52 protein-coding genes (1 of these 52 cut by a window edge) are annotated in these 57,457 nt (G+C 71.1%); 28 read left to right on the top strand and 24 right to left on the bottom strand.

Annotated elements, in window-relative coordinates; all coding sequences use genetic code 11:
* Positions 1–783, top strand: the 3' portion of a protein-coding gene (locus RT2_RS19820; protein WP_072846523.1) for a ParB/RepB/Spo0J family partition protein. Its footprint begins 330 nt before the window's first position; only the last 783 of its 1,113 coding nucleotides appear in the window; its start codon lies beyond the left edge, outside the window; the stop codon is at positions 781–783.
* 234 nt (positions 784–1,017) lie between these two features.
* The gene (locus RT2_RS19815; protein WP_072846522.1) at positions 1,018–1,698 is read left to right on the top strand and encodes a hypothetical protein; all 681 of its coding nucleotides are present in this window, start codon (positions 1,018–1,020) and stop codon (positions 1,696–1,698) included.
* 30 nt (positions 1,699–1,728) lie between these two features.
* Here the strand turns inward: RT2_RS19815 and RT2_RS19810 are convergent, their stop codons facing one another.
* The 5 genes from RT2_RS19810 to RT2_RS19790 form a co-directional block, all read right to left on the bottom strand.
* Entirely contained in the window at positions 1,729–2,928 is a 1,200-nt protein-coding gene (locus tag RT2_RS19810) for an N-acetylmuramoyl-L-alanine amidase (protein ID WP_072846521.1), read from the bottom strand.
* 109 nt (positions 2,929–3,037) lie between these two features.
* On the bottom strand, positions 3,038–3,361 hold the full coding sequence (gene trxA, locus RT2_RS19805; protein WP_072846520.1) for a thioredoxin: 324 nt from the start codon (positions 3,359–3,361) through the stop codon (positions 3,038–3,040).
* Positions 3,362–3,408: 47 nt separating this feature from the next.
* Positions 3,409–4,398: a thioredoxin-disulfide reductase gene (trxB, locus tag RT2_RS19800; RefSeq protein ID WP_072846519.1), complete on the bottom strand. Its 990-nt coding sequence runs from the start codon at positions 4,396–4,398 to the stop codon at positions 3,409–3,411.
* Between the two features lie 42 nt (positions 4,399–4,440).
* Positions 4,441–5,052, bottom strand: a complete 612-nt coding sequence (locus RT2_RS19795; protein ID WP_072846518.1) for a TetR/AcrR family transcriptional regulator — start codon at positions 5,050–5,052, stop codon at positions 4,441–4,443.
* 252 nt (positions 5,053–5,304) lie between these two features.
* A complete protein-coding gene (locus RT2_RS19790; RefSeq protein ID WP_072846517.1) occupies positions 5,305–6,528 on the bottom strand; it encodes an oxidoreductase in 1,224 nt (407 codons plus the stop codon).
* 103 nt (positions 6,529–6,631) lie between these two features.
* Between RT2_RS19790 and RT2_RS19785 the strand changes: the two genes are divergently transcribed.
* Positions 6,632–7,198, top strand: coding sequence for a helix-turn-helix domain-containing protein (locus tag RT2_RS19785; RefSeq protein ID WP_072846516.1), 567 nt, complete (start codon positions 6,632–6,634; stop codon positions 7,196–7,198).
* Positions 7,199–7,274: 76 nt separating this feature from the next.
* Here RT2_RS19785 and RT2_RS19780 read toward each other — a convergent pair whose 3' ends face one another.
* From RT2_RS19780 to RT2_RS19760, 5 genes are all read right to left on the bottom strand, one after another.
* Complete coding sequence (locus tag RT2_RS19780; protein WP_072846515.1) at positions 7,275–8,024, bottom strand: RsmA family anti-sigma factor; 750 nt, start codon at positions 8,022–8,024, stop codon at positions 7,275–7,277.
* A 112-nt stretch (positions 8,025–8,136) separates the two neighbouring features.
* Positions 8,137–8,733 (bottom strand): RNA polymerase sigma factor SigM, encoded by a 597-nt coding sequence (gene sigM, locus RT2_RS19775; RefSeq protein WP_255312556.1) that lies wholly within the window; start codon positions 8,731–8,733, stop codon positions 8,137–8,139.
* An 84-nt stretch (positions 8,734–8,817) separates the two neighbouring features.
* Entirely contained in the window at positions 8,818–12,984 is a 4,167-nt protein-coding gene (gene murJ, locus RT2_RS19770; RefSeq protein WP_083577505.1) for a murein biosynthesis integral membrane protein MurJ, read from the bottom strand.
* An 8-nt stretch (positions 12,985–12,992) separates the two neighbouring features.
* Positions 12,993–15,410, bottom strand: a complete 2,418-nt coding sequence (locus RT2_RS19765) for a glycoprotein (RefSeq protein WP_072846514.1) — start codon at positions 15,408–15,410, stop codon at positions 12,993–12,995.
* Complete coding sequence (locus RT2_RS19760) at positions 15,407–16,117, bottom strand: NUDIX hydrolase (protein WP_245709546.1); 711 nt, start codon at positions 16,115–16,117, stop codon at positions 15,407–15,409. Before RT2_RS19760 ends, RT2_RS19765 begins: the two co-directional genes overlap by 4 nt.
* Positions 16,118–16,197: 80 nt before the next feature.
* On the opposite strand from RT2_RS19760, the gene RT2_RS19755 reads away from it, so the two are divergent.
* On the top strand, positions 16,198–17,646 hold the full coding sequence (locus RT2_RS19755) for a CCA tRNA nucleotidyltransferase (RefSeq protein WP_072846513.1): 1,449 nt from the start codon (positions 16,198–16,200) through the stop codon (positions 17,644–17,646).
* Between the two features lie 44 nt (positions 17,647–17,690).
* The gene (locus RT2_RS19750) at positions 17,691–18,557 is read left to right on the top strand and encodes an alpha/beta fold hydrolase (RefSeq protein WP_072846512.1); all 867 of its coding nucleotides are present in this window, start codon (positions 17,691–17,693) and stop codon (positions 18,555–18,557) included.
* 16 nt (positions 18,558–18,573) lie between these two features.
* Here RT2_RS19750 and RT2_RS19745 read toward each other — a convergent pair whose 3' ends face one another.
* Both RT2_RS19745 and RT2_RS19740 read right to left on the bottom strand, forming a co-directional pair.
* Entirely contained in the window at positions 18,574–20,148 is a 1,575-nt protein-coding gene (locus RT2_RS19745) for a glycoside hydrolase family 183 protein (protein ID WP_371851188.1), read from the bottom strand.
* Positions 20,149–20,881: 733 nt separating this feature from the next.
* Positions 20,882–21,250 (bottom strand): WhiB family transcriptional regulator, encoded by a 369-nt coding sequence (locus RT2_RS19740; RefSeq protein WP_072846511.1) that lies wholly within the window; start codon positions 21,248–21,250, stop codon positions 20,882–20,884.
* Positions 21,251–21,562: 312 nt separating this feature from the next.
* On the opposite strand from RT2_RS19740, the gene RT2_RS19735 reads away from it, so the two are divergent.
* The 3 genes from RT2_RS19735 (at position 21,563) to RT2_RS19725 (ending at position 23,843) form a co-directional block, all read left to right on the top strand.
* Positions 21,563–22,165, top strand: coding sequence for a TetR/AcrR family transcriptional regulator (locus RT2_RS19735; RefSeq protein ID WP_072846510.1), 603 nt, complete (start codon positions 21,563–21,565; stop codon positions 22,163–22,165).
* Positions 22,166–22,227: 62 nt separating this feature from the next.
* Complete coding sequence (locus RT2_RS19730) at positions 22,228–23,370, top strand: DUF418 domain-containing protein (RefSeq protein WP_245709547.1); 1,143 nt, start codon at positions 22,228–22,230, stop codon at positions 23,368–23,370.
* Positions 23,371–23,405: 35 nt separating this feature from the next.
* On the top strand, positions 23,406–23,843 hold the full coding sequence (locus RT2_RS19725; protein WP_072846509.1) for a hypothetical protein: 438 nt from the start codon (positions 23,406–23,408) through the stop codon (positions 23,841–23,843).
* Positions 23,844–23,855: 12 nt separating this feature from the next.
* Here RT2_RS19725 and RT2_RS19720 read toward each other — a convergent pair whose 3' ends face one another.
* Together RT2_RS19720 and RT2_RS19715 are read right to left on the bottom strand one after the other, a co-directional pair.
* Entirely contained in the window at positions 23,856–25,145 is a 1,290-nt protein-coding gene (locus tag RT2_RS19720; RefSeq protein ID WP_072846508.1) for an MFS transporter, read from the bottom strand.
* A gap of 9 nt (positions 25,146–25,154) precedes the next feature.
* Positions 25,155–26,102: an NAD-dependent epimerase/dehydratase family protein gene (locus RT2_RS19715; RefSeq protein WP_072846539.1), complete on the bottom strand. Its 948-nt coding sequence runs from the start codon at positions 26,100–26,102 to the stop codon at positions 25,155–25,157.
* 136 nt (positions 26,103–26,238) lie between these two features.
* Here RT2_RS19715 and RT2_RS19710 point away from each other — a divergent pair, with 136 nt between their 5' ends.
* From RT2_RS19710 to RT2_RS19680, 7 genes are all read left to right on the top strand, one after another.
* Complete coding sequence (locus RT2_RS19710) at positions 26,239–26,937, top strand: TetR/AcrR family transcriptional regulator (RefSeq protein WP_072846507.1); 699 nt, start codon at positions 26,239–26,241, stop codon at positions 26,935–26,937.
* 54 nt (positions 26,938–26,991) lie between these two features.
* A complete protein-coding gene (locus RT2_RS19705; RefSeq protein WP_072846506.1) occupies positions 26,992–27,597 on the top strand; it encodes a YqgE/AlgH family protein in 606 nt (201 codons plus the stop codon).
* Positions 27,598–27,693: 96 nt separating this feature from the next.
* Positions 27,694–28,200: a sigma-70 family RNA polymerase sigma factor gene (locus tag RT2_RS19700; RefSeq protein WP_072846505.1), complete on the top strand. Its 507-nt coding sequence runs from the start codon at positions 27,694–27,696 to the stop codon at positions 28,198–28,200.
* On the top strand, positions 28,197–28,934 hold the full coding sequence (locus tag RT2_RS19695) for an anti-sigma factor family protein (RefSeq protein ID WP_072846504.1): 738 nt from the start codon (positions 28,197–28,199) through the stop codon (positions 28,932–28,934). The genes RT2_RS19700 and RT2_RS19695 overlap by 4 nt, the downstream gene beginning before the upstream one ends.
* 42 nt (positions 28,935–28,976) lie before the next feature.
* On the top strand, positions 28,977–30,677 hold the full coding sequence (locus tag RT2_RS19690; RefSeq protein WP_072846503.1) for a thiamine pyrophosphate-binding protein: 1,701 nt from the start codon (positions 28,977–28,979) through the stop codon (positions 30,675–30,677).
* Positions 30,674–31,327 carry an SRPBCC family protein gene (locus RT2_RS25555; protein ID WP_072846502.1) on the top strand — a complete coding sequence of 218 codons (654 nt, stop codon included), beginning with the start codon at positions 30,674–30,676 and terminating at the stop codon, positions 31,325–31,327. Before RT2_RS19690 ends, RT2_RS25555 begins: the two co-directional genes overlap by 4 nt.
* Positions 31,324–32,385, top strand: coding sequence for a 3-oxoacyl-ACP synthase III family protein (locus RT2_RS19680; protein ID WP_245709548.1), 1,062 nt, complete (start codon positions 31,324–31,326; stop codon positions 32,383–32,385). Before RT2_RS25555 ends, RT2_RS19680 begins: the two co-directional genes overlap by 4 nt.
* Positions 32,386–32,406: 21 nt before the next feature.
* On the opposite strand, the gene RT2_RS19675 is transcribed toward RT2_RS19680, so the two are convergent.
* Positions 32,407–33,144 (bottom strand): HNH endonuclease family protein, encoded by a 738-nt coding sequence (locus RT2_RS19675; RefSeq protein WP_072846500.1) that lies wholly within the window; start codon positions 33,142–33,144, stop codon positions 32,407–32,409.
* A gap of 174 nt (positions 33,145–33,318) precedes the next feature.
* Positions 33,319–34,317 carry a bile acid:sodium symporter family protein gene (locus tag RT2_RS19670; protein WP_072846538.1) on the bottom strand — a complete coding sequence of 333 codons (999 nt, stop codon included), beginning with the start codon at positions 34,315–34,317 and terminating at the stop codon, positions 33,319–33,321.
* 85 nt (positions 34,318–34,402) lie between these two features.
* On the opposite strand from RT2_RS19670, the gene RT2_RS19665 reads away from it, so the two are divergent.
* Positions 34,403–35,263 carry a LysR family transcriptional regulator gene (locus tag RT2_RS19665; RefSeq protein ID WP_072846499.1) on the top strand — a complete coding sequence of 287 codons (861 nt, stop codon included), beginning with the start codon at positions 34,403–34,405 and terminating at the stop codon, positions 35,261–35,263.
* Positions 35,264–35,938: 675 nt separating this feature from the next.
* Here RT2_RS19665 and RT2_RS19660 read toward each other — a convergent pair.
* Genes RT2_RS19660 through RT2_RS19645 form a run of 4 tightly spaced genes read right to left on the bottom strand, consistent with a single transcriptional unit; the run spans position 35,939 to position 40,140 of the window.
* On the bottom strand, positions 35,939–37,057 hold the full coding sequence (locus RT2_RS19660) for an NDMA-dependent alcohol dehydrogenase (protein WP_072846498.1): 1,119 nt from the start codon (positions 37,055–37,057) through the stop codon (positions 35,939–35,941).
* 39 nt (positions 37,058–37,096) lie between these two features.
* Positions 37,097–38,527 (bottom strand): aldehyde dehydrogenase family protein, encoded by a 1,431-nt coding sequence (locus tag RT2_RS19655; protein ID WP_072846497.1) that lies wholly within the window; start codon positions 38,525–38,527, stop codon positions 37,097–37,099.
* 57 nt (positions 38,528–38,584) lie between these two features.
* Complete coding sequence (locus RT2_RS19650) at positions 38,585–39,601, bottom strand: DUF1648 domain-containing protein (protein WP_072846496.1); 1,017 nt, start codon at positions 39,599–39,601, stop codon at positions 38,585–38,587.
* Between the two features lie 59 nt (positions 39,602–39,660).
* Complete coding sequence (locus RT2_RS19645) at positions 39,661–40,140, bottom strand: SdpI family protein (RefSeq protein WP_072846495.1); 480 nt, start codon at positions 40,138–40,140, stop codon at positions 39,661–39,663.
* Between the two features lie 157 nt (positions 40,141–40,297).
* Here RT2_RS19645 and leuS point away from each other — a divergent pair, with 157 nt between their 5' ends.
* The gene (gene leuS / locus RT2_RS19640) at positions 40,298–43,156 is read left to right on the top strand and encodes a leucine--tRNA ligase (protein ID WP_072846494.1); all 2,859 of its coding nucleotides are present in this window, start codon (positions 40,298–40,300) and stop codon (positions 43,154–43,156) included.
* A gap of 54 nt (positions 43,157–43,210) precedes the next feature.
* Here the strand turns inward: leuS and RT2_RS19635 are convergent, their stop codons facing one another.
* Positions 43,211–44,683 (bottom strand): lipase family protein, encoded by a 1,473-nt coding sequence (locus RT2_RS19635; protein ID WP_245709549.1) that lies wholly within the window; start codon positions 44,681–44,683, stop codon positions 43,211–43,213.
* A 213-nt stretch (positions 44,684–44,896) separates the two neighbouring features.
* On the opposite strand from RT2_RS19635, the gene RT2_RS19630 reads away from it, so the two are divergent.
* Entirely contained in the window at positions 44,897–45,271 is a 375-nt protein-coding gene (locus tag RT2_RS19630; RefSeq protein WP_072846492.1) for a nuclear transport factor 2 family protein, read from the top strand.
* A 51-nt stretch (positions 45,272–45,322) separates the two neighbouring features.
* Here the strand turns inward: RT2_RS19630 and RT2_RS26570 are convergent, their stop codons facing one another.
* Positions 45,323–45,940: a hotdog family protein gene (locus RT2_RS26570; RefSeq protein WP_072846491.1), complete on the bottom strand. Its 618-nt coding sequence runs from the start codon at positions 45,938–45,940 to the stop codon at positions 45,323–45,325.
* 219 nt (positions 45,941–46,159) lie between these two features.
* Here RT2_RS26570 and RT2_RS19620 point away from each other — a divergent pair, with 219 nt between their 5' ends.
* From RT2_RS19620 to lipP1, 5 genes are all read left to right on the top strand, one after another.
* A complete protein-coding gene (locus tag RT2_RS19620) occupies positions 46,160–47,320 on the top strand; it encodes a 3-ketosteroid-9-alpha-monooxygenase, oxygenase component (RefSeq protein WP_174556732.1) in 1,161 nt (386 codons plus the stop codon).
* 52 nt (positions 47,321–47,372) lie between these two features.
* On the top strand, positions 47,373–48,554 hold the full coding sequence (locus RT2_RS19615; RefSeq protein WP_072846489.1) for an acyl-CoA dehydrogenase family protein: 1,182 nt from the start codon (positions 47,373–47,375) through the stop codon (positions 48,552–48,554).
* A gap of 47 nt (positions 48,555–48,601) precedes the next feature.
* Positions 48,602–49,507 carry a biphenyl-2,3-diol 1,2-dioxygenase gene (gene bphC / locus RT2_RS19610; protein WP_072846488.1) on the top strand — a complete coding sequence of 302 codons (906 nt, stop codon included), beginning with the start codon at positions 48,602–48,604 and terminating at the stop codon, positions 49,505–49,507.
* Between the two features lie 199 nt (positions 49,508–49,706).
* On the top strand, positions 49,707–50,576 hold the full coding sequence (locus tag RT2_RS19605; RefSeq protein ID WP_072846487.1) for an IclR family transcriptional regulator: 870 nt from the start codon (positions 49,707–49,709) through the stop codon (positions 50,574–50,576).
* Positions 50,573–51,508, top strand: coding sequence for a LipP1 family hormone-sensitive lipase (lipP1, locus tag RT2_RS19600; protein WP_072846486.1), 936 nt, complete (start codon positions 50,573–50,575; stop codon positions 51,506–51,508). The genes RT2_RS19605 and lipP1 overlap by 4 nt, the downstream gene beginning before the upstream one ends.
* 25 nt (positions 51,509–51,533) lie before the next feature.
* Here the strand turns inward: lipP1 and RT2_RS19595 are convergent, their stop codons facing one another.
* Positions 51,534–52,151: a PadR family transcriptional regulator gene (locus RT2_RS19595; RefSeq protein ID WP_083577507.1), complete on the bottom strand. Its 618-nt coding sequence runs from the start codon at positions 52,149–52,151 to the stop codon at positions 51,534–51,536.
* Between the two features lie 199 nt (positions 52,152–52,350).
* On the opposite strand from RT2_RS19595, the gene RT2_RS19590 reads away from it, so the two are divergent.
* Positions 52,351–52,866: a flavin reductase family protein gene (locus RT2_RS19590; protein WP_072846484.1), complete on the top strand. Its 516-nt coding sequence runs from the start codon at positions 52,351–52,353 to the stop codon at positions 52,864–52,866.
* Positions 52,867–52,961: 95 nt separating this feature from the next.
* Positions 52,962–53,342, top strand: coding sequence for a helix-turn-helix domain-containing protein (locus tag RT2_RS19585; protein ID WP_072846483.1), 381 nt, complete (start codon positions 52,962–52,964; stop codon positions 53,340–53,342).
* A 3-nt stretch (positions 53,343–53,345) separates the two neighbouring features.
* Here the strand turns inward: RT2_RS19585 and RT2_RS19580 are convergent, their stop codons facing one another.
* Positions 53,346–54,968, bottom strand: a complete 1,623-nt coding sequence (locus tag RT2_RS19580) for an AMP-binding protein (RefSeq protein WP_072846482.1) — start codon at positions 54,966–54,968, stop codon at positions 53,346–53,348.
* A gap of 139 nt (positions 54,969–55,107) precedes the next feature.
* On the opposite strand from RT2_RS19580, the gene RT2_RS19575 reads away from it, so the two are divergent.
* Genes RT2_RS19575 through RT2_RS19565 form a run of 3 tightly spaced genes read left to right on the top strand, consistent with a single transcriptional unit; the run spans position 55,108 to position 57,451 of the window.
* Complete coding sequence (locus RT2_RS19575; RefSeq protein WP_072846481.1) at positions 55,108–55,479, top strand: nuclear transport factor 2 family protein; 372 nt, start codon at positions 55,108–55,110, stop codon at positions 55,477–55,479.
* A 17-nt stretch (positions 55,480–55,496) separates the two neighbouring features.
* On the top strand, positions 55,497–57,176 hold the full coding sequence (locus tag RT2_RS19570; RefSeq protein WP_072846480.1) for an FAD-binding protein: 1,680 nt from the start codon (positions 55,497–55,499) through the stop codon (positions 57,174–57,176).
* A gap of 17 nt (positions 57,177–57,193) precedes the next feature.
* Positions 57,194–57,451 carry a hypothetical protein gene (locus RT2_RS19565; protein WP_072846479.1) on the top strand — a complete coding sequence of 86 codons (258 nt, stop codon included), beginning with the start codon at positions 57,194–57,196 and terminating at the stop codon, positions 57,449–57,451.
* Positions 57,452–57,457: the final 6 nt, after the last annotated feature.

The following is a 57,457-nucleotide window of genomic DNA, read 5'->3' as shown; positions in this document are numbered from 1 at the left end:
GCGCAGATCGAGCCGAACCCGAAGCAGCCGCGCCAGGTGTTCGACGAGGAGGCGCTCGCCGAACTGGTCTTCTCGATCCGCGAGTTCGGCCTGATGCAGCCGATCGTCGTGCGCCGCGTCGCAGACGACCGCTACCAGCTGGTGATGGGTGAGCGACGGTGGCGGGCCAGCCAGCAGGCCGGGCTCGAGACCATCCCGGCGATCGTCCGCGAGACGAACGACGGCTCGATGTTGCGCGACGCACTGCTCGAGAACATCCACCGGGTGCAGCTGAACCCGCTCGAGGAGGCGGCGGCGTACCAGCAGCTGCTCGAGGAGTTCAACGTCACCCACGAGGAGCTGGCCGCCCGGATCGGGCGTTCGCGGCCCGTGGTGACCAACATGATCCGGCTCCTCCGGCTGCCGATCCCGGTGCAGCGGCGGGTCGCGGCGGGCGTGCTCTCCGCCGGCCACGCCCGGGCCCTGCTCTCGCTCGAGGCGGGCGCCGAGGCACAGGAACTGCTGGCCGCGCGGATCGTCGCCGAGGGCATGTCGGTGCGTGCCACCGAGGAGGCGGTGACGCTGGCCAACCGTGAGGATGCCGCCACGCTCACTCCCCCGGTGAAGCGCAAGCCGATTCAGATGCCGGGCCTCCAGGACGTCGCGGACCGGCTGTCCGGGGCGTTCGACACCCGCGTCACGGTGAGCCTCGGCAAGCGCAAGGGCAAGATCGTCGTCGAGTTCGGCTCGGTGGACGACCTGCAGCGGATCGTCGAGATGATGGAACACCAGGGCGGCTCGTAGCGCCGGGTTCCCGGCACCCGACCACCCTCGGCCGATCCGTCACTGTGACACCACGACGGGTCGGCCGAGTCGTCCGCGGGGTTGGGTGATCGAATCATCTTTCCCACCAAGATGATTCGAGGGCTGTCCGATCTGGTCCGGCCGTCGGCCCGCCGATCGCCTATTCTGGAGGAAGAATAATGTGTCCCGCGGGCGTCCGATGCCCGCTGTCGGGTGTTGGAGGCTGGTTCACCGGTGTCGATGCGCATCAGCCCGCTCACGCTCGACGGACTCGACCAGCTTCCCCGGCACTCCCGCCGTTGTGTCTTCTGGGAAATGGACCCGGCTGCGGTGCAGAGCTCCCGGAGCTTCTCGGACCCCGAGTTCGAGAAGGAAGCCTGGCTCTCGATGGTGATGCTGGAGTGGGGGTCCTGCGGTCAGGTCGCCACCCTCGACGGACGGCCCGCCGGCTGCGCGCTCTACTCCCCGCCCGGCGACGTGCCACGGGCGAAGCTCTTCCCCACCTCCCCCGTCAGTGCGGACGCGGTCCTGCTGACCACGCTGCGGCTCGAACCGGCCGCGGAGCTGGACGGGGTGGGCCCGAGCCTGATGCAGGCCGTCGTGGGCGATCTGGTGCACCGCGGGGTGCGGGCGCTCGAGGCATTCGGGATCGTCCGGGACGAGGACGAGGCCCGCGTCGGCCGACGTCCGGGGCCTGACTGTGCGCCCGCCGACTGCATGATCGACGCCAGTTTCCTGATCGACATGGGCTTCGAAGTGGTTGCGGCGCACCATCGTTACCCGCGGTTGCGGCTCGAGCTCAATCGCGACCACGGCTGGAAGGCGGACGTGGAGTCGGCGCTCGAGCGGCTGCTGATGACGGCCTCGCTGGCGGTCGTCGACATCGAACAGAAGTCGACGGTCGGCGCGCACTGAGACCCGCCGCCCGTCGCCGACGGGCTCGGACTAGGCCGGGTCGGACTTCGCCAGTTCCTCGGCGAGCAGCTCCGCGAACGTGAACGTCCCGGTCGGCTGGTCGTCCTGTCCGAGCAGGTACAGCCGCTTGACCGCGATCAGGATCGCCTCGGCGATGATGTCCCGGTTTCGGGGGTTCACGAGCACATTGACGTCGGATTCGTTTGTGAGATAACCGATGTCGACCTGAACGGTCGGCATGTTGGTCAGCCGCAACAGATCCCACGACCGCCCGTGCGTGCGGCAGTCCTGAAGTGGTGCGCGAGCGACGATTTCGCGCTGGATGAAGCTGGACAGCACCTGCCCGATCCGCGAGGTGGCACCGTGCGAGTTCCCGAAGTGGAAGCTGGCGACGCCGTTCGCGTGGGGGCTCGCGCTGCTGGCGCAGCGCAGCGAGATCATCAGGTCCGCGTCGAACGTGTTGGAGATCTCGGCCCGGGACGTGACCGACGGGTTCGCGTTGTGCGGCCGGGACAGGAACGTCTCCATGCCCGTCGCGGCCATCCGGCCCTCGAGCCGACTGGCGAGGTCCCACAGGATCTCCGCCTCGGTGATCGGGCCGTTGGGCGTCTGGAGCACCGCTCCGGTCGCCTCGCCGCCGAGGTCCGGGTCGATCACGATCCGCTTGCCGCTGAGCTGCGGGCCGGACCGACGGACCGACTCCTCCTCGGTGATCGCGTGCGGCGAGCCGCCGGTGACGCGGGTGCCGAGCAGTTCGAGCGAGCGCAGCGTCTGGGGTCCGCAGATGCCGTCGGAGGCGATGCCGATCTCACGCTGGAACGAGGACAGGCCCTCGTGGGTCTTCGGCCCGAAGTGGCCGTCCGCCCGCGCCGAGTAGAAGCCGAGGTCCTGCAGCCGGTTCTGCAGCGTCGCGACGTCGTCGCCGTACAGCGGTGCGGACAGCTGGTAGATCAGGGTGCGGGCGCCGAGGCGGTACGACGCCTCCTTGAGCCCGCGGTACGTTGCCGCACCGACCACGCCGTCGACCAGGAGGCCGCGTTGCTGCTGGAACGCGCGCACGGCGCTGTCGAGGTGGTGGTCGAACACGGCGTCCGGGGCCACCCACTGGGAGCCGTTGACCGCGTCCCGGGGCGCCGTCGACATGCCGTTGTGCAGGAACCCCAGGCTGGAAAGGGTGCTGCGGACCTCGGCTACGGCGGGACCGTGATCGCCGTGACAGAGACGCTGCATACTTTCCGGTCCTCTCGTGGTCCTGGCACGTCGCGGCGGGGCGTCGCACACGCGTCGATTGTCGCAGAAACCCCCGAGGATTCGGCAATCTCGGGGGCTGCGGCGTCGGTTACAGGATGTCGGAAAGGTCCTTGAGCAGGGCAGCCTTGCCCTTGGCGCCGACAATCTGCTTCACCGGCTTGCCGCCCTGGAACAGGATCATCGTCGGGATCGACATGACCTGGAAGTCGCGGGCGGCGGCCGGGTTGGCATCGATGTCGAGCTTGGCGACGGTGAGCTTGTCGCCGTGCTCGCCGGCGATCTCCTCGAGCACCGGCGCGACCATCTTGCACGGGCCGCACCAGGTCGCCCAGAAGTCGACGAGTACGGGCTTGTCGGAGTCGAGGACGTCCTGCTTGAAGGAGTCGTCGGTGATGGTGATCGTGTTCGACATGGTTGTCTCCTCAGGTGGCGGGGTGGGGTCCGCGAGGCGGGTGGTGGTCAGACCTCGGCGCCGACGGGGCGGTCGGCCGCCGCGAGCGTGTTGGCGGTGATGTCGCCCTTCTCGGCCAGCCAGCGCTCCGCGTCGATCGCGGCGGAGCAGCCGGTGCCGGCGGCGGTGATGGCCTGACGGTAGGTGTGGTCGACCAGGTCGCCGGCCGCGAAGACACCCTCGATGGAGGTCTGCGTGGTCGGGGACTGCACCCGCACGTAGCCCTCGTCGTCGATGTCGACCTGGCCCTTGACCAGCTCGCTGCGCGGGTCGTGGCCGATCGCGACGAACATGCCGGTGATCGGCAGGGTGGACTGCTCGCCGGTGACGGTGTCGCGGAGCACCAGGCCGGTGACGCTGGTCTCGCCGAGGACCTCGACCGGCTCGGCGTTGGTCAGGAAGCGGATCTTCTCGTTCGCCTTGGCGCGCTCGAGCATGATCCGCGAGGCGCGGAACTCCTCGCGGCGGTGCACCAGCGTGACCGAGCGGGCGAAGCGGGTGAGGAAGGTGGCCTCCTCCATCGCGGAGTCGCCGCCGCCGATCACGGCGATGTCCTGGTCCTTGAAGAAGAAGCCGTCGCAGGTGGCGCAGGCGCTGACGCCGCGGCCGAGCAGGGTCTCCTCGCCGGGGATGCCGAGGTAGCGGGCCGCCGCGCCCATCGCCAGGATGACGGCGTGCGCGTAGTAGGTCTCGCCGTTCGCGACGATGCGCTTGACGCCGCTGGACAGGTCGATCTCCTCGACGTCCTCGGTGCGGATCTCGGCGCCGAAGCGCTTGGCCTGCTCGCGCATCTCGTCCATGAGGTCCGGGCCCATGATGCCCTCGCGGAAGCCGGGGAAGTTCTCCACCTCGGTGGTGGTCATCAGGGCGCCGCCGAACTGGGTGCCCTCGAAGAGCAGGGGTGCCAGCTCCGCACGGGCGGCGTAGACGCCGGCGGTGTATCCGGAGGGTCCGGATCCGACGATGATGAGGTCTCGTACCGAGGTCGGGTTAGTCATGGGGCCTTCCGGGTTGTGAACGTTGCCTGGCTCAACAACAGACTAAGGGTTGATGTTCCCGGTGGCCCTGGATGTGGCGGCGAAGGTGAGGTACGGCTCGATCAGTTCCGCGGCCCGGGCCTGAACCGCGACGGGGTCACCACCGGCCTCGACCTGCCGGGTCGCGGCGTGCACGACGGCGTTGATGAGCTCGGCGGTGGCGGCCGGGTCGGTGGCGCCGAGCTCGGTGAGCGCCGTCACCAGCGGGGTCACCAGCTTGCGGTGCAGCAGCGCGCTGGTCTCGGTCATCTTCTCGGTCGGCGCGATGGCGGCGATCGACGAGGCGATGGCGTGTTCCCCCTCGGCGACCAGGTCCAGGTTCGCGCGGACGTAGGCGAGGACCCGGCGGTCCGGTGCCCCGGCCGCGTCCATCTCCCGTTCGACCCGATCGGACCAGCGCGGGAAGGAGTCCTCGACCAGTGCGTCGAGGAGGTCCCGCCGGGACTTGAAGTACTGGTACATGCTCGACCGCGCCAGGCCCGCGCGGGCCGCGACCTCGGCGAACCCCGGGATGTCGGTGGCGCCCTCGGTGAGCACCTCGCGGGCGGCGTCGAGGAGGGCGCGCCGCTGTGCGGCGCGGTGCTGCGCCACCGTGGGCGCGCTGATCCGCGGCACCGCACCTCCCCTCGCCGGTGCGTCGGGTGGGCGACGCCTCATGTGTCGGTCCTGCGCCCGTCGGTCGTCGTGACGACGCGGGCGCAGCGGTCGAGGACATCGTAGTCGGGGGACACCGTCACGGTGGTAACCGCCGAGCGACGGCACCGCGCCATCACACATGTCGACTCCTTGGGGAGCGGCACCGTCAGCTCCGACGGGGATGGCAAGGGTGCCAACAGGTTGTTGGGAAAATTGGCCGGGAGGCTCGACTCAGCCGGCGTGGCCCAGCGTTGGGTCGGGGAGGGCGGCGAGGGCCTCGCGGACCACGCACCGGGTGCCGGTGTAGATGGTCGGCATGCACTTGTTGCAGTGCACGCAGTTGCCCTCGGTAGCCTCGTCGTCTCGAAACTTGTTGACCAGGTTGGGATCCCGAAGCAGCGCGCGGGCCATGCCGACGAACTCGAAGCCCTCCCCCAGTGCGGTCTCGATGGTCTCGACCCGGTTGATCCCGCCGAGCATGATCAGCGGCATCGACAGCGCCTCGCGGAACTGGCGCGCGAACGGCCGGAAGAAGGCCTCCTCGAAGGGGTAGGTGGGAAAAAGGTGCGGGCCGTAGAAACGCAGCCCCACTCCCACCAGTTTTGGTTGCGACGCAATGAATTCCGCCATCGGGACCTCGCCGCGGAAGAAGTACATGCCGTTGAGCAGGGAGCTGCCGCCGGTGAGCTGCATGGCGTCGACGTGCCCGTCGGACTCGATCAGCCTGGCGATCTGCAGGCTCTGGTCCAGCCAGAGTCCCTTGGGGACGCCGTCGGCCATGTTGAACTTGACGGTGACCGCGACGGAGTCCCCCGCCGCGGCGCGAACCCGCTTGAGCACCTCGCGCGGGAAGCGGGAGCGGGCCGCCACGCTGCCGCCGTACCGGTCGTGGCGCCTGTTCAGGTTCGGGCTCATGAAGCTGCTCAGCAGGTAGTTGTGGCCCAGGTGCACCTCGAGCGCATCGAACCCGGAGTCGACCGCGACCCGCGCCGCGTGTTCGAAGTCCGTGGCCACCTCGGCGAGCTGGTCGAGCGATGCACCGCGGACCAAACCCATTGCGGGAGGACTGATCCGGGTGGACGGCGCCAGGGTCTTGGTGCCGTTGGAGAGGGTGTTGGCGACCAGTCCGGCGTGCCCGATCTGGGCCGCGGCCAGGGCGCCCTCCGCGTGCACGGCGTCGGTGAGTCGGATGAGTCCCGGTCTGGTGGCCTCGTTCAGGACGAGGGTGTCGCGGTGCACCCGGCCCGACTCGGACACCGCGCAGTACGCGACGGTGGTCAACGCCGCGCCGCCGGCCGCCACCGCGCGGTGGAACTCGACGAGTTCGTCGGAGACGACGCCGCGCCGCATCACGCCCTCGAAGGTCGCGGCCTTGACGATGCGGTTGCGCAGGGTCAGGGGGCCGAGCCGGGCGGGCTCGAAGATCCGTCGGGCGGGGGTGGGTGCGGCGTTCATCGTGGAGGCGTCCTCGTTGCTGTCGGGCGATCATTGCGATGCCACTGGACTCGTAAAGGACACGGTATAGCCCGACGGCCCCCGATGGAAGAGAATTCGATCGATGACCGCCACCGGATCGGGCCGCCCCCGTGACCCCCGCATCGACGCCGCCGTGCTCGACGCCGCCCGCGACATGCTCGTCGAGGTGGGATACGACCAGCTCAGCCTGCGGGCGCTCGCGGCCCGGGCGGGTGTCAGCCGCGCCGCCATGGCGCGGCGGTGGGAGTCCAAGGCGCACCTGGTCCTCGACGCCGTCCTCGGCCTGGAGCCGGACCTGCGGCCGTTCGAGGGTGCGGACCGGGCCGGCTGGATCCGCTGGGTGGCGACGGGTAGTTCCGAGGTGTTCCGCAGCCCCGCGGTCCGGGCGGCGGTGCCGGCGCTCCTGGCCACGCTGCGCGACCACCAAGAACTGCGCGGGGCGGTGTGGCGGAACTTCAGCGGGCCCAGCGCCGCCATGCTGCCGCCCGCCGACGGGTCCGGGGCCGAGGATCAGCTCGAGGCCGGCGCGCTGCTGGCGCTGGGCGCGGGCGCCGCGATGTTCCTGTCGCTGATCGCGCCCGAGGTGGATACCCCGCAGATGCGGGCCAAGGTGCTCGAGATCCTGCTGTTGGCGGCCGGACCGGAGTGAACTTCCGCCGAACGGGCGGTTGTCGGGGCATCGGCCGAGAGCCGGCCCCGGTAACCGCCCGTTCGGCGTTTGACGTCTAGCCGATGTCGGCGCGGGCCAGCGTCGCCGGGTCGGAGTCGGTGCATCCCGAGCCGACCACCAGCGCGGTGATCTGGGGTACCTGTGCCCCCGGGAAGAGCATCAGCAGCCCGGGGACACCCCGCAGGCGGACCGGACCGGAACCCAGCAGCGGGGTGGTCGGGTCCACGCCGTTGGCTCGCAGGCATCCGTCCCGGGCCCCCGGCGCCGACAGTGGGCCGAGGTCGGTACGGCCGAGCAGCCCGAGCGCGACCGTGGGCTGCAGGTCGGACCCGAGGTCCACGCTCGTGGCGGACGGGGTCGGCGAGTCGAGGGCGACGGCGGGCGTCGCGGGTCCGGTCTCGTCGTCGGGTCGGGTCAGCGCGAACAGGGCGCCGGCGGCGACGACCGCCACGGCGGCGGCCGCGGCGAGCAGTCGGACGGGCCGGCGTCGACGTTCGGTCCGCCCGGCCAGGGCGGAGACGGCGGCCGGTGCTGCGGCGCCGGCGACCTCGGCGGCCAGCGCGGCCTCGATCCGGGCGACCACCTCCGGCGGCGCGGGTGGCGGCGTCGCGTCGGCGCTGCGCAGCGCGCCGAGCTGCCCGCGCACGGAGTCGAGCGCGGCGAGGACGCGCTGGGCTTCCGGGTCCTGTGCGGACGCCACGCCAAGCCGATCCGCGAACTCCGGCGGCAGCGCCCCGGCGTGCAGATCGGCGAGCAGGTCTGGGTCGAAAGGGGGGTGCAGTGCATCCTCACCCTGGGCGACCATGACACCTCCTTTTAGTTGGAACGAACCGAAACTCGAACTCGAAACTACGTGAGCGAAACCGCCGACGCCCGTGCCCGTGACCCGCCGCGCCGATCGACCGCCGCTACTGGGATTAGACCTCGTTGGCGTCGATCTGGTTCCGTCCGGCCTGCAAATAACTCAACTCCTGGGCGAGCCGGTGCCGGGCCCGCGCGCACCGACTCTTCACGGTGCCCTCCGGGATCCCGAGCAACGCCGCAGCCTCGGCCACCGAGTACCCCTCGAGGTCGACCGCGACCACCGCGGCCCGCTGCTCCGGCGACAGTGTGAACAGCGCATCCTCGATGGCCATGGACGTCTCGCGGTCCGTCATGGCGTCGCGTGGGTGGCTGGGTTCGTGCTGGTCGTCCTCCGGCAGCGGCACCGTCGGCCGGGCCTTGTTCCGCCGGATCCGGTCCAGACAGGCGTTCACCACGATTCGGTGCAGCCAGCTGCGCACCGCGGCATCGGCCCGGAAGGTCGCGGCCGTCCGATGCGCGTTGAGCAGCGCCTCCTGCAACGCGTCCGCGGCGTCCTCCGGCGTGTAACTCGTCCGCCGGGCCGTCTGCCACAGATGGTCGTAGTGTCTGCCGAGCAGTTCCGAAAATGCGCGTGCGTCCCCCGACGCGTGCGCTGCCAGTAGCTGGGCGTCAGACATGCCCGCTGCGGCGATCCCCCTGTTGATTCGCACGCGGAATGTTAACCGACCATCGCGTCTCGAGTCCTCAAACTCGACCACATCGACGCCGGAGGGCGCGCTGGGTGGGTCCCCGCGCTACGGCGTCTTGTTGAAGCCGACCTCGGAGATCGACGACTGGACCTTCCCGCCGTCCTCGGACAGCTTGGTCACCCACACCAGGATCCGGCCGACATTGCCGTCCGTGGTGACCGGGATGGTGGTGACGCCCTTGCCGAGCACCGCCGTGCCGATCAGCTGGGTCTGGTCCAGGGCCGAGTTGGCGCCGGGGGCCGTCCGGATCTCGACGGTGGTGCCGGCGCTCGGCGAGTCGATCCACACGTCCCGCACCGCGGTGGGCTCGGCGAGGTCGACCATGAGGCCCACACCGGTCTTGAAGGACGGGAACTGCTGGAAGTAGGTGTCGGTGCTCCACTTGGTCGCCGTGTTGCCGTCGACCGCCAGCCCGGCGGTGCTCGGGTTGTCCGGCGAGCCCTGCGGCGAGTAGACGGTGGCACCGGCCGGTTTCACCGGGACCGCGGCCGCCGGCGGGGCCGCCGAGGCGGCGGTGGTGGTGTTCCCGTCGGGCTCGGCGGCGCTGGTGGTCAGGCCGATGTTCTGCTCGTTGAGAGGTTCGCTGGAACCGCCGCCCGCCAGCGCATTCGCCAGCCACCAGCCGAGGAATGCCAGCACGATCACGGTCAGGACGCCGAGGGCGGCCAGCGCCATCACCATCCGGTTGCTCTTGAGCCGTTCCGCCGCCGCCTGCTCGGGATCGCTCAGTGCGTGCCCGGACGCGCCCGCGGGGCGCTGGCCGAGCCGCAGTGCCGGCATCAGGTCCGTCTTCTGGTCGACGACCGACGCCTGGTCCAGCACGTGCTGCACGGTGGCGGCGGTGCGGATGCCGCTGCCCTGTTCGAGAGCGCGGATCGCCACCGCGGAGATCTCGAACGGCACCTCCGGGCGGATCACGCGAGGCTCGACGGGCACACCGTCGGAGCCGCGGTCCGCAGGGGGCATCCCGCCGACCGGCCCGGCGGGTGCATCCGCGGGCGCACCCGGCTCGCCGAGCGGCCAGCGCGCGGTGATCAGCGCGTACAACATGGCGCCGAGGCCGCGGACGTCGGTCGGGGCGTCCGCATCGGCGAGGGTGGCCGGGAACGCGAGGACCGCGTCGCCCGCCGCCGAGATCCGGACCCGGTCCGGGTGGTCGATCGACAACGCGCCGCCGCTGCGGTGTGCGGCCTCCGCCGCGGACGCCAGCGCGCGAATGGCGCGGGCGGCGCCGATCGGGGACGGTGTCGTCTCGGACATCTCCTTGAGGGAGCGGCCCGGGGTCCACTCGGCCACCACGATGCCGCCGGAGCTGCCGCGGACCACGTCGAGGACTCGGGCGAGGCCGGGCGAGTTGATCCGGCCCAGCCGGAGGGTGCGCGAGAGCACGGCCTGCGGGTCCTCGGCCACCTCTGCGCCGGTGCCGGCGCGCTGCTCGGCGTCGACGAAGGTCAGCGCCACCTCGCGGTCGAGCTTGATGTCGTGGGCCTGCCAGAACTTGAGGCCACGGGACCCGCCGTGCGGTGCCAGCAGCCGGTAGCGGCCACCGGCGACGGACGCGCCGGCGATCAGCTTCGGGCCGCGCGGCTGCCGGGGAGCGGTGTCCGCCGCGCCGACGCGCATCGGGGGCAGCGGCGGCGAGCCGATCGGGATGACGCCGGTGTCCACCATGAGGTCGCGCTCGGGGGCCTTGCGGACCGGGGCCGCCGGCCGGGACACCGACCGGGCCTCGCCCTTGCCCGCGTCGCCCTTGTCGGGGTCGGCACCGGTCTTGCCGGGTGCCGCGACAGCGGTCGAGGCCTCGGTGGGTTCGGTTGTGCGAGTTGCCGATCCGGGATCGGACGCGTGCGTCGTCGAACTACCGGTCTTGCCGCCGGCAACGTCTTCGTCGCTCACCCGCACTCCTTCACGCATCTGGCCGGAACCCTCCCTCGCAGTGATTGGCACCCCCGCAGGCCCTGGTCCAGGGTACGGGAGCTGCTGATCTTTCCTAAGTAGTACCTGAGTACGGCCGATCGCGGGAAGCAACACGGTGACGGCGTCGTAGTCGGGGATCGGTGTGAAGTCCTCGACGGCCACCGGTTGCGGCGACCGGCCACGCGCCCGGTTCACCAGACGGGTGACCGCCACCGTGGCGGCGACCACCTCCGGGATGCCCGCGAACCGCAGCAGGGTGAACGTCACGCCGAGCATGAGCACCGCGCAGATCCCGACCTGGACGAAGGCGCCCGGGCCGCCGAAGCGGTCGCCGAGCTCGTCCAGGCCCAGCAGCTCCTCCGCGGTGAGCATCGCGATCGACCCGGCCAGCGAGGCGACCACGACCAGGAACGCGGTCTTGCCGACGTTCGCCATCCGCAACGACCCGAGGCTCCGCCGCAGCAGGATGGCGCCGATGATCGCGCCCGCCGTGAAACCGAGACCGTTCGCGACGCCGAGCAGGCTCACCACCTGGGTGTCGTCGGAGGCCACCACCGGCGCCAGCAACGAGAGCCCCACCTTCACGCCGGTGATGCCGAGAATGATCCAGGTGGGGGTCCAGGCCTGCTCGCGGGCGTAGAAGACCCGCAGGTGGATCAGGACCAGCGCGTACGGGATCAGCGTGAAGGCGGACCAGCTGACCGCGTGCCCGAGGCGCTCGGCGTCGGCCGCGCCGAAGTTGCCGTAGCCGAACAGCGCCTGGCCGACCTGCGGGCCGGCGAAGGTCAGGAACACCACCACCGGCACCAGCGAGACCATGGTCAGCCGGGTGGCGACGGACAGGTCGTCGACGACGGCCGGGGTGTCCTCCGCGGCGGCGTTGCGGCTCAGTCGCGGCATGATCGCGGTCAGGACGGTGACGCCGATGATGCCGTACGGCAGCTGCAGCAGGATCCAGGCCTGGTTGTAGATGACCGGCCCGGCCCCGTCGACGCTCGCGGCGATGCGGGTGCCGATGCTGAACCCGACCTGGCTGATCAGCACGTACAGCACGATGGCGACGCCCATGCCGGCGAACAGCCTGAGCCGGTCGTCGAGCCCCCACAGCGGCTTCAGGCTGATGCCCTGGCGTCGGATCGCGGGCAGCAGGGTGGCGGCCTGGGTGACCACGCCGAGGGTGACGCCGATCCCGAGGACCAGCAGCTGCGCGGTGGTGATCTCGTCGGACCCCCGCGACATCATCCAGAACACGCCGAGCACCACCAGCACGACGCAGTTGTTGAGCACCGGCGCCCAGGCGCCCGGCTTGAACACGCCCCGGGTGTTGAGGATCGCCGTGAGCAGCGCGGACAGGCCGTAGAACAGGATGGCCGGCAGCAGCAGGTAGGCGAATTGGGTGGTCAGGACCGGGTCGACCTTGCCGTCCGACGGCAGGAACAGCCGCACCAGCAGGGGTGCGCTGAGCACCGCGACCACCGCGGCCACGCCGAGCACCAGGCCGGCGATGGTGAACAGCCGGCGCACGAACGCGGCGCCCCCGTCGTCGTCCTCCTTCTCGGCGCGGACCAGCACCGGGACCACGATCGCGGACAGGACCGCGCCGAGCACCAGCTCGGAGATCATGTTCGGCAGCTGGCTGGCGACGGTGAACGCGCTGGCGGTGACGGCGCCCAGCGTGGTCAGCAGCAGCACCTGCTTGAGGAAGCCGGTGATCCGGCTGACCATCGTGGCCACCGCGATCGAGCCGGTCGCGGCCATCAGTGACGAGTTCGAGTTCCCGGACTCGTCGTCCTCGGCCGTCTCGGGCTCGGGCGGTTCGACGGGCGGCGGGGCGGTGGTGTCCGCGGGGCGCGGGTCCGTCGGCCGCGGTCCCGGCGGGACCGGACGGGCCGGCCGGGTGGCCGCGGTCAGATTGGGGTCGCCGGGCTGGTAGCGCTGCGGCGCGGCGCGCTGTGGCGCGGGCTGCGGGCGGTACGGCTGGTCGGACTGGTGGAGCGGCCGGTACGGCTCGTGTGACTGCTGTGACTGCTGTGACTGCTGGGGCGGGGCGGGGCGGGGCGCGTGCTGCTGGGGGGCCTGCCGCCGCGGCTCGTCCTCGTGCCGGGGCAGTCCGGGCTGGGTCCGTTCCCAGGGGGCCGGCGGTGTGGGCGCGACCTTCCCGGGTCGCTGCGCCGCAGGACCTCCGGGTCGCGCCGGCTCCGCTGCAGTGCCACGGGGTCGCTCCGCCGGCTCGGCTGCAGTGCCACGGGGTCGCTCCGCCGGCTCCGCTCCCGGCGAACCCGGTGGTCGTTGCATGCTCCCCGTCATCGCGGTTCGTACCCTTCGTCTGCTCGGTCCGGCTGGCCCCGGAACCGGTGCCACAGCCGTCGTCCCGCAAGAAGCAACAGTAGTGCGCCCGCGCAGCCGGTGATCACGGCCAACGCGCGGCCGTACGCATTCGTGCGGATCGAAACGGCGGTCGGCTCGCCGAGCTCGCGGCCGTTGACGGTGGTCATGGCCACGTCCACGATCATCTTCCCGGACCCCTCGACCTTCGCGGGCACCTGCAGAGCCCGGCTCCCGCGGGCCGGCAGCTGCTGGTCCCCGATGTCGGTGACGGTCATCTCGGGTGGCGCCGAGACGTGCAGCTGGACCGTGATCCCCACCGGCAGGTCGTTGCGTGCCACCAGCAGCAGCGGGCTCTGCTCCGACGCCAGCGTGTACGCGCCGCCCGGGGCCAGCACGGTCACCGCGCCGTAGATCCGGTCCAGGGCCTGCCGGACCTGGGCGATCCGCAGGTCGGCCGCCACCGTCGCCGAGGCGCGGTCCCGGTCTCGGCGTCCGGAGGTGCTCATCGCCCGCAGCAGGTCCTCGTTCAGCGGCGCGGTGAACCGGACCGGGGTGAGGGCCGACTGCGGGTCGTTGACCAGCGTTTCGGTGACCGCCTCGATCTCGGGGGCCGACGCGGACGCGCCGTCCTGCACCGACGTCGGTGCGCCGTCGCGGACCGCCTGTTCCGGGTAGGCGAGGTCGAGCGGAGGCGTCGGCATGTTGCGGTCCAGCACGTCGGCCAGCGGCCGGGAAGTGGCCAGGCCCGAGCGCAACATCGTCGAGACCGTGGACAGCATCGCGCGGGCCTCGTCGCCGTCGACGGACCATTCCTGCGGGGGCACCAGCAGCAGCGACCGCGGGTCCGGGTTGGCCATCCGGTCCTCGACGGGACGGGCCGTCAGCGACTGCCAGGTGACTGCGCCCAGCGCGTCCTGCAGCCGGGCCGTCCGGGAGTCGCCGGTCAGGTCGTACCGCGCACTCGCCGGCGTGTAGGTGGGCGTCTGGGGGGTGGCGCCGACGGCCGCGAGCGCGGTGCCCGCGGGCACGTCGAACAGCGCGGCGTACAGCGGGCCGCCGTTGTTCCCGCCGCTCAGCGGCACCTTCGCCTGGGCACTCTTGCCCGCGACCGCGTTGGCGGCCAGCAGCACGGTCGGACCCAGGCCGTTGAGGGACGCCGCGGCCTCGGCGTCGAGCACCCCGGAGTCCGGCCAGGTCAGCCCGCGCAGCGACGTCACCCCGAGGGTGCCGTCGACGATGTCCGCCGGGGTGGCCAGCGCCCGCGCCACCAGCGTCGGGTCGCCGACGCGGTGCAGCGCCGTGAGGTCGACCTGGGCGAACGGGACGGCGGTGGTGCACATCCGCGAGGCCAGCGCCTTGAGCCGGTCCAGCCACGCGGCGGCCGCCGCCTGCCCGGTACCGCTGTGCGCGGCGCCGGTCGGGTCCGCCGGGTCGTCCACCACCAGGTAGCCGCGGGTCATGTTGCTCACCGTGATCAACAGGTCGGGGTCGACGGCCAGGCACATGCTCTGCGCCAGCTTGTGCTCCCGGTCGATGCCGTCGCCGGTGGCGAACTCGGCCGCCGCGAGCAGCTGCTCGAGTCGGCCGCCGTCCGCGAGGGAGCCGGCCAGGCCGTCGTCGACCAGCCGCACCTGCTCGTCGGTGGAGCCTGGGATTCCCGCCGCCAGCCGCGGACGGTCGGCCAACGGCCACATCAGCGTCACGGCCACCGGGTCCGCGGTCGACGGCGGCACCGGTGCGGCGTCGGGGTCCTCGGTGCTGGGGTCGCGGGGCAGGCCGAGCACCGGCAGCAGGAAGCGGGCGTCGTCGAGCCGTGCCGTGCCGCCGTACTCGGGGGTGCCGTTGACGTTCACCAGCAGCGGGTAGACGCCCGGGTCGGTGATGTCGAGGGACGCCCCGGTGGCCGAGCGCAGCGGCAGGGTGAGGGTGAACGGGACCGACCTGCCGACGTCGAGCTTCTCGGCGACCGAGTCGAACGCGCCGACGGTGTCGAAGTTCTCCTGGTCGGAGGTGAGCACGGTCCGCAACTGCGCGGGCGCCGCGACCTTCGGGGCCCGTTGCAGGCGCACCTGCACGTCCTCGACCGGCCGGTCGCCGACATTGGTGACGGTGCCCCCGACCGTCACGAACGGGTCGCTGGAGGTGGTGACGGCGTTCGGCGCGACCGAGTCGACGGACAGCGAGACGAACTGCTGCTGGGTCCCGCGGGCCGCGGCGGGCGCGGTACTCGTCGCCTGCGCGCCGGTGGTCCGGGCGCCGGACGTCGGTGTGGTCGGGGTGGGGCTCCCGCTGCTGGGCGCGGCGATGCTCGGTGCGGTGAATCCGAGCGGTGCGGCGGCCAGCGCCAGTGTGGTCAGGGTCGTCGCGGTGAAACGACGCAGGGCTGTCCTCATCCGTGCTTTCCGGTCGTCTCGCGGGACCCGCCGCCGCGCACCGGACCCCGGCGTGTGGTGGTCACCTCGCGGGACCCGCGGTTGTCGTGCGGGATCGGGCCGGGCAGGGGGCGCGGTGTCGGGGAGTCAGCCATCCGGTCGATCAGCGCCCCCGCGACCTCGGCAAGCCGGCGTTCGTCGGCGTACGCCAACCGCGACCCGAGTTCGAGCAGCGGCACCCACGCCACCTCCGTGACCTCGACGTCCTCGTCGCTGAGCTCGCCGCCCTGGAACCTGAGCAGGTAGTGGTGCACCGTCTTGTGCACGCGCCGGCCGTCGGTGACGAACCAGTAGTCGATGCTGCCCAGTTCGGCCAGCACCGTGCCCTGGATGCCGGTCTCCTCGGCCACCTCACGCATGGCCGTCTGCTCGGCGGTCTCCCCCGCCTCGATGTGTCCTTTCGGCAGCGACCACAGCAGCCGGCCCCGCCGGTCGGTGCGCCCGATCAGTGCCGCGCACTGCTCGTCGCGGGGGCCGTCGAGGCCGTCGACCACCAGGCCGCCGGCCGAGGTCTCACGGACGGTACGCATGCGCTGGTTCGTGCGTTCGCCGTGCGCGCTTCGTCGCCGCGGGTTGCGGCGACTGCGATTCGCACGTTCGGCAGCAGACACCCAATCAATACTAGTTGGCCCGCGGGACCTGCCCCGAATCCCACACCGCGGCGCCACCCTGCTCGCTCCGCAGGCTCCGCTGCTCCCCCACCCTGCTCGCTCCGCAGGCTCCGCTCGCGCCGGTAAGCTGCACAGTCGTGGTTTCCCCAACTCCAGACGCCGACCGACGCGCCCGACTGCTCTCGGCCGCCACCGCGACCCTGCGCGACCTCTCCGAGGTGCTGACGCCCCTCGGTGCGAGGTTCGCCGCCGCGGGCCACGAGCTGTACCTGGTCGGTGGCAGCGTCCGGGACGCGGTTCTCGGCCGGCTCGGCACCGACCTGGACTTCACCACCGACGCGCGACCGGAGCAGGTGCAGGCCCTGCTCAAGGGCTGGGCCGACAACCAGTGGGACACCGGCATCGCCTTCGGCACGATCAGCGCCGCGAAGGCCGACCAGCAGATCGAGATCACCACCTTCCGCACCGACGCGTACGACGGCGTCACCCGGAACCCCGAGGTCCGCTACGGCACCAGCCTCGAGGAGGACCTGGTGCGCCGCGACTTCACCGTCAACGCGATGGCCGTGCGGCTCGGCGCGGACGGCACCCAGGAGTTCGTCGACCCGCTCGGCGGGATGGACGCCCTGCTCGCCGGCGTGCTCGACACCCCCGCCGCCCCGGAGATCTCGTTCAACGACGACCCGCTCCGGATGCTGCGCGCGGCACGGTTCGTCTCGCAGCTCGGTTTCGCGCTGGCCCCGCGGGTCCGCGAGGCGATCGTCGCGATGGCCGACCAGATCGACCGGATCACCGCCGAACGCGTGCACGCCGAGCTCGACAAGCTGATCCTCGGCGAGTACCCGGTCGACGGCATCAACGTCATGTGCGAGACCGGCCTGGCGGCCCGCGTGCTCCCCGAGATCCCGGAGATGGAACTCGAGATCGACGAGCACCACCAGCACAAGGACGTCTACCAGCACTCCCTCACCGTGCTGCAGCAGGCGATCGACCTGGAGGACGGTGACCCGGACCTGGTGCTGCGCTGGGCGGCGATCCTGCACGACATCGGCAAGCCCGACACCAAGCGCAACGAGCCCGGCGGCGGCGTCAGCTTCCACCACCACGAGGTGGTCGGCGCCAAGATGGTCCGTCGCCGGATGCGGGCGCTGAAGTACTCCAAGCAGATGATCGACGACGTCGGCCAGCTGGTGTTCCTGCACCTGAGGTTCCACGGCTACGGCGAGGGCCAGTGGACCGACTCGGCGGTGCGCCGGTACGTCAACGATGCCGGCGACCTGCTGCCGCGGCTGCACAAGCTGGTCCGGGCCGACTGCACCACCCGCAACAAGCGGCGCGCCGCCAAGCTGCAGGCCACCTACGACGACCTCGAGCAGCGGATCGCCCGGCTCGCCGAGCAGGAGGACCTGGCGCGGGTGCGCCCGGACCTCGACGGCAACGCGATCATGGAGCTGCTCGGCATCCCCGCCGGCCCGGAGGTCGGGAAGGCCTGGAACTTCCTCAAGGAGCTGCGCCTGGACCGCGGCCCGCTCAGCCGCGACGAGGCCGAGGCCGAGCTGCTGAAGTGGTGGCAGCAGCAGACGTAGGCTGGTTCCCGGGCGCCCGGTTCGCCCACCGGAGGAGTCCGCTCATGACGACGGATCTGCAGGCCTGGCAGGCGCGCGGGCGGTACCTCACCGTCGGCGCGGACCGCATTTTCGTCGTCGAGGTGGGCGGGGGGGCCGGCTCGCCGGTGGTGATCGTGCACGGGTTCCCCGGTTCGTCGCACGACTTCGCGCGGGTCGCGGAACTGCTCGGCGCCGGTCGCCGGGTGGTCCTGCTGGACCTGCTGGGCTTCGGGCTCTCCGACAAGCCTGCGGTCGCGCGCTACTCGCTCTTCGAGCAGGCGGACCTGGTCGAGACGGTGTTGGCGCGGTTGGACATCGGTCGGTGCATCCTCCTCGGCCACGACATGGGCGACACCGTCGTCGCGGAGCTGATGCACCGCCACAACCACGGCGGACTCGGGTTCGTGGTGGAGCAGGTGGTGTTGACCAACGGCTCGATCTTCATCGACCTCGCGCAGCTGACGCCCGCCCAGCGGGGGATGCTCCGGTTGCCGGGGCGGGCGCTGCCCATCTCGCCCCCGCGACGCCTGCTCGCGCGTTCCCTCGAGCGCAGCTTCTCCCCCGCTGCGCCGGCGCCGCCGGGCGCGATCGACGCGCTGGTGCAGGCGATCGAGCGCAACTCCGGCGGCCGACTGCTGCCGCGCCAGAACCGCTACCTCCTCGAGCGGCGTCAGCACCAACCGCGGTGGACCGCGGCGCTGGTGGAGTACGCCGGCCCGCTGGGCCTGGTCTGGGGCGCGCTGGACCCCATCGCGACGAAGGACATGCCGGCGCACCTGCTCGACCTGCGCCCGCAGACGCGGGTGACGATGCTCCCCGACGTCGGGCACTGGCCCTCGCTGGAGGTCCCCGAGCGCCTCGCGGAACTCGTCGAGCAGCTGCTCGGTTGAGCCGAAAGCTGCTGCGTCAGTTCAGCTTCGCGTGCATCAGGTAGACGTTGTAGCTGTCCCACTCCGACATCGTGAAGTACAGGTCGTCCTCGGTGGACCACGGGTGGATGAAGCCGCCGTACATCTTGGGGTAGTCCGCGGCGCGCACCATCGGCACCCCGGCGGTCCATTCGCCCTGCGGACTGTCGGCCTGCCGCAACACGATTGCGCCGGCCACGGTGTCCAGGTAGCTCATCTGCCAGAGGTCGCGTTCGGCGTCGTAGCGCACCGACAGTTCGGCCGCGGTACCGGACATCACCGGGGTGGGTGACGCCTCCCCGACGGGGCTCCAGGTGCCGTCCACCCAGTACTGGTACGCGGACTTGTTCAGCACCTGGTCCTTGGGCGCCCGGGCCAGCGCGACGGTGCCGAGCCGACCGTTCGGGGTGCCGAACATGTACACGTGGTCGCCGGCCGGAACCATGCTGGCCACCTGGAAGTGGTTGCGCCCGAACAGGTTCTCCCAGTTGGCGTACGGGTCCTTCGTCCAGGTCTGGCCCCGGTCGTCGGAGTAGGCGATGCCGCCGCGGTTGGTGTACCACATGCCGGGGACCATGCTCCAGCGTCGCACCGACATGTAGCTCATGTACTGCCGGTCGCCGATCGCGAACCCGGACGTGGGGATGGTGGTGGTCTCCCAGTTCTTGACCTTGCGGCTGCCGAGCACCTCCACGGCGTGGCAGCGGCTGTCCTGCACCATCGAGTCGATCGTCATGCCGTCGGACAGGTCGCGATCAGTGCTGTGGCCCAACACATTCGACCGCCAGTCGGAGCCGTTGGCGCCGGGCGGAGTCCAGCCCTTGCCGAAGGTGTCGCCGAACACCACGGACACCTCGCCGGGGCCGGACTCCCAGGTGATGCCGAGGTCGGTGCTGTTGACCTGCCAGCGCTTGTCGGTGCGGTTGATCGACCCCTGCCCGGTGAGCTGGGCGACCAGGGAGACCTCGCCGACCTCGGCCGCGGGCGCGACCGGAGCGGCCGGGCCGGGTTCGGTGGGCGGCGACTGCGGCGTCGGTGCCGGCGGCAGGGGCTGGGCGGGGCCGGGGATCGGGATGGGGATCGGCTCGGGGTCGGGGCCGATGGAGATCCGCGGCACCTGCAGGCCCAACGAGCCGGAACCCGACCCGGACGAGCCCGCCGAGGACCCGGACGAGCCCGAGGAACTCGACCCCGACGAACTCGCGGAGCCCGACCCGGACGACTCGGACGACTCGGACGAGCCGGCGTCCGGCTGCTCCGGTGCTGGGTCGGTGAGGTCCGGACACGGGTCCGCGCACGGGTCGACGGGCAGCGGTGCCTGCGGCACCCGGGTGAGGTCCTGGGGCGGATCGGGGACGGGCACCGGGACGATCTCCGGCCACGGGTACTTGAGGTCCAGGCTCGGCGGCCCCGTGGTCTGCCCGCTGTCCGCGGCCGACGGGTCGAAGCCGGTCTCGCCGCAGGCGTTCGTCGGCGCCGCGGTCGGCGCGGCCGTGGCCGGTGAGCCGGTCAGCAGTGATCCCGTGACCGCAAGTGTCAGCGCGCACAGCGGTGCCCCGATACGACGAATCACAACGCCCCCTGTCCATTCCACGATCACTCGGCGCTGCGGTACGCCGACCCCGAGGTGTGTGGAGAAAGTAGCAGAGGTTCGCGGCATGGAGCGGGGTCATGGGCTCGTCGGCGGGCGGCATCGCCGCGCGGCCGATTACACCGAAACCGTTGTCGTGCCAGGTGAGTACGGGTTCCGACGTACGGAAGCCGAGCGTGTTTCCCGTCGTGCGAAATCCGTCCGCCACCGCGTGGCGGTGGCGGACGGACCCGTCTGAGTCCCAACGTGAGGGAGAGTTGGTGGCATGCCCGTTCCATCAGGGCGGAGGTCGCGCCCACGAAGCCGGGAGCGGGCTTGCCGATCGGCAGATTCGTCACCGAATCCCGGCGATCACCCAGGTGGAGCTATGTCGCGAGCCGGTCGAAGGACAAACCAGTCGGGCGGCGATCTCCGTGCCGACGGGCAGCGTCGGGCTCAGCTGCCAAGTCCTGTCGACAACTTGTCGACCACGTCGAGGATGGTCTTGAACGCTCCGAGCAGATCAGAGAGGTCTGACGATGACATGTACTCCTCCTTCGTACTGAGTGGTGAGTGGCAGTGCCGTCCGTTCCGGCCGCGGTGAGTTCGGCGGAATCTTCCGGCAAGCACGCCGGGATCTGACGAACCCGTGCAATTGCAAAGCGAAATTCCGAATGTCCAACTGCGGCACGGTGGCGTCCGGATCGGAACCGGACCGCCGGGGGGCAGATCTCTTCTAGTGGTGCGGATGATCTCTCGTGTTCTGGCATGGCGTCGACGCAAGTCGTGTCGTCGTCGACTCCGGTCGGTGCGAGGCAAAGAAGTTGGCCCACGATTCGATGTCGGGATGGTCCTTCAGCAGTGCCCTGCGCCGGCGTTCGGTCATTCCGCCCCAGACCCCGAACTCGGTGCGACTGTCGAGGGCGTCCGCGCCGCACGGCGCGACCACGGGGCAGTGGCGACAGATCGTGACCGCGTCGTGCTGGGCGGCCCCCCGCACGAACATCCGGTCCGGGTTGTCGATGCATCGTGCGAACGCTCGCCAGGTGGCGGGGATCTCGGGCGATTGTGTTGCCGTGGGTCCGCCGTTCTTGGTGATGCTCATTGCGCCTGTCCTTGTTCGTGCGGAGTATCCGGTGCGGTGCTGAGGGTGTCGAATTCGCGTGACCACGACAGGGAGAACGGTAGGGGGAAGAGTTAAACGTAAGACTGCCGTCAGATGACGCATCCTGGACGATCGTCCAGGATTTGAATGAACGCATGACACCCCGTGCGCGGCCTGCTTGACGACGCCGTGTGGCAGCGCGACGGGACGGCCGCCGGCCGGGCGGCGCTCCACCTGGACGGACGGCACGGCGCTATTGATTAAGTGACTGCTCAATGTATTATTCCTCCCGGAGGCGAGAGGAGTGCCGAAATGCGCACGGTTGACGTTGACGCCCGAGCGGCGAAGGCAACGGCGATCCTCGACGCCGCGGCACGGTGCTTCGCGGAACGTGGGTTTGCCGCCACCCGGACGGCGGACATCTGTGCGCTCGCGGGAATGAGTTCGGGCAACCTGTTCCACTACTTCCCCACCAAGCATGCTGTGCTGTTGGCTCTCGTCGAGCGTGACGGTGCCGAGACGAACGCGTCGATGGCGGAGCTGGCCCAGGCGGACGACCCCTTCGGGGCCCTGCTCGTCCTGCTCGACGAGATCTGCCGACTCGCCGGGGATCCGTTGTATTCCGGTCTGGCGTTGGAGATCTCGGCGGTGGCGCATCGCGACGAGGAGGTCGCGGCGCGTTTCAAGGCCAATGACATCGCGTTCCGGGGTGGCCTCGCTGCGCTGGTGCGCAGAGCGGATGCCGCAGGTCAGCTGAGCACCACGTTGTCGGCGGAGCACGCCGCCACCTGGCTGGCCGCACTCGTCGACGGCATGTTCGCGCGGGTCGCGGCCGATCCCGAGTTCGACGCACCCGCACAGGCCGCCGTGCTCCGGCGCGTCGTCGCGCAGCTCCTCGGAGGCGTCGTCGCGTGAGCGACCGCACCGAAAACGTTGCAGTGTCGGGTGAGTCCGCACCGCCGCCTCGGCTCCTCAACGTGGATGCGCTTCGTGGGTTCGCCCTGTTCGGCATCCTCGCGGTCAACATCTGGGCGTTCGCGGACCCCTACTACGCATCGCCGTCGTCGAACCCGACATTCGACTCCGGGTTGGACCACGCGCTGCGCTTCGTGGTTGCGCTGCTGTTCGAGACGAAGTTCTACCTGCTGTTCTCGTTCCTGTTCGGGTACAGCTTCACCCTGCAGATGGCGGCCGCGGAGCGCGCCGGGACCGCCTTCGTACCCCGGATGCTGCGTCGCCAGGGCGCGCTGCTCGTCATCGGACTGGTGCACGGCGCGGTGCTCTACTACGGGGAGATCCTCTCCACCTACGCGGTTCTGGGGCTGGCCCTGCTCGCCTGCCGGGGGATGCCCCCCGCCCGGGCGATCAAGGTCGGCATCGGTCTGGTGCTTGCGGTCGGCGTCGTCTGGATGCTGCTGGGGCTGGCGCAACTCGCCGAGGGTGACGCCGGCGGCACCCCCTCGTCGGACGTGACGGCCAAGCTGGTCGGATTCGGTGGCGATGCGGCAGCGACGCTCGGGTTCCACTCCGGGCACCTTCCCTCGACGCTCGCGGCGGTAGCGGCACTGCAGGCGCCGAGTGCGATGGCGATGTTCCTGTTCGGGTTCGCCGCGGGGCGGCTGCGGGTGTTCGCGGACCCGGACGGGTACCGGCCGCTGATGCGCCGAATCCTGTTGCTGGGGTTGCCGGTCGGGTTGACGGGAGCGGTCGCGTACGCGCTGGCCGCGGCCTACGCGCCGGGTGGAGGCCTCGAGACGTTCGCGTTCGGCCTCGGCCAGCTGACGGCCCCGGGGCTCACCGCGTCGTACGTCGTGGCCGCCCTCATGCTGTTCCAGACCGTCCGGGGCGGACGGATCGAGCGGGCGCTGGCCCCGATGGGCCGGATCGCGCTGACCAACTACCTGCTCCAGTCGGTGGTGCTTGGCGTGCTGTTCACCGGCTACGGCCTCGGGCTGGTGGACCGGCTGTCGCCACCGGTGGTCCTGGCCGTCGTGCCGGCGGTCTTCCTGTGCCAGGCGGAGATGAGTCGACGGTGGCTGCGCCGGCACCGTTACGGCCCCGCGGAGTGGGTGCTGCGCGCCGCCACCCTCGCCGCGATCCCGCCCTGGCGTGCGCGGTAGCGGAACCGCAGGGCACCCTCCCGCGTCCAACACGTATGGGCTTCGTGGTGGAGTACGCGTTCGGGACCGGCGACGGCGACCAGTCCGTCTGGGAGTCGGTGGCGGACTTGGGCATCGGTGCCGACGACGCGACCGACGCGGTCCGCCTGGACTTCGACGGCGACGGCCTGCTCGACGACGCCATGTGGGACAGCGACGGGGACGGCCGCGCCGACCGGTCGGTGCTCGACGTGGACGGCCCCGGCACTCGATACTTCACCGATCCGAGCGGCCTGGGGACCTGGGACCACGAGGTGCCCGGACCGGCACACGAGCAGGAAACGGAACCGGCGGGGTGGTCCTGGGGCCCGGACCCGCACTCGGTGCTGGTGGACGAGGACGGCGACGGGACACCGGAGGTGGCCGTGTCGGACACCGACGGCGACGGCCGCCTCGACGCCGTCCGGCGACATCCGTCGCGGCCCGGCGACTGACCAGCCGAGGCGTTAACGCCGCAGGGAGTTCGCGGCGACGGCGACCAGTCCCAGCGCGTACACCCCGGCACCGGCGAGCACCAGCCCCGGCGACCGGCCGTCGGGCGCGATCACCGTCGCCGCCGCGGCGATCGCGGCGATGAACGCGACGTTGAACACGGTGTCCTGCAACGCGAACACCTGTCCCCGGCGGGCGTCGTCGATGTCGATCTGCATGGCGGCGTCGCCGGTGAGCTTGATGGTCTGGCCGGCCAGGCCGAGCAGGAATGCGCCCGCCAACAGCATCGGCTGGGTGAGCGCGGAGATGAGGGTCAGCTGCACGACGATGGCGGCCACCAGCGCCAGCGCGACCGTGCGGGGCCGGCCGAGCCGGGGTATCAGGAACGGGGCGAGGGCCGCGGCCAGCAGCATCCCGGTCGCGGTGGCGCCGACCGCGACGCCAAAGCCGGCCAGGCCACCCGGCAGCGAGCCCTGGGCGGCGGGGTCCCGCAACACCAGCACCATCACCAGGGTGTCGATGCCGAACACGATCCGGTGCGCCCCGATGCCGCACATCGCGGTGGTGACCCCGGGCGCCAGCCACACCGCCGTCGCGCCGGTGCGCAGGCCGGCCGCGACGGCGCGCACGGCGGCCCTCCGGGTGGGTGCGGCCGTGGGTCGGTCGGCATCGCCGGGGCCGAGACCGCGCGGGGCGAACCGGGCCGCGGCGACGGCGCCCACCGCGGAGCCGACGGCTGCCACCGCGACGGCGACCCCGGAGCCGCGGTCGCCCGCCCCCACCAGGCCGATCACCGCGACAGCCGCCGCCGCGCCGGCTGCGGCGACGCCGGACCCCGCGGTGGCGAGCACGGAATTTGTTGGTACCAGCCATGACTGGCGCACCACGTGGGGCAGCGCTGCGGACACCCCGGCGCCGACGAACCGGCTGACGCCGACCGCGGCGAGGGCGAACAGCAGCAGCGGGGTCTCGGGTGCCCCGGTGAGCAGCAGGCCGGCGGTGCACAGGATCAGCACGCCGCGCAGCACGTTCGCCCACATCAGCACGGCGCGGCGGTCCCAGCGGTCCAGCAGGGCGCCGGCGAAGGGGCCGAGCAGGGAGTAGGGCAGTAGCAGCACCGCGAACCCGGCGGCGATGGCGAGGGGTTCGGTCTCGCGTTCCGGGTTGAACAGGATCGCGCCGCCGAGCGCGGCCTGGAACAGTCCGTCGCCGAACTGTCCGGCGAACCGGACGGTGGCGAGGCGGCCGAGGCCGGGCGAGCCGCGCAGTGCCGCGCGCAGGAGTCCGGCCGTCGAGTCCACCACCGCGCGACCTTATCGCGCGGCGGTCACCCGGTCCCGCGCCCGCCACCAGGCGACGGTGGCGGCGGCCGCCTCGGGCAGCGGCGTCGGCGCCAGGCCGAGCAGGCGTTCGCTGCGCGCGGAGTCCAGGACGAACGGCCGCTCGAACTGGTACAGCGTCTCGGCGAGCTCGCGGGTCTCGCCGTGCACCCGGCCGGCGGCGCGGATCAACCAGGCCGGCAGCACCCCCACGCGGGGGTCGTCGACACCGGCCGCGGCGGCGAAGGCATGCACCATCTCCCGCTGGGTGAGCGCAGGCCCGGTCGGCGCGTGCAGCACGGTGTTCCACCGCGCCGGATCCGCGGCGGCGGCGATCATCGCGGCCGCGAGGTCCGGCACGTAGGTGAAGGAGTGCGGGACGTCCAGCGCGGCCAGTACTCGAACCGTCTTGCCCGCCAAGATCTTCGGGACCATTCGCTCCCCCGCGTGCGCCATCAGTGCGCGTGGCCCGAAGAAGTCCGAGGCGGCGACGCTCACCGTCGGGGTTGCGGAGTCCGCGCGCTGGCGCAGCAGCTCGGTGCGGACCCCGAGCTTGCCGGTGGCGGCGTCGCGGGGGGTGTCCTCGGTGATCGGCCCGTCGACCCGGCCGTAGGAGTAGAGGCTCTCGGGGAACACCGCCACCGCTCCGGCCCGGCCGGCGGCCGCCAGTACCTCGCGTTCGGTGCTCGGCAACTCGCGCCGCCAGGCAGCCGCCGAGTATGCGGAGCCGTGGGTGCAGTGGAACACAGCCGCGGCGCCGTCGAGCGCGTCGTCGAGTGCCCCGGGTCGGGAGACGTCCACCCGCATCCGCCGCACGCCGGGGTGCTCCGGCCCGGACCCGGAGCGGGTGAGCACCCGCACGGTGTGGCCCCGGTCGGCGAGTTGCTGCGCGACCGTCCACCCGACCGGGCCTGCCCCGGTCACCACCTGTACTGCCGACATCGTGATCACATCCTGTCCGTCTGGGTTCATTGAGAGCACTGCTCTCGAATCAACAGTGCGCCACGGACGCCCCCTTGTCAAGAGCAGTGCTCTCTAAAGTTGACAGTGCTCACGAACGGGGTTCACCCTGGACGGCGTGACCGGTACCCCCCGCGCCCGTGCCCGCGAACAGACCCTGGCCGACATCACCCGGATCGGCCGCGAGCACCTGGCCCGCGACGGGGCGGCGGCGCTGTCGCTGCGCGCCGTGGCCCGCGACCTCGGCGTCGTCTCGTCCGCCGTGTACCGGTACGTCAAGAGTCGCGACGAGCTGCTCACCCTGCTGGTGGTCGAGGGCTACACCGAGCTCGGCGACGCCGCGGCGGCAGCGCTCGGCGCCGCACCCGCCGACAGTCCGCGTGCCCGCTTCCATGCCCTGGGTCATGCCGTCCGGGACTGGGCGTTGCGGGAGAAGGCTTGCTACGGACTGCTTTTCGGCAGCCCGGTGCCCGGCTACCGGGCGCCCGCCGAGCGCACCACGGGGCCGGGCACCCGGGTGGTCAACGCCCTGGTGAGCCTCATCGACGACGCGCACCGCGCCGGCCTGCTGCGGCCGGTGTCCGCCCCCGCCGCGGCGCCGCCGCTGCGCGAGAACCTCGTCGCGATCCGCGCCGAGCTGGGCCTCGACCTGCCCGACGAGGTGCTCCTGCGCGGGGTGCTGGTGTGGTCGTCGCTCTTCGGTGCCGTCAACTTCGAGGTCTTCGGGCAGTACGGCCCCGACACCTTCACCGACCCGCGGTCGCTCTTCGATCACCACCTGTCGGTGCTCGCCGAGACGGTCGGCCTGCTTGGGTGACCGTCGCGCCGCGCCGGGCTGTGTCCGGCCGGTCCGCGGTGCGATGATTGTCCGGTGGAGTACGCAGACGAGCCCGACGACCGAATGGCCTCGACTGAACCGGTCGTGCGTCCCGGCAGCCTGCTGGTCTCCGCCACCGACCTCACCGAACCGGCGTTCCGGCGCACCGTGGTCTACGTCATCGAGCACAACGACGCGGGCAGTCTCGGCGTGGTCCTCAACCGTGCCAGCGCCACCGCGGTGCACACCGTGCTGCCGCAGTGGGCCGACCTGTGCGCCCGCCCGCGGGCGCTGTTCGTCGGCGGACCCGTCAAACGTGACGCCGCCCTGTGCCTGGCCACCCTGCGCACCGGGGCCGTCATCGAAGGTGTGGAGGGGCTGCGGCGGGTGCACGGCCGGGTGGTGATGGTGGACCTCGACTGCGACCCGGACCAGGTCGGTCCGTTGGTCGAGGGCGCGCGGGTGTTCGCCGGCTACTCGGGCTGGACGATGGGCCAGCTGGACGGCGAGCTCGAGCGCGCCGACTGGACCGTCCTGTCGGCGCTGCCGTCCGACGTGATCGGGCCGCCGCGCACGGACCTGTGGGCGCAGGTGCTCCGGCGTCAGCCGCTGCCGCTGGCGCTGCGCGCCACCCACCCGATAGACGTCGAGCGGAACTGAGCCGCCCCCGCTCGACCGACCTCGTGAAGGGCGGAACCGTCCGGTCGGCGTGAACCACCCGAGCGCCGGCGGCGTGTGTACCACTGGAGGTGCCCGATGCCGCAGGACCAGGCCGAACTCATGCGCGTTCTGTACGGCGAGCACGCGGCCGCGTTGTGGCGGTACGCGATGCGGCTGACCGGCGACCGGGCCCGGGCCGAGGACGTGGTGCAGGAGACGTTGCTGCGCGCCTGGCAGCACCCACGGGTGCTGGACCAGAGCGAGAACTCGGCGCGGGCGTGGCTGTTCACCGTGGCCCGGAACCTCGTGTTCGACCAGTACCGCAGCGCCCGCTCGAAACGCGAGTTCGGCACCGACTCGCCGCCGGAGCAGGCGAGCCCGGACGGCACCGACGCCGCGCTGGACGCCTGGCTGGTCGCGGACGCCCTCGCCGGGCTGACCCCCGAGCACCGCGGGGTGCTGGTCCGGGCCTACTACCGCGGGATGTCCACCCACCAGATCGCCGAGGAGCTGGAGATCCCCGACGGGACGGTGAAGTCGCGGATGCACTACGCGCTGAGGGCATTACGACTGATTCTTCAGGAAATGGGGGTGACGCAATGAGCATCGAACTGGACCCGTACGCCCGCTGGGACGCCGCCTACGTGCTCGGTGCGCTCACATCCGACGAGCGCCTCGAGTTCGAGCGGCACCTGACCGCCTGCGACACCTGCGCCGTGGCGGTCGCGGAGGTCGCCGGCATGCCGGGCCTGCTCGGCAAGGTGCCGGCGTCGACCGCCCTCGAGTTCGGTGACGACCCGGTCGGCGGCGGCGCCGTCGAACCCGCCGAGCCGCCCGCCGACCTGCTGCCGAGGCTGATGACCCGCGCCCGCCCGCACCGTCGTCGCCGCAGGCTGGTCCTGGTCGGCGGGGTCGCAACGGCCGCGGCGGCCGCCGCAGTCGGTGTCGCGGTGGTGCTGCCCGCCGCCTCGGAGGGGCCTGCCCCGGATGTCCCGCCCGGCCCGTCCGCCCCGGTCACGGCGCGCCCGATGGACGCGGTGACGCCGAGCCCGTTGACCGCGGAGGTCTCGCTCGTGGCCCAGGAGTGGGGCACCCGCGTCGACGTGACGTGCCGGTACCCGGCCGCCCCCGACGGCGGCTACGGCTACGGCAGCCGGGAGTACGCGCTGGTGGTCACCGACAAGACCGGTGCCGTCACCCAGCTCGCCACCTGGACCGCCGGGGCCGGTCAGACGGTGACACCGTCGGCCACCACCAGCGTCCCGATGCCGTGGATCGCCAGCATCGACATCCGTTCCGTCGCAACGGATCAGGTGCTCCTCTCGAGTACCTTCTGACGCCGCGGCCCGGAGTTGTACCGAGGAGACGGAGGTGTACCGATGAGACAGACCGACCCTCGCGACGTGCGCCCGCAGGGACGCGTCGCCGACTACCTGGTCGACGCGGTCGCGGACCTCGGGGTCCGGCACGTCTTCGGGGTGGACGGCGCGAACATCGAGGACGTCTACGACGCGCTGGGCCGCACGCGGCGTCACGTCGTCGGCATCGTCGCCAAGCACGAGTTCTCGGCGGCGACGATGGCCGACGGCTACGCGCGCGGCGGCGGCGGTCTCGGCGTGGTGGTCGCCACCTCCGGCGGCGGTGCGCTGAACCTGGTGCCGGGCCTCGGTGAGGCCTTCGCGTCCCGGGTCCCGGTGCTGGCCCTCGTCGGTCAGCCGCCGACCGCGCTGGAGGGGCACGGCGGCTTCCAGGACTCGAGCGGCCGGGCGGGCTCGATCGACGCCGCCCGGTTGTTCGCGGAGGTCTCCCGGTACTGCGCCCGCGTCGAGCGGTCCGAGGGCGTGGGCCTGCACCTGACGCGGGCGGTCTCCGCCGCACTGCGCGGCGGCCCGGCGGTGCTGCTGATCCCGAAGGACGTGCAGCAGGCGCACATCGCCCCCGGTGCCTGCGCCCCGATCCACCCGCGGCCCGCGGTGGCGCAGGACAAGCTCGGGATGGGCCGGCTGGTCAGGCTGCTCTCCCTTGCCCGGGACCGCGGCAAGATCCTGGTGATCGCCGGCGACGAGGTGGCCCGGGCCGACGCCCGCGGCGAACTCGCCGAACTGGTGAGCGCCCTGGACGCCTCGGTGGGGGTGACCCCCGACGCCAAGGACGTGGTGGACGCACGCAGCCACGGCTACTGCGGCGTGGCGGGCAGCATGGGCCACCCGGAGCTGGTGGACGCGCTGCGGTACGCGGACCTGTGCCTGCTGGTCGGGACCCGGATGCCGGTGTTCGCCCGGACCGGGCTCGAGGACGGGTTGCACGCCGCGCGGGTGGCCTCGCTCGGCCACGCGCCGCCCTTCCTGGCGTCGTCGCACACGATCAGCCTGGACCTGCGTCACTCCCTCCGGCACCTGGTCGACGCGCTCGGCCCGGGGCGCGGCGGGGCCGACACCCAACCGCCCGCGCTCTCCAGCCTCGCGGTTCCGCCGGCGACCGGCCCCGGGTTGCGGTACCGCGACGCGGTCGCGATCGTCGCCCGGCACCTGCCGGCGGGGGCGGACGTGGTCGCCGACGCCGGGAATACCGGGGCGGCCGTGGTGCACCACCTCCCGGCGACCGTGGGCGGCCGGTTCGTGGTCGCGCTCGGCATGGGGGGGATGGGGTACGCCTTCGGCGCCGGGATCGGGTCCGCTTTCGCGCGCCGCAGGCGCACCTTCGTCATCGCCGGGGACGGCGCGTTCTACATGCACGGCATGGAGGTGCACACGGCGGTCGAGCACCAGTTGCCCGTCACCTTCGTGGTGTTCAACAACAACGCGCACGCCATGTGCGTCACCCGGGAACAGTTGCTCTACCGGGGCGACTACAGCTTCAACAGGTTTCAGCCCGCGTTCCCCGGTGCGGGCCTGGCCGCGATGTTCCCGACGCTGTTCGCCCGCGAGGCCGCCACCGCGCCGGAACTCGGTCGCGCCCTCGCCGACGCCGCGCACGTCCCGGGTCCGGCGTTCGTCTCCGTCACCTGTGACCCCGACGAGGTGCCCCCGTTCCTGCCCTTCCTGTCCGCCGCCACCGCCAGCAGGGGAGAACGCTCGTGACCGCAGCGCTCGACGACATTGCCCCGGAGGCGATCCCGCAGGTCCATCGCATCGAGTCCACCGACATCGAGACGGCCGAGCCGATGGTCGCGGAGATGCTGCACTCGGTGTACCCGCACGAGCAGGTCTACGGCGAGTACTGCACGCTCCACGGCTACGTGGACTGTCCGCCGCGGCAGCTGTACGACTACCTCGCGCACATCCGTTCCCTGGAGGAGTGGACCTACAGCCTGCGCGGCCTCACCGTGACCGACACACCCGGACTGTGGCAGGGGTACGACCGGCTCGGCGCGGACACCGAGGTATACGCCAGGGTCGAGGCGAACCCCGACGCGATGACCGTGGACTACCACTGCGCATGGGACCAGGGCGCGCACCTGTGGATGATCTACCTGATGCGGGTGGTCGACGCGCAGGCGGTGCTCGACAGGCCGGGATCGGTTGTGCTGTGGACCAATTGCCGCCACCCGTTCTACGACCGCAACCCGTTTCCCGCCGCCGCCCCGGCGGCCCGCGACGGATGGGTGGGTGACTACTGGGACATCTTCTACCCGGGGCACCTGCTCGAGATGCACAACCTCAAGGCCATTGCCGAGTACCGGCACTCCCACGGGCTCCCGGTGACGCCGGAATGGGTGCGGGGAGCGTGACCGCCGTGACCGCCACCCCGCCTCCCCCGGTGAGCCTCGTCGACGTCGCCAGCTACCTGCCCGTCACGCGCGTCCCCGCCGAGTACTTCCTGGAGTTCGCCAAGAACCGGCGGGCGCCGAAGGGGCCGATGTTCCGGGCGCCGCGGTACCGGCACCACGTCGCCGACGGCGAGCGCGCGGCGGACATGGTGCTGCGGGCCGCCGAGCCGCTGATCGACCGGCACGGGGCCGCCGCGATCGCCGACGTCGACGTGCTGATCACGCACACCCAACTCCCCGACCTGCCGGTGCTCGGCTGCGCGGGCGAGGTGGCACATCGCCTCGGCGCGCACCCGGAATGGGTGATCGACCTGCACAACAGCGGCTGCGCGTCGTTCGTCTACATGATGAAGATCGCCCGCCAGATCCTGCAGTCCGGCGGCGGCCGGACCGCGCTGATCGCCGCCACCCAGAACAGCGCCGGGCAGGTGTTCACCCAGACCGAGGTGCGCGGGCTGGCGCAGGCGCCGGTACCCGGGGACGGCTGCGGTGTGGGGCTGCTGGCGGTGGCGGACGAGGCGCCGGTACTCGGGGTCGAATGCCGGTCCTACGGAGAGTTCCACGGCGACATGACCGGCGAGGTGGACCCGCCGCGCAAGTACTGGGAGCCGGGCCCGGGGCAGTTCCGGATCGCCTTCAGCGACAGCAAGATCGCGAAGGTGTTCGCCCGCGGCAACCGGCTGGTCCCCGAGGTCTCGCGCGCCCTGTGCGACCGCCTCGGCATCGACCCGCGGACCGTCGACACCTTCGTCACCAACCAGCCGAATCGCCTGTTCCTGCGCAATTGGCGTGAGGCACTGGAACTTTCGTCTGACCGTCATCCCGACACCTTCGACGAGTGCGGCAACCTGTTCGGGGCCGGCATCCCGGTCACCCTGGACACCGAGAACCGGGCCGGCCGCATCCCCAACGGCTCGCTGGTGCTGATGTCCGCGTTCGCGCACGCCGGCGACTTCGCCGGGTCGGCGGCCGTCCGGTGGGGCGCGGCACCGGACGGCCGCGCCCCGTCGGACGGCTGAGGAGGGTTGCCGGGACGAGGGCTAGTTGGCGGAACCGGACCCGGCGCCGGACGGCGCGTCCGCGCAGGTGTCCAGCACGCGGGAGATGGCGTCCTTCTCGGCCTGGGTGACCCAGAGCCGGTAGGCCGCCTTCACCTCCACCTGCTTGGCCACGTAGGTGCAGCGGTAGGCCTTGTTGGGCGGCAGCCAGGACGCGGCGTCGCTGTCGGACTTCTGCTGGTTCGCCGGCCCGTCGGAGGCGAGCAGGTTGCGGGGGTCGTTGGCGAAGTCCTTGCGGGTCTGCGGATCGAGCTGCTGCGCGCCCTTCTGCCAGGAGTCGGACAGCGCCACGACGTGGTCGATCTGCACGGCGCTCGAGGTGTCCTGGCCGCGGACGAAGTCGATGGTCTTGCCGGTGTAGGGGTCGGCCAGGGTGCCGGTGGCCACGACGCAGTCCCGCGTCCCCGGCTTGTAGGTCTCGTTGGTCAGGTCCCGTTCGAGGATGTCGTTGCGGGTGTCGCAGCCGTTGTGCCCGCCGTCCACGCGGACGTCGTCCGTCCACGACGGCCCGAACTCGTCACGGCTGTAGCCGGTCTTGGGGGCGCGGCCCTTGACCGGCAGGGTGTCGAGCGTCGAGCGCACGGCGCTGGCGCCGGGGAAGGAACCGCCCTCGGTCGGTGCGGCGTCGGCCGGGAGGGTGCTGCAACCGGTCGCCACCAGGGCGGCCGCACACAGGGCGACGAGGGTGCTACGGCGGCCGCTGACGGTACGAAAACTCAACAGGAGTACTCCTTTTCACGGATCGGACCACCCGATTATGGTCATCCGGGCACCAGGGGGACGAATCCCCTGGTGCCCGATCCGATTTCCGTGACATGGACCTCAGTCGTGACATGGACCTCAGTCGCGACGAGGACCTCAGTCGCGACGAGGACCTCAGTCGCGACGAGGACCTCAGTGGCCGGCGACCGCCTGCTCCGGCTGCGGGTCCGCCCGCCGCGCGTACCGCTGGGCCAAGGCCGCGCACACGATCAGCTGGATCTGGTGGAAGATCATCAGCGGCAGCACGATCAGGCCGATCGGCTGCCCGGCGAACAGCACCGTCGCCATCGGCAGGCCGGTGGCGAGGGACTTCTTGGAACCGCAGAAGACGATGACGATCTGGTCCGCCACCGGGAAGCCCAGCCGCCGGCCCGCGAACCAGGTGACGGCCAGCACCACGGCCAGCAGCCCGCACATCACCGCGACCAGCCCGACGACCTGCCACGGGGAGAGCCCGGCCCACGCGTTTTCGACCATGCCTGCGCTGAAGGCCGCGTAGACCACCAGCAGGATCGAGCCGCGGTCGACGAGCTTGGTGGGGGCGGCGTTGCGCTGCAGCCAGTCCGCGATCAGCGGCCGCAACAGCTGGCCCAGCACGAACGGCAGCAGCAGCTGCACGACGATGTCGAGCACCGAGGAGGCGTCCACGTGCGCCTCGCCGGTGGTGTTCATCAGGAGGATCACCAGCGCCGGGGTCAGGAACACCCCGGCCATGTTGGACAGGGTGGCGCTGACCATGGCCCCCGGCACGTTGCCGCGGGCGATGGAGGTGAAGGCGATCGACGACTGCACCGTCGAGGGCACCAGGCACAGGTACAGCACGCCGGTGTACAGCCCGCCGCTCAGCAGGGTCGGCTCGAGCACCTTCAATGCCAGCCCCAGCAGTGGGAACAGCACGAACGTCGCCGCGAACACCACCGAGTGCAGCCGCCAGTGGGTCAGGCCGGCGAGCGCCTCGCGGGGGTGCAGCCGGGCGCCGTAGAGCAGGAACAGCAGGAAGATGGCGACCTTGGTGGCCCACCCGAGTACCTCCGCCGCGGTCCCCTGGGCCGGGAAGATGCTGGCCAGTACCGCGACGGCGATGATCGACAGGATGAACCCGTCGATGTAGAACCTGGAGAGAAACTTCACGACGACCACGGTAGTTCGGCGGCGGCGTATCGGAGAAGTCGATCAGATCGTTTAGTTCCATCGCGGAACATGATAAATATGGCGAATGCTGGATCCGGTGCTGCTGCGCAGCTTCGTCGCCGTCGAGCGCGCCGGCGGGTTCACGGCCGCGGGCAGGCAGCTCGGCCTGCGCCAGTCGACGGTGAGCGGGCACGTCGCGCGGCTCGAGAAGTCCGTCGGCCGGGAACTGTTCCGCCGAGACACCCGCAACCTCGAACTCACCGCGGACGGCGCCGCCATGCTCGGCTTCGCCCGCACCGTGCTCGACGTCTCGCAGCAGGCGCAGGCGTACTTCGCCGAGGCCGAGCTGTCCGGGCGGCTGCGGTTCGGGGCGTCGGACGACCTCGTCGCCGCGGAACTGCCGGAGGTGCTGCTCGACTTCCGCCGCAGCCACCCCCGGATCGACCTGGAGCTCACCGTCGGGCTCAGCGAGACGCTCGGTGCCAAGGTGTCGGCCGGCGAGCTGGACCTCGCGTTCGGCATGCGCCGGCCCGGCGAACGGCACGGTGAACTGGTCTGGCGCGACGCCCTGGTGTGGGCGGGACCGCGCGGCGCGGACGCGCCCGACCTGTCGCAGGGACCCGTCCCGCTGGTCACCTATCCCCCGCCCAGCATCACCCGGCGGGCCGCGATGGAGGCGATGGAGCGGGCCGGCCTGGTCTGGCGGACCACCTGCGTCACCGACAGCCTGCTGGGGTTGCGGGCGGCGGTGCTCGCCGGGCTCGGGTACGTCGTGCACGCGGAGTCGCTGCTGCCCGGCGGCCTGGCGCCGCTGCCCGGGCACGTGCTCCCGGACCCGGGCGACGCCGACTTCGTGCTGATGCGCCGGCCCCGGCCCGCCACCGGACCCGAGGCGGCGCTGACCGCGGCCATCCTCGCCAACGAGCGGCGTCTGCGGCGCAGCTAGGTCCGAATCACCCAAGTGAGCGGGATCCACGGCGGCAGGACCACCGCGCGGTGGGGGATCCTGCCGCCGGTCGTGTTTAACGCTGTGGCCTGCGGAAACTCGAATCCTATTCGGCTGCCGGGCTGGCCGATTCGCCCTATTCTGGCTCGGTCGGGGGGCGCCGCGTCGGGGGTGGTCGCCCCGGTTCTACAAATTCGAACGAAGGAAGTTGCATGTCTCGAAATCTGGCGCGCCGTGGCGCGTCCGTCCTGGTCGCGGCGGCACTGCTCGGCGGTGGCCTGGCCCTCGGTGGGGGCACCGCGTCAGCCGAGGAGCCTGGCCCCGCCTCTGGCGGTTCGCTCTCCGATCTCGCCGGAGCCATTTTTGCCCCACCGGCCCAGGAGGCGGGCAGCGCTGCGGGCAGCCTTGAGGCGGGCAGCGCTGCTGTGGGCAGCAGCGATCCCTGCCCGGGGTTCTCGGCAGGAGAGGCCCCCGGCTGTGTTGGTCCTTTCCGCGTCCTCCCCGACGAACTGGGGGTGGTAGTGCGCGTCTGGCTGAAGACCCTTCCCGGCATTTCCAGTTAGGGCATGTCTCCCGATCCCCGTTGCGGGATTGGGAGACACGCCCCGGGTCGACGCCCGCGCACCGTAGGGCCCTGTTCGGCCCGACGGTGGCGGAGCGTCCGCACGAGCGGGATCAGAAGACGATCACGCCGCGCAGGTTCTGCCCGGCGTGCATGTCCTCGAACCCGCGGGCCACCTCGTCGAGGGTGTAGGTGCGAGTGACCAGGCCGTCGAGCTCGAGCTTGCCGGCGGTGTAGAGGTCGATGAGCCACGGGATGTCCGCGCTGGGCGCCGACGCACCGAAGAGCGAGCCCTGCAGCCGCTTCTGGTAGAGCGTCAGCTCCATCGGGCTGATCGGGATGCCGACGTCGGTCATCATGCCGAGGCCGGTCACCACGCACACCCCGGCCTTGCGGATCGCCGAGAAGGCCTGCGCGATGTGTTCGCCCGTGGTCACCCCGACGGTGACGATGGCCGCGTCGGCGCCCTGCCCGTTGGTCAGCGAACGGGCCACCTCGGTGGCCTCCTCCATGTTCGAGAAGGCTTGGGTGGCACCGAACTTCAGTGCACTCTCGCGCTTGAACGCCACCGGGTCCACGGCCAGGATGTGCGCGGCGCCGGCGTGAGCGGCGCCCTGCACCGCGTTGATGCCGATGCCCCCGACGCCCATCACGATCACCGTCTGACCCGGGTACACCTGCGCGGAGTTCACCGCCGCACCCCAGCCGGTGCCGACACCGCAGCCCAGCAGGCACAGCACCTCGAGCGGCAGGCTCTTGTCCTGGACCCTGACCGCGGAGTCGGTGCTGACGGTGGTGTACTCGCTGAACGTGGACAGCCCGCAGGTCTGGGCCACCGGCTGCCCGTCCAGGCTCAGCCGGAAGCTGGTCGGGTCGTCCGGGCGGCTGCCGGTCATGATCGCGGCGCCGCGGTCGCACAGGTTCTGCAGCCCCTTCGCGCACCAGCGGCAGCGTCCGCAGCCCGCGACGAAGGAGAACAGCACATGGTCGCCCTCGGCGAAACCCGTTGTCTCCGGTCCCACCTCGACGACGACGCCGGCGCCCTCGTGCCCACCGCAGATCGGGTAGACGCCCACGGCGTGGTCGCCGAGGGCCACGTGGTCGTCGGAGTGGCACAGGCCCGACGCCACCATCTTGACGGTGATCTCGCCCCGCCGGGGCGCGTCGAGGTCCATCTCGACCACCTCGTAGGTGCCGGGGGTGCTGCGGATGATCGCGCCGCGGGTCTTCACTGAATGTCTCCTCGTTGAAAGATGATGCGGAACAGGGTGTTACGGGGTGACCTGGGCGGCCATCATGGCGCGGAACTGGTCGGTGTACGGCGGCAGCATGCCCCACTCGCCGCGCAGGTCCGGTCCCGCGGACTCGTAGACGGCGCGGGCGTGGCTGAACTCGAGGAAGCCCTCGCGGCCGTTGTAGTGGCCCATGCCGGACGCGCCGACGCCGCCGAACGGGGCGTCCTGCAGGCCGGGGTGCATCATCACCTCGTTGATCGTCACGCCGCCGGAGGAGGTACGGCCGACGACGGCCTCCTGCTCCGCGGTGTCGGTGCCGAAGTAGTACAGTGCCAACGGCTTCGGTCCCGCGTTGATTGCGTCGACCACCTCGTCGATCGCGTCGTATCCGAGCAGCACGACGGCGGGGCCGAAGATCTCCTCCTGCCGGATGACGGCATCGGCGGGCGGCTCGATCACCATCCGCAGCGGCCGGCGGCGGCCGGTGGCGGGCAGCGGGACGTCCGGCGCGGACTCGACGCGGGCCCCGCGGTCGGCGGCGTCGGCGACGTAGCCGTCGATCCGGGCGGCGTGCCGGTCACTGACGATCGCGACAGCGTCTGCGTTGCCGTCGATCGTCGGCAGCAGCGCGGTGTATGCCTCGCGCAGCGCGGTGACGAACTCGTCGATGCGTTCGCGGGGCACGTGCACGGTGTCGGGGCTGACGCAGATCTGGCCGCCGTTGGTGGCCTTGCCGACGGCGATGCGGTGGGCGGCGTCGGCGAGGTCGGCGCCGCGTCCGATCACGGTCGGGGACTTGCCGCCGAGTTCGAGGGTCACCGGCACCAGGTTCTGCGCCGCGTTGGCCATCACGAGCTTGCCGACCGCGCTGCTGCCGGTGAAGACGAGGTGGTCGAGCGGCAGCGACGTGAGCGCGTCGGCGACGTCGGGGCCACCGGTGACGATGGCGACCTCGGCGGGGTCGAGCAGGGTGGCCACCGCGTCGGCCAGCACCTCCGCGGTGCGCGGCACCACCTCCGACGGCTTGAGGACGGCCCGGTTGCCGGCGGCGAGCACCCCGGCGAGCGGGCTCATCAGGGTGTACACCGGGGCGTTCCAGGTGCCGATGATCCCGACCGTGCCCTTCGGCTGGTGCAGCACCCGCGCGCGGGCGCCGAGCTGGTCGTAGGGCGCGAAGACGGGCCGCTCGTCCGGGGCCATCCAGGTGTCGAGGTTGTCGCGCGCGTGCTTGAGGGCGGTGATGGAGCCGACCACGTCGTTCATCAGCGAGTAACCCTCGGGGCGTCCGCCGAAGTCGGCGTCCAGGGCCTTGGCGATGTCGTCGGCGCGGGCCACGAGCAGATCGATGACCCGCTGGATGCGGTGGCGCCGTTGCTCGGCGTTGCTCTGGCCTTCGGCCAGGTGGGCGCGGCGTTGGAGGTCGAGAAGGTCGGTGAGGCGCGTCGCCGCGCTGCTGTTCGGGTCCACGAGGCGAACGCTAGGACTGGCCCAGACCGCCCGATGTCCGAATCCCGGTGACCGGGATCAGGTGCTGTGCTGGTTGTGAAATCTTCTGTCCGCCAAAGTGTTCAGCGCGCCCGCCATCTCCTCCGCGCGCGCCGTGGTGACGGTCAGCCGCTGGCCGTTCGCCGCGGTGAACACCACCGCCGGGCCGGACCGGGTGGCCACCGCGTAGTTGCCGCGGCCCTTCACCCGCAGGCCCCACCCGCCGAAGTCGCGGAACGGCTGGACCTCGTCCACCTTGGCGCCGATCAGCTCCTCGACGCCGTAGTGCACGGTGTCCATCCCCATGTTGCGCACGCGCAGGCCGGTCTCGTCGACGGTGACCCGATACCGCAGCAGCGAGAGGGTCAGCAGTCCCACCGCGCCGAACACCGGGAACAGCCACCAGGAGCCGGCCAGCAGGCACAGCCCGACGGTGATCGCGCCGCCGCCGAGCACCCAGCAGGCGGCGGCGACGGTGCTCAGGCCCAGCTGGTCGACGATCGGCAGCTCCACCGGTCCGCGGGGCAGGCCCGGGTCGGGCGGCGCGTCTGCCGCGGCGCGCTCGCGGTGCTCGCGCAGCAGGGCGGCGCCCAGGACCCCGACGGCGAGGCCGATGACCAGGCCCACCGCGAGTGCGGACATCGGCATCCGTGCGTCCGCCGCGTCCGCGATGTCCAGTTGCGCCCACAGCAGCGCGACCCAGGCGGCGGTCAGCAGGCCGACCACGCCGAGTCCGATCAGCAGCATGGTGCGCCGCATCATCAGCTGGGCGCCGGCGAGCGCCGCGAACGCGCTGCAGCCGCCGCCGACCAGCATCAGCACGATCGCCATCGTGGCGGCCGTGGACCAGGCGGAGCCGAAGCCGTCGGGCGTCTGACCGGACCAGTGGGTGGCGATCGGCGCGGGCAGCCGCGACGACCAGAGCCAGGTCAGCAGCAGGCCAGCGGCGGCGGCGAGGACTGGGAGCGCGATCCCGAACAGGGCGCCGGCCGGGTCCACCGTGCGGGGCTGCGCCGGGGCGGGCGGCACGGGCCGGGCGGCCGCGGATTTGCTCATGGCGGCGATTCAACCAGCCGCGTGAGGGAGCTCACCCCGGCGGTGCGCCGGGGCGGGTGTCAAGACGGCAGGCAGGCGCCCTTGAGGGCGCAGGACCCGCAGGAGTCCATCCCGCAGTCGGCCGCGGCCGCGACGTCGGCGGGCGTCTCCGCGGCCGGCTCGGGGGCGCTGCCGCAGTTGCAGTCGTTGCCGCAGCCGGACGCCGCGGCGGGCATGGCGGCGGCGGCGCGGGAGCCGAGCGATCCGCCGAAGCCGGCGGTGACCAGGGCCGCGACCATGGCGACGACGGCCACCGCGGTCCCGGTGACCCCGCCGAGGACGAGGGCGCCGACACCGCCCATGACCAGCAGCAACGCCGCGGCGAGCAGCGTGGGCCCGGCGATCCGGTTGGCGAGGACGAAGGACTCCTCGGTGGCGAGGGTGTCCGCGGTGCGGACCCCGGCCCAGCGGTTGCGCGGCAGCTTGCCGGCGAGTCCGGCGACCGCCACTCCGCCGACGACGACGGCGACTACGAACAGCACGGTTGCAAGGATCAGCACGGCCCCATGGTACGTGGGTGACCGCGGGCGGGGGCCGCTGGGCCGAACCGTTTACCCTGGTGGTCGGAGATCTCTACCTGAAATCGCCGGACTCCCCCAGTTCCACCCGTATCCGGCGCACCACCCGAAGCCGAGCGCAGAGAAGACAGCGAATCACGTGAGCAGCCCAGTGCAGCAGTCAGCGGACGACGCCACCCCCCAGCACCGATACACCGCGGAACTCGCGGGCCGGGTCGAGCAGCGGTGGCAGGAGCTGTGGCGCGAGCGCGGCACCTTCAACGCGCCGAACCCGGTCGGCGACCTCGCCGGCGACCTCCCGGCGGACAAGCTGTTCGTCCAGGACATGTTCCCGTACCCGTCGGGCGCGGGCCTGCACGTCGGGCACCCCCTCGGTTACATCGCCACCGACGTCTTCGCCCGGTTCCACCGGATGCACGGCCACAACGTGCTGCACACGCTCGGCTACGACGCCTTCGGTCTGCCCGCCGAGCAGTACGCGGTGCAGACGGGTACCCACCCGCGGACCACCACCGAGGCGAACATCGCGAACATGAAGCGGCAGCTGCGCCGACTCGGTCTCGGCCACGACGAGCGCCGCAGCGTCGCCACCACCGACGTGGACTTCTACCACTGGACGCAGTGGATCTTCCTGCAGATCTACAACGCCTGGTACGACACCGAGCTGAACCGGGCCCGGCCCGTCGCCGAGCTGGAGGGCGAGTTCGACGCCGGCACCCGCGTCCCCGCCGACGGGCGCGCGTGGTCGGACCTGTCGGACGCCGAGAAGCACGCCGAGATCGACTCGTACCGCCTTGTCTACCAGTCCGATTCGATGGTCAACTGGTGCCCGGGTCTGGGCACCGTGCTCGCCAACGAGGAGGTCACGGCCGACGGGCGCTCCGAGCGCGGCAACTTCCCGGTGTTCCGCAAGCACCTGCGGCAGTGGATGATGCGGATTACCGCGTACTCCGATCGGCTCACGGACGACCTCGAGTTCCTGGACTGGCCGGAGAAGGTCAAGTCCATGCAGCGCAACTGGATCGGCCGCAGCCACGGTGCGCGGGTCAAGTTCGCCGCCCACCGCGAGCACGGTGCCGCGACTCCGGACTACGACATCGAGGTGTTCACCACTCGCGCGGACACGTTGTTCGGCGCGACCTACGTCGCGCTCGCCCCCGAGCACGAGCTGGTCGACCGGCTGGTCGCCGACGTCTACCCGGACGGCACGGACCCGCGCTGGACCGGCGGCGCCGCAACGCCCACCGCGGCCGTCGCCGCGTACCGTGCCGCGATCGCCGCGAAGTCGGACCTCGAACGGCAGGAGAGCAAGGAGAAGACCGGTGTCTTCCTCGGCTCCTACGCCGTCAATCCGGTTAACGGACACAAGGTTCCGGTATTCATCGCCGACTACGTGCTCACCGGTTACGGTACCGGCGCCGTGATGGCGGTGCCCGGCCACGACCACCGCGACTGGGAGTTCGCCACCGAACTGGGGCTGCCGATCCTCGAGGTCATCTCGGGTGGCGACATCACCGAGGGCGCCTACACCGGCGACGGTCCGCTGGTGAACTCGGGCTTCCTCGACGGAATGTCGGTGGACGAGGCCAAGAAGGCCGTCATCGCGCGCCTCGAGGCCGACGGCCGCGGGGTGGGCACCATCCAGTACAAGCTGCGGGACTGGCTGTTCGCCCGGCAGCGGTACTGGGGCGAGCCGTTCCCGGTCGTGTACGACGAGCAGGGTCTCGCGCACGCGCTGCCGGAATCCGCTCTGCCGGTGGAACTTCCGGAGGTCGAGGACTACGCGCCGGTGTCGTTCGATTCCGACGACGCGAACTCCGAGCCGTCGCCGCCGCTGGCGAAGGCGTCGGACTGGGTGAACGTCGAGCTCGACCTCGGCGACGGGATGCAGAACTACCACCGCGACACCAACGTGATGCCGCAGTGGGCGGGCAGCTCCTGGTACCAGCTGCGCTACATCGACCCCACCAACCAGGACACGTTCTGCGCCAAGGAGAACGAGCAGTACTGGATGGGACCGCGGCCGGAGCTGCACGGGCCCAACGACCCGGGTGGACTGGACCTGTACGTCGGCGGCGTCGAGCACGCGGTGCTGCACCTGCTGTACTCGCGGTTCTGGCACAAGGTGCTCTTCGACCTCGGACACGTCAGTTCCTCGGAGCCGTACCGTCGGCTGTTCAACCAGGGCTACATCCAGGCGTACGCCTACACCGACAGCCGCGGCGTGTACGTGCCGGCCGCCGATGTCGTCGAGTCCGGCGGGAAGTTCTTCTACGAGGGCGCGGAGGTCAACCGCGAGTACGGCAAGATGGGCAAGTCCCTGAAGAACGCCGTGGCGCCCGACGAGATCTGCGAGGAGTACGGCGCGGACACGCTGCGCGTGTACGAGATGTCGATGGGTCCGCTGGACACCTCGCGGCCGTGGGCGACCAAGGACGTCGTCGGCGCGCAGCGGTTCCTGCAGCGGGCGTGGCGCACCGTGGTGGACGAGGAGACCGGCGCGGTGCGGGTCACGGACGCGGAGCCGACCGAGGACACCCTGCGGGCGCTGAACAAGGCGATCGACGGCGTGAACGCCGACTACACGGCGCTGCGTGACAACACGGCGGTCGCGAAGCTGATCGAGCTCACCAACCACCTGACGAAGGCGTACCCGGACGGGGCGCCGCGGGGGGCAGTCGAGCCGTTGGTGCTCATGCTCGCCCCGGTCGCGCCGCACGTGGCCGAGGAACTGTGGTCGCGGCTCGGGCACGAGACCTCGCTCGCGCACGGTCCCTTCCCGGCCGCGGACGAGAAGTGGCTGGTCGAGGACTCGGTCGAGTACCCGATCCAGGTCAACGGCAAGGTGCGCAGCCGCATCACCGTCGCCGCGGACGCGGACCCGAAGACGATCGAGGCGGCCGCGCTGGCCGACGAGAAGATCGTCGCGTTCCTGGAGGGCGCCGAGCCCCGCAAGGTGATCGTGGTGCCCGGCAAGATGGTCAACATCGTCAAGTAGGACGACGTCCCCGTGGCCCCGGCGATCGTGTGATCGCCGGGGCCACGGGCGTTTTCAGCACTCGTTGGGTGCGGCTTCCCCGCGCAGCCGGGCGTCGACCCAGTCGAATGCCCCGGGGTTCCCGGTCAGTGCGGCGATGAGGTGTTCGCCGGGTACCTGCCGGTACACCGCACGCACGCCGTAGCCGCACTGCTCGTCGTAGAGGTTGCGTGAGCCGAGCGCCGGGACCCAGAACTCCTGACCGCCGCTGTAGATGTACAGCGGGGTTCCGGACTTGCGATCCGCCATCTTCATCTTCGTGTAGATGTCATGTGCGACAGGTGAATCCAGCGCGCGCCGGATGTTTGCGAGCGCCTCGGCGGGTATCCCGGGGATGCCGGCGAGGGCGAGGGTGTTCGCGCACTGGTCCTTGATCGACGTGATGCCCATCTGCTGTCCGAGACTGTTGATCAGCGGCAGTATCTCGGTGTTCTCCCTCGCGATCCCGAACACCGCCGCGAGGAACAGTCCCCCGGCGAGGTTGCCGTTCATGGTGCGTCCGAGCATCTCGAAGTCCGCCGGTACCCCGCCCATCGCTGCGCCGACGATGTCGCCGGCCAGCTCGGGGGCGTAGGTGTCGATCAGCTTGACCGCGCCGTGCGTCGCGATCGCGCCTCCGGAGTAGCCCATCATGGCGAGTTTGCTGCTGCCGAACTCGGCCGGGAACACGGTGCGCACGCCGCGGATGGAGTCGAGGATCGCGTGCCCGGCAACGAAGGGTTCGGCGTACGCCATCCGGGGACCCTCGTGGTCGGGGATGAGGACCGCGTAGCCGCGTTCCTCGGCCTTCGTGGTGTCGGGCCGGAGAAAGTCGAAGAAGTTCTCCGACTGCGTGATTCCGTTCCCGAGGGTGTGTCCCGGGGTGCAGGACCGGCCGAGGCCGTTGATCGGCACGTTGTTCACCAGGACCGGGCGCGGGCCCGGACCGGGCCAGGGCGTGGCGGGCACGACGAGAGTCGCAGTGGCGAACGACGGAGCGCCGGCCGAGTCGGTGCTCTTCACCTTGATCTGGCGGACCTCCCGGACCGGCCCGCGCAGGAGTGCCCGGGCGGCCGTCGTCACATCGCGGGTCTCGATGACCTGGCCGTTGGTCATACCGGGCAGGCCGGGCGGGTACTCGTCGAAGAACGGGTCACCGACCGGTTTGGGCAGCATCTTGGCGTACAGCGTCTCGAGCGGCGGCGGGGGATCGAGGTCCGGACCCGGGATCACCGAGCCGACCACGCTCGGGATCGCGGACCCCAGCGGCGACCCGGCCGCCGACCCGGTCCCCAGCGATCCGGTGATCATCGTCGTCCCGTTCAAGGGTGAGCCGTCCGAGGCGGTGCCGTCCGTCAACGACCCGGTGCCGACCGACCCCTCACCGCCGGCACTGCCGGTGGATTGGGCGAAGGCCGTACCGACCGACGCGCCACCCCCGACCCCGACTGTCACCGCTAGGGCGGCGACGCACATTCGTACCCAGAAACCCCCGTGCTGGATAGGCATGCGCGGCACAGTAGCACCGGAAATTCCTGTCCCGAGCCGATTTTCGCGGCCATGGCCAGCGTGTCGCGAGCACTGGTCGCTTGATACCGGACGAACCGGCCGAACCGGTCACGGCGCGGCGACGGGCGCCCGGCCCGGTTCCATGGAATCGCGTCGACATCGCCGGTACCCTCTCGATACTAGAACAAGTTCTAACAACGAAGGGGTACCGGCATGGCGGCATCACGCGAAGACATTCTGAACACCATCGAGGGCTACGTGAAGTCGGTGGCCGGCGGCACCGTCGACGACGTGCTCGCGCTCTACGCGCCCGGCGCCACCGTCGAGGACCCGGTGGGCACCGAGCCGCGCACCACCGAGGCCGCCCTGCGCGAGTTCTACGGCATCATCGAACCGCTCGAGCAGACCGGTGAGCTGGGCATCGTCAAGATCGCGGGCAACGAGGCGGCGTTCAACTTCGTGCTCACCACCACGATGGGCGAGAACAGCGTCGAGATCTCCGTCATCGACGTGATGACCTTCGACGACGACGCGAAGATCACCAGCATGAAGGCCTACTGGGGCCAGGAGGACATGGTCGCCCGCTGACCCCATCGTCGAGTGTGCGCCCAGGTGCACACTCGGCGTCCGGCGGCGCTCTCAGCCGGCGACGGCGAACGTCGCCCAGGCGCGGGCCGCGACCGCGCCGCCGTTACGGGTCGCGGTCAGCGCGACATCCACCCGCGGCTCACCGTCCGCCACGTACTCGGCCACCACCTCGCCGGTGCAGTGCAGCGGCTCCCCGACCGGCACCGGTCCGGTGAACCGGGTGCGGAAGCGTCGCACTCGGTCCGGGCCCAGCCAGTCGGTCGCGTAGTTCGCCAGCTGGCCGGTCGCGATCGCGTCGGCGTCGCCGTGCGGGCCGTGCGTCCACGAGTCAGCCACCAGGCGGCCCTCCGGATCCCGGAACTCGGTCACCCGGTCGCCGCCCGCTCCCCGCGTCACCGCGGTCAGCCGGTCGCCCGCGCGCGGCGGCGGCCCGAAGAACCGGCAGTCCTGCTCGGCCGGCACCGCGCTGTCCACGGCATCGCCGGCGGCGATTCCCTCGAAGCACAGGTAGACCGGCGGCACCACCGGCCGCTCGTCGTCGCGGTAGGCGCGATGGGTGGCGTGCGTGGCGTCCGCGAACTCGCGGATCCGCCCCCGCTCGATGTCCAGCACGTAGCGCTCGCCTGCGGCTTCGGGCGCGTAAACCTCGCCTGCGGTCGAAACTGACATCGCCGAACCTCCTCGATCACTTCTTCTGTGGCGACCGTAGGTCCGCCGGGCGCCACCCCGGACACGACTTCCCGCTGATCGGGAGGTGCGGACGACCGGCGTGCTGGGCGGGGACGAAAGGCTCCCGGTCAGCGGGAAGCACTACTGAACTCACGTGACGTGACTGCGGAGTATGAAACGCATCACAGGCCAGACATGAGCGTGAGAGAAGAGGTAGCGATGTCGCTGCAATCCAAGTCCGACGCCGACCAGGTCCGGGTCATCGAGGCGGCGGCGGCCCCGACCCGGTTCGCCCGTGGCTGGCACTGCCTCGGTCTGCTGAAGTCCTTCCAGGACGGAAAGCCTCACGAGGTCAAGGCATTCGGGACCTCGCTGGTGGTCTTCGCGTCCGAGTCCGACGGCAAGATCAACGTCCTCGACGGGTTCTGCCGGCACATGGGCGGCAACCTCGCCCAGGGCACCGTCAAGGGCGACTCGATCGCCTGCCCGTTCCACGACTGGCGCTGGGCCGGCAACGGCAAGTGCAGCGGCATCCCGTACGCGCGCCGGGTGCCGCCGCTGGCGAAGACCCGGTCCTGGCCGACCCTCGAGCGCAACGGTCAGCTGTTCGTCTGGCACGACCCGCAGGGCAGCAAGCCCACCGACGAGGTGACCATCCCCGAGATCGAGGGCTACGGCACCGACGAGTGGACCGACTGGAGCTGGAATTCCATGCTGATCGAGGGCTCGCACTGCCGCGAGATCATCGACAACGTCGTGGACATGGCGCACTTCTTCTACGTGCACTACTCGATGCCGACCTACTTCAAGAACGTCTTCGAGGGCCACACCGCCACCCAGTTCATGATCTCCAAGCCGCGGGCGGACATCGACAACGGCACCAACTACGACGACCCGAACTCGCACCTGAGTTCCGATGCGTCGTACCACGGCCCGTCGTACATGATCGACCGGATCCTCAACGAGGTGAACGGGATGACGATCGAGACCATCCTGATCAACTCCCACTACCCGGTCTCCGACAACTCCTTCCTGCTGCAGTACGGCGCGATGGTGCGCAAGCTCCCGGGCCTGTCCGAGGAGGAGAACAACGGCATCGGGTCGCAGTTCATCACCGGGCTGGAGATCGGTTTCGAGCAGGACATCGAGATCTGGAAGAACAAGTCGCCCATCGACAACCCGCTGCTCTCCGAGGAGGACGGCCCCGTCTACCAGCTTCGCCGCTGGTACAAGCAGTTCTACGTGGACGTCGAGGACGTCACCGAGGACATGACCGCGCGGTTCGAGTTCGAGATCGACACCACCCGGGCCCTGCAGAGCTGGGACCAGGAGATCGCCGAGAACCTCGCCAAGGGCGCGCCGGCGTCCGCCGACGCCTGACGCAGACCGCGTCCCCAGCCACACACCGCAAGAGAAGACAAGGACACCGAAGATGAGCAACAGGCCACTCGACAACATCGCGGCCATCGCCGACCAGCTCCGCGACCAGGCCACCGAGGCCGAGCGTCTCGGTCAGCTCCCTGACGAGACCGCCAAGAAGCTCAAGGCCGCCGGACCGATGAAGCTGTTGCAGCCCAAGAAGTACGGCGGATTCGAGGCCCACCCGCGGGAGTTCTCGGAGACGGTGATGAAGGCCGCCTCGCTGGACCCGGCCACCGGCTGGGTGTGCGGCATCGTCGGTGTCCACCCGTGGCAGCTGGCGTTCGCGGACCCGAAGGTGCAGGAGGAGGTGTGGGGCCCGGACAACGACATCTGGATGGCCTCCCCCTACGCGCCCACCGGGATCGCCAAGCCGGTCGACGGCGGCTACATCTTCAACGGTCGCTGGCAGTTCTCCTCCGGCACCGACCACTGTGACTGGATCTTCCTCGGCGCCATGGAAGGCGACAAGGACGGCAACATGGCGCTGCCGCCGCGGATGCTGCACATGATCCTGCCGCGCAAGGACTACGAGATCGTCGAGGACTCCTGGAACGTGGTGGGCCTGCGGGGCACCGGCTCCAAGGACATCATCGTGCGCGACGCCTTCGTCCCGTCCTACCGGGTGATGGACGGCGACGAGGTGATCAACGGGACGGCGCAGAAGAACGCCGGCATGACCGAGACCCTGTACAAGATGCCGTGGTCCAACATGTTCCCGCTCGGGATCTCCTCCGCCGTCGTCGGTATCGCGGAGGGCGCGCTGGCCGCGCACCTGGACTACCAGCGCGACCGCGTCGGGGCGCAGGGCACCGCCGTCAAGGACGACCCGTACGTGCTCTTCGCCATCGGCGAGGCGGCCGCGGACATCAACGCGGCGCGGCAGGAACTGCTGGCCAACGTGGACCGGATGTGGGACATCGTCGAGTCCGGTCGCGAGGTCACCTTCGAGGAGCGGGCCGCCGGTCGCCGCACCCAGGTGCGGGCCGCGTGGCGCGCGGTCGGTGCCGTCGACCAGATCTTCGCGCGCTCCGGCGGCAACGCGCTGCGCATGGACAAGCCCCTGCAGCGGTACTGGCGCGACGCGCACGCCGGCCTGGCGCACGCGATCCACGTGCCCAGCACCGTGTACCACGCGTCGGCGCTGACCTCGCTCGGCATCGATCCCGCGGACAACCTCAAGTCGATGATCTGACCGTCTCTCTCGGCATCGAACTCCAAATACCAAGAAGGGCAGCAGAAATGACCGACATCAAGGGACTGGGCTACATCAAGGTCCAGACCAACGACATGGAGCGCTGGCGCACGTTCGCCTTCGACGTGCTCGGCTTCGCCAAGGGCTCCGGCCCCGACGCCGACGCGCTCTACCTGCGGATGGACGAGCGGGCCGCCCGCATCGTCGTGGTCCCGGGCGAGTCCGACGAGATCGTCACCATCGGCTGGGAGGTCCGCGACCATGCCGCCCTGGTCCGGGTCACCGAGGCCGTCGAGCGGGCGGGCATCGCGGTCAAGCCGCTCTCGGTCGAGGAGGCCGACGCCCGCCGGGTCGAGGAGGTCGTCACCTTCCAGGACCCGGCCGGCGCGACGCTGGAGATCTTCCACGGCGCCGTGCTCGACCACAGCCCCGTGGTGACCCCGTTCGGCGCCAAGTTCGTCACCGGCGCACAGGGTCTCGGCCACGTGGTGCTCCCGACGATGGACCCGAACGGCGCCTTCGACTTCTATACCGACGTGCTCGGCTTCCTGCCCCGCGGCGCGTTCCGGATCCCGGCACCGCCGGAGTTCGGGCCGATGCGGGTGCGCTTCATGGGCGTCAACGAGCGCCACCACAGCCTGGCGCTGTGCCCCGCGCCCCACGGCGGAGCGCCCGGCCTGGTGCACGTGATGGTCGAGGTCGACACCCTGGACGCGGTCGGACAGGCGTTGGACCGGGTGGTCAAGGACGGCTTCTCGGTGTCCTCGACGCTGGGCCGGCACACCAACGACAAGATGGTCTCGTTCTACGTCCGCGCCCCCGGTGGCTGGGACGTCGAGTTCGGCACCGAGGGCATGAAGGTCGACGAGAAGTACTACTCCGCGGAGGAGATCACCGCGGACAGCTACTGGGGCCACGACTGGTCCGGCAGCGAGCCGCTCGCGGCGATGTAGGTCACAACGCACAGGTAGCACCGTCAGGGGCCCCGGGTCGAGTCATTCGACCCGGGGCCTTTTCGCGTGTGCGATTCGTCCGGTTCCGAAAATTGGGGTGTGACAGCCGACACCTCCCGTGGTATCAATAGGTATATTCCTAATCGAAACACCATGGTCGGACCCCCTGCCGATCACCGTGCGAACCTGGAGGACCCACATGACCACACAGGTCGAGACCAGTACCCCGAGCGCCGTCCTTGATCGCGTCTCGCTGGTGCTGGACGCCTTCGACGGTCCGGGCCGGCTGACGCTCGCGCAGATCGTCCGCCGCACCGGGCTGCCGCGGTCCTCCGCCCACCGGATGCTCGAGCGCCTGGTGCAGATGCGGTGGCTGCGTCGTCAGGGCCGTGACTACGAGCTGGGCATGCGGCTGGTGGAGTTGGGTTCGCTGGCCGTGCACCAGGACCGGATGCACCGCGCGGCGCTGCCCTTCCTGCACGAGCTGCACCGGGTGACCGGTCAGGTGGTGCACCTGGCCATCCTCGACGGGTCCGACGTGGTCTACCTCGAGAAGATCGGCGGCCGGATGGCGGCGGCCATCCCGACCCGGGTCGGCGGTCGCTACCCCGCGCACTGCACCGCCGTCGGCAAGGCGCTGCTCGGGTTCGCCACCGATGCCGAGCTGGCCGCGGTGGACGCCGACCTGCTGGCCCGCAAGACCAAGTACTCCATCTCCACCGGTGCCCAGCTGCGCACCGAACTCGAGAAGGTGCGCGCCCACGGCATCGCCTACGAGCGGGAGGAGTCGGTGCCCGGCTTCAGCTGTGTGGCGGCGCCGATCGGCAACATCGGCGAGGCCATCGCGGCGGTTTCGATCTGCGGACCCGTCACCGCGATGCGGCTCGACCACCGGCTCGCCGCCCCCGTGCGGATGGCCGCGATGGGGATCTGGCGCAACATCGAGGGCGGCCCGGTGCGGGTGCAGCCCACCCTGCAGCAGCAGTCCCGGCCGCTGCTCGGCGGCCCGTCCGCCGTCCGCACCCGGCCCGCCGCGATCGCGCCGACGCAGGACCTGCAGTACGCATGAGTCTCGATGCGGAGGTGGCGGCGCTGCTCGGCGCGCTGAACACCGGATTCCCGAAGGTCGAGACCATGACCGGGGCACAGGCCCGGGCCACCGTCCGGGCGCGACTCCAGTTGCCCGCCGAACCGGAGCCCGTCGGCGGTCTCGTCGAGGCGGCCGTGCCCGGGCCCGCCGGCGAGATCCCGGTCCGGATCTACCGTCCCGCAAGCACTTCCGACGTGGCGCTTCCGGTGGTGGTGTTCGCGCACGGTGGCGGGTTCGTGTTCTGCGACCTCGACACCCACGACGGCTTCTGCCGTGCGATGTCCAACGGCACCGGCGCGGTGGTGGTCTCGGTGGACTACCGGCTGGCGCCGGAGTCCCCGTGGCCCGCGGCGGCCGAGGACGTCTACGCGGTGCTCGGCTGGGTGCACCGCGGGGCCGCGGCGCTGGGCGTCGATCCCGACCGGATCGCGGTGGCCGGGGACAGCGCGGGCGGCAACCTCGCCGCGGTGACCGCGCTGCTCACCCGTGACCGCGGCGGCCCGGCGCTGGCGGCGCAGGCGCTGCTGTACCCGGTGATCGCCGCGGACTTCGACACCGAGTCGTACCGGGCCTACGGCGAGGGTTACTTCAACACCCGCGCGGCGATGCAGTGGTACTGGGACCAGTACGTGCCGGTGGCCGACCGGGAGCACCCGTACGCCTCGCCGATCCGGGCACAGCTGGCCGGTCTGGCGCCGGCCGTGGTGCTGACCGCGGGCTTCGACCCGCTCTGCTCGGAGGGCGACGCCTATGCGGAAGCCCTTGCCGCGGAAGGTGTGCCGGTGACCCATCGGCGCTACGACGGGGCCATCCACGGGTTCGCCACGATCGGGGCGCTCACCATCGCCCGGCGCGCGCAGAAGCAGCTGTGGGCGGACCTGTCCGAGCTGCTCGGCGGCGCCGAACGCTGACGGCGGTCCGGTCGGCCGGTCGCCGTCAGTCCAGGTCGGGGTTCTCGTCCTCGGTCTCCTGGGCGACCTGCCGCCAGACGCCGGGGGTCGGCTTCGGGAAGCCGGCGTCGTCCCCGTCCTTCACCTGGGCGAGGACGGCGTCGGCCTTGTCGATGTCGGCGATCAGCTGCTCGGCCAGCTCCCGTTCCGCGGCGTAGTAGCGCTCCGACCACCGCAGCACGATCTGCGAGTACGCCCACGCGGGTTCCTTGTCCGCGCCCAGGGCGTCGGCGGCCGCGCGGCGTTCCATCTTCTTCACGTACTCGATGTGCTCGCGCAGGATTTCCTTGAGCCGGGCCGGTTCGTTGAGGTGACCGAGCCAGATGCGGAGCATCACACCGTGTTTGAGGATCGGCGGGTCGATCGGTGCCTCGTTGGACCACCGGCGCACCGCCTCGGTGCCCGACTCGGTGATCTTGTACAGCCGCCGACCGCGCACGCCGTTGTCGTGCTGGACCCGGGAGGTGACGAACCCGTGCGTCTCGAGCTTCTTCAGCTCGGTGTACACCTGGCTGAAGGACGGGCTCCAGTAGAAGAACTTGATGGACCAGTCGGCCCACTTCTTCAGGTCGTAGCCGGAGAGTTCCTCGTCGAACGCGAGCATGCCGAGTACGGCCCAGCTCGTCGCGGGGAGGTTGGGTAGATCCGACTCGGGGGCCGATTCGGTCGCTGACACCGGCCAATGCTATCAATCGGTATTCGCGTCGCAGCAGGTCGTGAGACCACTGACCGGGACACCGGATGGTGCGTTGCGCCGCTGCACCCGATTCTGGTCGTGCACATTCTGTCAGGAGGAGACACCCATGAGCGCAGAGATCACCGTCGTCGACGAGACCGCCCTTTCGGCCCCCGATGCCGCCACTCTGAAGAAGGTGATGGGGCACTTCTGCACGGGCGTCGCGGTCATCGCGGCCCACGACGGCGACCGGCCGCTCGGCTTCGCCTGCCAGTCGGTGGTGTCGGTGTCCCTGGAGCCGCCGTACATCTCGTTCTGCCCCGCCAAGACGTCGACCAGCTGGCCGCTGCTGCGCGAGGCCGGCGAGCTGTGCATCAACATCCTCGCCGCCGACCAGAAGGACGTGTGCTCGACCTTCGCGGTCAGCGGCGGCGACAAGTTCGCCCAGGTCGACTGGTCCCACGCCGGCAACGGCGCCCCGGCGCTGGCCGGCGCGCTGGCCCGGATCGAGGCGACCGTCGAGCTCGAGCACGACGCGGGTGACCACACCATCGTGCTGGCGCGGATCACCAGCCTCACCGCGGACGCCGACGGCAGCCCCCTGTTGTTCTTCAAGGGCGGTTTCGGCGGCTTCGCGGTCTGATCCGCCGGATCGTGCCTGCGTGAGATCGTGTCAGGCGGGGCGGCCGCCGGTCGTCCCGCCTTCCGGTCTCCACCACTGACGACAGGGACGTTCGAATGAGCATCGACCACATCGTGCCCGCGCTCGATGCCGCCGCTGCGGCCCGGATCCGGGCGGCCCTCGAGGCACTGCCCGACGCGGCGCCCGCGGAGTCGGAGGTGGTCGTCGACGGCGTCGCCGTCCCGGTCCCCGCCCCCGTGCGCGACGCCGTCCTGCAGCTGCTGACGCACCTGGGTGCCGGCGAGGGCGTCGGCCTCGGCCCGGTCGCCGACCTGCTCACCACCTCGCAGGCCGCCGAGGTCCTCGGCGTCTCCGACACCTACGTGCGGCGGCTCGCCGACGCGAAGGAACTGCCGATCGAACTCCGCGGGACCCACCGGCGCTTCCGGCTCGCCGACGTGATGGCGTACCGGGCACGGTTTCCGCGCACCAAGTAGGCGTCAGCGGGCGCGTCTGCCCGCCAGTTCCCGCAGCGCCCGGCGCGACGGCTTGCCCGACGCCAGCCGCGGCAGCTCCGCCAGCGTGATCACCGCCGCGGGCACCTTGTAGCCGGCCAGCTCGGCCCGGCAGCGGTCCAGCAGGTCCCGTACGGACACGGTCTGCCCGGGCACCGGCACCACGTAGGCGACGCCGCGTTCGCCCAGCCGTTCGTCCGGCACCCCCACCACCGCGACCTCCGCGACCGCGGGCGCCCGGCTCAGCACCTGCTCGACCTCCGAGGGGTAGACGTTGAAGCCGCCGACGATGAAGGTGTCGCCCAGGCGGTCGACGATCCGCAGCTCCCCCGTCGCGCCCAGCACCCCGACGTCGCCGGTGTGCAGCCAGCCGTCGGGGTCGATCGCCGCCGCGGTGGCGGCCGGGTCCTCGTAGTAGCCGCTGGTCACGTTGAACCCGCGCACCAGCACCTCCCCCGCCGTGCCCGTGTCCACGGGCCGGCCGCTGGCGTCGACCACCCGCAGCTCGACGCCGGGCAGCGGCGGCGCGCCGAGCGCGGCGGCGCTGGTGTCGCTCGACGGGTACCGCGCGGTGACGGTGCCGGTGGTCTCCGTCAACCCGTAGCCCGTCACGATCAGCTCGATCCCGAGCACGTCGCGGATCCGGTCCAGCAGTGCCGCGGTGACCGTGGTGGCACCGGTGACCGCGAGCCGCGGCGGCCGGTAGGCGCCGGCGCCGCCGCTCCGTAGCGCGCCCATCAGGTCGGTGAACAGGGTCGGCGGCCCGGAGAGCACGGTGATCGACTCCTGGCCGATCCGGTTCAGCGTGGTCGCCGGGTCGAAGACGTCAACCGCGACGTAGCAGCCGCCGGAGAGCAGCGTGGCCAGCAGTCCCGCGTTCAGGCCCATCGAGTGCGAGAGCGGGGTGACACCGAGGATCCGGTCGCCGCTGCCGATGCCGAGGCGCCGCGCGAGGTCGTGGTAGACCCGCAGCAACTGCCCGTGCCGCACCACCACGCCCTTGGCGTCCCCGGTGGACCCGGAGGTGGACATGACGTAGGCGATGTCGTCAGGGCCGGGTGTACCGCCGACGCCGGGCCTCAGGTCCACCCGCCGCGGCGCCGCGGCTGCCGCGAGGAACTGCGCCCAACTGGTCAGGTGGGCGTCGGGTTCGTTGAAGAAGTCGACGATCTGGCGCAGCCCGGGGAGGTCGCGCACCGGGCCGTCGGTGCCGGTGCCGCCGGCCGCCGCCCGGAGCATCGCCGAGTACCCGGTGCCGAGGAAGTCGTCCGCGACGAACAGCAGCCGGGCGTCGGTGCGGCGGAGCAGTCGGGCGGCCTCGCCGCCGCGGGCCCGGGTGTTGATCGGCACCACCACCGCGCCGATCGAGTGCGCACCCAGCGCGACGACGCCCCAGCGGACGGAGTTCGGCGCCCACAGCGCCACCCGGTCGCCGCGCCGGACGCCCGCGGCGGTCATTGCCGTGCCGACCTGGAATGCGGCCGCCGTGAGGCCCTCGTAGGTCAGCCGCTCTCGTCCGTCCACGACGGCCTCGCGGTCGGCATGCCGTCGTGCGGCCTGCACCAGCACCGTCCACACGGAGCCCGTTGTGAGCTCGCCGACCTCCATGAATCTGGAAGGTACCCGAGTTCGGAGATCCGCGGCACCCCCTCGGATTGCTCCCGCTGGGCGGGAAGCGGGGGCACCGCGCAGGGGCCTGCGTGTCTACCGTCACAGTTCATCACAGCCACACAGCCCGGGAGAGATCATGGCCTCAGCAGACGACATTCGCGCCACTGTGTCGAAGTACCTCGATGCGGTGGGCGGCGGCACCTCCGCCGATGTCGCCGCCCTGTACGCGGACGACGCGACGCTCGAGGACCCCGTGGGCACCGAGCCCAAGGTCGGCCGCGAGGCCATCGAGAAGTTCTACGCCGCGCTCGACGCGGTGCAGAACACCACCGAGCTGCTCACCGTCCGGGTCTCGGGCAACACCGCGGCGTTCCACTTCCGGGTGGTCACCGTCGCCGGGGAGCAGACCATCACGATCGAACCGATCGACGTCATGACGTTCGACGACCAGGCCCGCATCACAAGCATGCGCGCGATCTGGTCGCCGGACGACATGACGATCGTCTGACCCGGGAGAGAACGAACATGACTGCAAGCGAACAGAACTGGGACCACGAGGTCGACTTCCTCGTCGTCGGCAGCGGTTGTGGCGGTCTCACCGGCGCCCTGGCCGGCGCCGATCGCGGACTCGACACGTTGATCATCGAGAAGGCCACCGTCTACGGCGGCACCACCGCCCTGTCCGGCGGCAACATCTGGATCCCGAACAACCCGACGCTCACCCGGGAGGGGCTGGCCGACTCCCGCGAGGACGTGCGCCGGTACCTCGACGCCGTGGTCTGCGACACCGTGCCCTCGGCGAACCTCGACGCGTTCATCGACAACGGCCCGCAGACCATGGAGTTTCTCGAGAACACCAGCAGGCACCTGCGGTTCCAGTGGTGCACCGGGTACTCGGACTACCACCCGGAGCAGCCCGGCGGCCGCGCCGCCGGCCGCACGATCGAGCCGCTGCCGTTCGACCTCAAGGAGCTCGGCGAGGACGAGAAGCTGCTGCGTCCGGGTGCGCTGGCGACACCGGCGGGGCTGTACATCACCTCCAAGGAGTTCGCGAAGCTCAACATGGTGATGCGCACCTGGGCCGGCCGGCGTGCGGCGCTCGGTACCGGCTGGCGCGCGGTCAAGAGCCTGATCCTGCGTCGGCACATGGAGACCCTCGGGCAGGCGCTGATCGGCCGGCTGCGGCTGGCGGTCAAGGAGGCCGGCGTCCCGCTGTGGCTGGGCACCCCGATGCAGTCCCTGGTCACCGACGACTCCGGCGCGGTGGTCGGCGTGGTGGCCGAGCGCGGCGGCGCCGAAGTCCGGATCCGTACCCGCAAGGGCGTGCTGCTGGCCAGCGGCGGGTTCGAGCAGGGCGAGCAGATGCGCAAGCAGTACCTGCGCGAGGGCGGCAAGGAGAACTACAGCGCGGGCTCGGTGGACAACACCGGTGACGGCATCGTCGCGGGCGAACAGGTCGGTGCCGCACTGGATCTGATGGACGACGCCTGGTGGATGCCGTCGTTCCAGCGGCCCGACGGCATCATGCACGTGCTGGTCTCGGAGCGGTCCATACCGCGGTCGATCATCGTCGACCAGTCGGGCCGCCGGTTCACCAACGAGGCCGCGCCGTACGTGACGTTCGTGCACGAGCAGATCGCCGGGCGGCACGAGCCGATCTGGTTCATCTTCGACGGCAAGGCCAAGAACCGCTACCAGTTCGGCGGCGTCATGCCCGGCCAGAAGTTCCCGAAGTCGTGGTTCGCGACGGGGCTGATGCACCAGGCCGACACCCTCGCCGAACTCGCCTCGGCGATCGGCCTGCCGTCGGCGCAGCTGGCCGAGACTGTCCAGCGGTTCAACGGTTTTGCGCTGGGCGGCAAGGACGAGGACTTCGGTCGCGGCGAGAGCGCGTACGACAACTACTACGGCGACCCGACCCTGCCGGCCCCGGCGATGGACGTGCTCGACCAGGCGCCCTACTACGCGGTCCGGATGCAGGCGGGCGACCTGGGTACCAAGGGCGGACTGGTCTACAACGAGCACGCTCAGGTGCTGCGCGCGGACGGGTCGGTGATCGGCGGGCTCTACGCGACCGGCAACACCTCCGCCGCCGTGATGGGCAACGACTACGCGGGCGCCGGCGCCACCATCGGCCCCGCGATGGTGTTCGGCTACGTCGGGGCCCGGCATTGCGCCGCGTCCGAAAAGTCTGCGGACGACTAGGGATACGAGGAAACGACATGCAGGAACTGAGCTGCACCAGTTGCGGTAACCGGGTGCTGGTGGAGAAGTACAGCCCGACCCACACCAGTGTCCAGTGGCTGACGGACGCGGAGAAGTCCTGTCCGGACTTCGCTCGGCAGGCCGCGGAAGGCGTGCACAGCAACTGGGTTCGGACCTGCCCGTCGTTGCGGGACTCGATCGAGGAGGCGGCTCGCAAGGGCGTGCTCGAGACCGATTCACCCCGCAGCTATCCGGTACCCGGTCGACTGATGTAGCCCTCG

Origin of the sequence: Rhodococcus tukisamuensis NBRC 100609 (assembly GCF_001894985.1) — a bacterium.
Classification (GTDB): domain Bacteria; phylum Actinomycetota; class Actinomycetes; order Mycobacteriales; family Mycobacteriaceae; genus Rhodococcus_G; species Rhodococcus_G tukisamuensis.
This window is presented reverse-complemented; position numbering and strand designations above follow the sequence as displayed.

Bases quoted from the DNA above. Each gene is read 5' to 3' on its own strand.
- RT2_RS19810 (WP_072846521.1), bottom strand. From the start codon at position 2,928: ATGCAGCGTCTCTGTCACGGCGATCACGGTCCCGCCGTAGCCGAGGTC.
- trxA (WP_072846520.1), bottom strand. From the start codon at position 3,361: ATGTCGAACACGATCACCATCACCGACGACTCCTTCAAGCAGGACGTC.
- trxB (WP_072846519.1), bottom strand. From the start codon at position 4,398: ATGACTAACCCGACCTCGGTACGAGACCTCATCATCGTCGGATCCGGA.
- RT2_RS19790 (WP_072846517.1), bottom strand. From the start codon at position 6,528: ATGAACGCCGCACCCACCCCCGCCCGACGGATCTTCGAGCCCGCCCGG.
- RT2_RS19785 (WP_072846516.1), top strand. From the start codon at position 6,632: ATGACCGCCACCGGATCGGGCCGCCCCCGTGACCCCCGCATCGACGCC.
- RT2_RS19780 (WP_072846515.1), bottom strand. From the start codon at position 8,024: ATGGTCGCCCAGGGTGAGGATGCACTGCACCCCCCTTTCGACCCAGAC.
- murJ (WP_083577505.1), bottom strand. From the start codon at position 12,984: ATGCAACGACCACCGGGTTCGCCGGGAGCGGAGCCGGCGGAGCGACCC.
- RT2_RS19765 (WP_072846514.1), bottom strand. From the start codon at position 15,410: ATGAGGACAGCCCTGCGTCGTTTCACCGCGACGACCCTGACCACACTG.
- RT2_RS19750 (WP_072846512.1), top strand. From the start codon at position 17,691: ATGACGACGGATCTGCAGGCCTGGCAGGCGCGCGGGCGGTACCTCACC.
- RT2_RS19740 (WP_072846511.1), bottom strand. From the start codon at position 21,250: ATGAGCATCACCAAGAACGGCGGACCCACGGCAACACAATCGCCCGAG.
- RT2_RS19735 (WP_072846510.1), top strand. From the start codon at position 21,563: ATGCGCACGGTTGACGTTGACGCCCGAGCGGCGAAGGCAACGGCGATC.
- RT2_RS19725 (WP_072846509.1), top strand. From the start codon at position 23,406: ATGGGCTTCGTGGTGGAGTACGCGTTCGGGACCGGCGACGGCGACCAG.
- RT2_RS19715 (WP_072846539.1), bottom strand. From the start codon at position 26,102: ATGTCGGCAGTACAGGTGGTGACCGGGGCAGGCCCGGTCGGGTGGACG.
- RT2_RS19700 (WP_072846505.1), top strand. From the start codon at position 27,694: ATGCCGCAGGACCAGGCCGAACTCATGCGCGTTCTGTACGGCGAGCAC.
- RT2_RS19695 (WP_072846504.1), top strand. From the start codon at position 28,197: ATGAGCATCGAACTGGACCCGTACGCCCGCTGGGACGCCGCCTACGTG.
- RT2_RS19690 (WP_072846503.1), top strand. From the start codon at position 28,977: ATGAGACAGACCGACCCTCGCGACGTGCGCCCGCAGGGACGCGTCGCC.
- RT2_RS19665 (WP_072846499.1), top strand. From the start codon at position 34,403: ATGCTGGATCCGGTGCTGCTGCGCAGCTTCGTCGCCGTCGAGCGCGCC.
- RT2_RS19650 (WP_072846496.1), bottom strand. From the start codon at position 39,601: ATGAGCAAATCCGCGGCCGCCCGGCCCGTGCCGCCCGCCCCGGCGCAG.
- RT2_RS19635 (WP_245709549.1), bottom strand. From the start codon at position 44,683: ATGCCTATCCAGCACGGGGGTTTCTGGGTACGAATGTGCGTCGCCGCC.
- RT2_RS19630 (WP_072846492.1), top strand. From the start codon at position 44,897: ATGGCGGCATCACGCGAAGACATTCTGAACACCATCGAGGGCTACGTG.
- RT2_RS26570 (WP_072846491.1), bottom strand. From the start codon at position 45,940: ATGTCAGTTTCGACCGCAGGCGAGGTTTACGCGCCCGAAGCCGCAGGC.
- RT2_RS19620 (WP_174556732.1), top strand. From the start codon at position 46,160: ATGTCGCTGCAATCCAAGTCCGACGCCGACCAGGTCCGGGTCATCGAG.
- RT2_RS19615 (WP_072846489.1), top strand. From the start codon at position 47,373: ATGAGCAACAGGCCACTCGACAACATCGCGGCCATCGCCGACCAGCTC.
- bphC (WP_072846488.1), top strand. From the start codon at position 48,602: ATGACCGACATCAAGGGACTGGGCTACATCAAGGTCCAGACCAACGAC.
- RT2_RS19605 (WP_072846487.1), top strand. From the start codon at position 49,707: ATGACCACACAGGTCGAGACCAGTACCCCGAGCGCCGTCCTTGATCGC.
- lipP1 (WP_072846486.1), top strand. From the start codon at position 50,573: ATGAGTCTCGATGCGGAGGTGGCGGCGCTGCTCGGCGCGCTGAACACC.
- RT2_RS19595 (WP_083577507.1), bottom strand. From the start codon at position 52,151: ATGCTCGCGTTCGACGAGGAACTCTCCGGCTACGACCTGAAGAAGTGG.
- RT2_RS19590 (WP_072846484.1), top strand. From the start codon at position 52,351: ATGAGCGCAGAGATCACCGTCGTCGACGAGACCGCCCTTTCGGCCCCC.
- RT2_RS19585 (WP_072846483.1), top strand. From the start codon at position 52,962: ATGAGCATCGACCACATCGTGCCCGCGCTCGATGCCGCCGCTGCGGCC.
- RT2_RS19580 (WP_072846482.1), bottom strand. From the start codon at position 54,968: ATGGAGGTCGGCGAGCTCACAACGGGCTCCGTGTGGACGGTGCTGGTG.
- RT2_RS19575 (WP_072846481.1), top strand. From the start codon at position 55,108: ATGGCCTCAGCAGACGACATTCGCGCCACTGTGTCGAAGTACCTCGAT.
- RT2_RS19570 (WP_072846480.1), top strand. From the start codon at position 55,497: ATGACTGCAAGCGAACAGAACTGGGACCACGAGGTCGACTTCCTCGTC.
- RT2_RS19565 (WP_072846479.1), top strand. From the start codon at position 57,194: ATGCAGGAACTGAGCTGCACCAGTTGCGGTAACCGGGTGCTGGTGGAG.